Origin of the sequence: Streptomyces sp. NPDC091376, assembly GCF_044757085.1 — a bacterium.
Lineage (GTDB): Bacteria > Actinomycetota > Actinomycetes > Streptomycetales > Streptomycetaceae > Streptomyces > Streptomyces pratisoli.
The window spans coordinates 230,687-285,849 of sequence record NZ_JBIVUF010000005.1; the positions used below are offsets into that span (position 1 = coordinate 230,687).

Sequence of the window (55,163 nt, forward strand, 5' to 3'; positions counted from 1 at the left end):
CCGCCAGCGACTGCTGGTCGGCGACGACGACATCGGGGCGGAACGCGCCCACCGCGTCCCGAACACCCTCGGCCATCGCGTCGGCCAGCGGCACCAGGAACCGCTCCCACAGGAAGCGCAGCGCCTCCGGCCCCCGGATGTCCGGTGGCCGGGTCGGCCAGTCCCCTTCGGACCAGGTCGCGGGGGAGGGGTGGACCCGCGCGCCGGGCCCGGCGAGACGGTGCACGATGCCGGGCACCCCCGCCCAGGCCACCTGGTGCCCCCGGGCGGTCAGCGCGGCGGCGACTCCGACGAGGGGATTGATGTGCCCGACGAGCGGAGGCACGACGAACAGGAAGCGACTCAAGGGACCTTCACCTCCACGGTGCGGCCGGCAGCGGGTCGTCGTGAGCGGGGGCGGCGAGGTTGATCCAGTCCAGTACGAGATCGCGCACCCGGCCGGGTGCCTGGACCAGTACCGAGTGCTCGTGCCCGGGCAGCAGCACCGTCCGGCACCGGGGGAGCCGCTCCCGCAGCCACGGGGCCTGCTCGGCCAGGTCGGAGTCGCCCCCGTACACGGCGAGTACGGGGCAGTGCAGCGTACGGATCGCGTCCTCGGTCACCACGTCGCAGGCGGTGACCTCGCGGGCGATCGCGGTGTCCCGCACCAGCCGGCCCGCGGCCTGGGCGAGCCGGGCCGTGTGGTGGCCCCGGTGCGTGGCGATCCAGTCGAGCGCCTCCGTCTCGTTCGTGGTCATCTCCTGCCGGACCCGGCCCAGCAGTCCGGTGATCTTGCGCGCCCACGACGCCGTGGCCGGTTCGGACTCGACGACGGAGATGCTCGCCACCCTGCCGGGGCGGAGCATGGCGTAACCGAACGCGACCGTGCCGCCGAAGGAGTTGCCGACCAGATGGACGGGGCCGGGGATCTCCAGCCGGTCCAGGAGGGCGCCGAGGTCGTCCACGAACCTGTTGAGGCTGTACCCCGTCGCCGGCCGCTCGCTGCGGCCGTGGCCCCTCTGGTCGTACATCACGACGTCGAGACCGGAAGCGGCCAGGGCGGGGGCGATGGTGAAGTAGTAGCTGGCCAGACTGTCGGTGAGCAGACCGTGCAGCAGGACGACGGTGGCGGCGGCCGGGGACGCGTCGTCCGTGGCGAGCTGCCTGCCGAGTCGATGCCGGTGCCCCGGCCGACCGTCGCCGCCCTGCGGAGAGGTGTCGCGCGGCCCGAGGCGCTGGACGTGCAGCCGGATGTCGCCGACGTCGATGATCGCCATCCGTCAGGCCGCTTCCGCGCTCTTCAGGCACTGCGCGACATGTTCGACGAGACGGCCGACGGTCAGTTCGATGATGTCGTCGAGTTCCATGGAGGCCACGAACTCGGCGAAGTTGACCGCGTGTCCGTAGCGGTCCTCCAGATGGCCGGCCAGGGTGACCAGGTCGATGCTCTCGAACTCCAGGTCCCTGGCGAACCGGGTCCGCATCCCCACCTCGGTGCCGTCGAGCCCGTAGTCCTCCAGCACCAGCCCGATCATGGCGGTGATGTCGGCGAGGATCTCGTCCCGCCCCGCCTCCGACGGACCCGCCGGCTGTGTCGTGGTCACTTCCCGTCCTCCTCCTCGTCGTTGTCCTGCACCGGGCCCCCGGTCCATGCCACGACGAAGGAGCGCGCCGGCAGCCCCGGGGGAGTGGCCACCTGCTCGCACCGGATCCGGTACGTGCGTGCCGACGGGCAGCCGGCGACGGTGGTGCGCGCCTCGACCGTCAGCCGGTCCCGCGCCGCCTCCACCACCGCGAAGTCCTTCGGACGACCGCCGAACCCGGTCCCCTCGGCCTTGGCCGCCGCCTCCTTCGCCGCCCAGAAGCGTGTGAACCACACGGCGAGGGAGTCCCCGTCGGCGGCGCTGCAGGCGGTGAGCAGCGCGCGCTCCTCGCCGCCGAGGGCCGTGGTGACCGTGGCCTCGGCGGGTTCGGCGATCTCCTCGATGTCGATGCCCGGTCCGGCCTGCGGGCCGGCCGCACCCCCGTCCGTACCCACGGCCGCCTCGCGGGGCCGGACGATCGCGACGGCCGACTCGGCCCGGTGGGCGATGGACACGGCCAGGGGCGGAAGGTCCAGGCCGTGCAGTCCGGTCACCAGGGGACGGCCCAGTTCGTCGTTGTCCACCCTCAGCTCGGCCGGGAAGACGGGCCCCGCGCCCTGCCGCCACAGCCAGTGCCGCACCGCGTCCTTGGCGGCGATCCGGCCCAGCAGCCACTGCCGGCGGCCGCGCGGCGGATGGCGTTCGTAGGCGGTGCGCTCCTCGCCGCCCAGCATGTTGCGCATGACGAGCTCCCGTGACGCCAGATCCGGCCAGCGCTCGTGGAGCAGCGACCAGCCTCCCGTACGGGCGACGGACAGTGTGTTGCGCTCGGGGAACCGCTCGACCGGACGCGTCTGCGGATCGTTGTCGAACCGCCGGTCCTGCCAGCCGGTCAACCGTGCCCACACGGTGCCCCCGCACGTCAGCAGCACGTCGGCTTCGAGCAGCGCGCCGGTGAGCGACGTGATGCGGACCAGGCATTCCAGCCGGGTGCCGGGCCGGGGCGGAGGACCGTAGAACCGCAGGTGCCGCATCCGGACGGGGAACACGACGGTCCGCTCGGTGGCGGTCGCCATGATCCAGTAGCCGAGCACCTGGCCCACGTTGTCCAGCAGGGCACCCGGGGCGGACGGGGTGGTGAGGACGGCTCGTACGTGTCTCGCGCCGATGCCCGTCAGCGTGGTGACGCCCTGGTACGCGGGTCCGTGGAACATCCAGCGCTCGTCGTACAGCTGGGCGGCGGTGTGTGCGGGGACGTGCTCGTCGGGGAACGTCTCCGGGTCCGGGCCCGCCGGCGGTGAGGCGTGCTCTTCGGCGAGTTCGACCACCGCGCGGGCGTACGGGCCGAAGGACACGGAGACCCGGCCCGGTCCCGCGGGGGCGACGGCGACCGCGACGTCCACCGGCTCGGAGGCGGTCAGCCACCGGTCGAAACGGGCATCGTGCACGGCGACGGCGCGCATGCCGGGGGTGCTGCGTTCGGCCGCCTCCATCAGGTGGTGGACGATCGTCGTGGCCGGGACGACGGGCCAGCGGTCCGCCACCGACGGCCAGCCCGGCCGCTGCCGGAAGAAGCAGTGGTCGAGCAGGTACGGCATGGTGTCGGTGGCGACGCGGAGCGAGCCGGCCGCCCGCCCGGATGACGGCCCGGTCGCCCGCCCGGGCGGCGCGTCCGGTGAATCGCCGTTCACCGGTGAAGTCCCGTTCGCCGGGGGTGGATTACCGGTCGCCGGTGACGTCCCGGAAGCCTGTGCGGGAGCGGTGACCGGTGCGTTGGCGCCCGCAGAGGTGCCGGAGGGCACCGGGGCGGTGGCGGATGGCGGCGACGACGCGGGGCGGTCACGCTGCGGCGGAGCCGTGGGGGTCGTTCCGGGGGCGCCACCTCCATGGGCGGTGCGTCCGGAGGCGCTGCCGGGTGTGCCCGGGAGGGACGCCGCCGCGATCAGTTCGGCCGCGGTCGTCGCGGTCTCCTGCATCAGCGCGGTGAGTTCGGCCAGTACGGGGAAACGGTTCGCCCCGGGCGGAGCAGCGGGGGCCACTGCGGGCACGGGCGCCGAGGGAGTGGTGACCCCCTGGGGCAGTGAGGCCCGCAACCCGGCGAGTACGTCCGGGTCCAGGGAGATCAGCGCGCCGCTGAGGTCGAGTCGTACCGGCGGGCCCTTCGGCGAAGCCCGCTCCTCACTCCTGCCCTGGTCCGGGCGGGCGGTGCGCGGCCGCAGTTCCGCCGGCGCACCCGGTCGCGCGGCCCCGCCCGTCACACCAGGACGGTCGATCATGTCCGGCTCGACCGGGGCCCCTTCGGTCCACAGGGCCACCGCCACCCGGCGCAGCTGCGCCAGGCCGGATCGATGGGGTGAGTTGGCGGCGACCACCAGATGCTCCCGGCCGCTCAGGGTGTCGCCGATCAGGGACCCGAGTTGCCCCGTCCCGACCTGGACGAACGCCCGGAACCCGGCCTCGTACAGCGCCTCGGTCAACTGGCGGAAACGGACCGGTTCCAGCAGGTGCCGGACGAACAGCTCCCGGATCCCGGCCTCGTCGCGGGGGAACGGCGCGGCCGTCGTTCCCGACCACACCGGCACCGTCGGCCGGTGCAGCTCGAAGCGCTCGGCCGCCGCCCGGAAAGGCCCCAGGCAGGGTGCCAGCATCGGCGTGTGGAAGCCGGAGCGGAACGGCAGCACACGGCAGAGCACTCCCCGTGCCCGTAACGAGCGTGCGAACGACTCGACCGCGTCCGGCGGCCCGCACACCATCGACTGCCCGGGCGCGTTGTCGTGCGACAGGGTCACCGGCAGACCGGCCTCGCGAAGCGCGGCACCCACCCGCTCCGCCGAAGCGCCGACGGCGGCGAAGGCGAGGTCCGGCACCGTCACCGCGTCCGGGTCCAGCGAGGCCATGAAGTCGTCGACGGCCTGCTCCGCGTACAGGCCGGCCGCCGCCATCGCCGTCCACTCCCCGATGCTGTGACCGGCCACCGCCTCCGGCACGACACCGAGACGGCGCAGCGCCGCGTCCAGCAGCCGGCCCACCGCGACGACACCGAGGCCGTGGCGGCCGATGTCACCGACCTCGGCTCGGGCGTGGCCGACCTCGGCCCCGGCGTGGCGGACGTCGGCTCCGGGCCGGCCGACCTCGGCCCCGGTGGCACCGAGCGCCGAGCCCGGCGGGACCAGGCCGAAGTGCTCGGCGACCTCGGCCACGCGTGGCTCGAAGTCGCTCTCCAGGCCCGGGAAGACGAAGGCGATCCGGCCGGGCCGCTCGCCGCCGAGCAGCGGCTCGGGGGCGAACCACACGTCGTTGCGCCCGTGCCAGGCGCGTCCCCTGGCGGCGATCCGGCGGGCGAGCCGGAGCCGGTCCGCGGTGGGGCCGACGACGCCGAGCCGGGTGCGTCCCGCGGTCCGCGCGGCGTCCGCGTCGAGCCCGGCGTCCAACAGGGCCGGATCGTCGGCTCCGAGCAGGGCGGCCATGTCCTGCGGACCGTCGGTGGCGAGCAGCAGCACCCGCTCGCGTTCGGCCACCGACAGCACGGCGCTCCGGCGTGCCGGACCGTACGGCGGTGCCGGCGGCCCGGCCGCGAACGGCACGCCGTCCGGGGCCTGTTCGAGGACCACATGGGCGTTGATCCCGCCGAAGCCGAAGGCGTTCACCGCCGCGCGGCGCGGCGGTCCGCCGGCCACCGTCTCCCAGGTCTCCGCCTGCGCCACGGTGCGAAACCGGGTCTCGGCGAGAGCGGGATGCGGATCGTCGCAGTGCAGCGTCGGCAGCAGGGTCGCGTGATGCAAGGCGAGCGCGGCCTTGACCAGTCCCGCCACCCCCGCGGCCGGCATGGCGTGACCGATCATCGACTTCACCGAGCCGATCACCGCCGACGCTCCGCCCGGGCCGTCGGGTGGTCCGAACACCTCGGCGAGGGTGCGGAGTTCTGCGGCGTCCCCCGCGGGCGTCGCGGTGCCGTGCGCCTCCAGCAGGCCGATGGATCCCGGGGCGGCGGGATCCAGTCCGGCCGCCCGCCACGCCTGCCGCACGGCACGTATCTGGCCGCCGGGATCGGGGCTGACCAGGCCGGCGGTGCGGCCGTCGCTGCTCACCGCCGTCCCCCGGATCACCGCGTAGATCCGGTCGCCGTCCCGCTCGGCGTCGGCCAGTCGCTTCAGCACGACCACGCCGGTGCCCTCACCGATGAGGATGCCGTCCGCGCCGCGGTGGAAGGGCCGGCTGCGCTGGCTCGGCGACAGTGCGCGGAGCTGGGAGAAGACGCTCCACAGAGTGATGTCGTGGCAGTGGTGCACGCCACCGGCGAGCATCAGGTCGCAGCGGCCCGACGCCAGTTCGCCCACCGCCTGGTCCACGGCGACGAGCGAGGAGGCGCAGGCGGCGTCCACGGTGTACGCGGGGCCGCGCAGATCGAGCCGGTTGGCCAGGCGGGAGGCGGCGAGGTTGGGGACGAGCCCGATCGCGTTCTCCGGCCGGTCGGGCCCGAGCCGCTCGGTGAACGCCTCGCGCACCCGGGCGAGTTGGCCGGCGTCCAGGCCCGGCAGGAGCTCACCGAGCGTGCGGACGAGCTGGCTCGCGGTGCGCACCCGCTGGTCCAGCCGGACCAGGCCGGGGGTCAGATATCCGCCCCGGCCCAGAACCACGCCGATGCGCTCCCGCTCCGGCAGACCTCCCTCGCCGCCGGCGTCGGCGATGGCGGACGCCGCCACCCGCAGGGCGATCAACTGGTCGGGCTCCATTCCCTGCACCGAACTGGGCATGATGCCGAACCGCGTCACATCGACTTCCGTCAGCGTGTCGACGAAACCGCCCCGGCGGCAGTAGACCTGGTCCGCGGAGTGCGGGCCCGTCGCGGCACCCGGCCGGAAGAACTCAGCGTCCCAGCGGCCCTCCGGCACCTCCCCGATCGCATCGACTCCGGCTTCGAGATTGCGCCGGTACGCCGCCAGGTCGCCGGCGCCGGGCAGCAGCACCGCCATGCCGGTGATGGCGACCGGCACGGTGCGGTATCCGCCTTCCCGCGTACCGCTCACGCCGTGTGCCGCGCGGCCGCCCGTCCCGCCCAGGGCCATGTCACCACTCCGAGGCGGTGTGGACGACGGCACCGGCCGACTCCCCGCCCCACGCCAGTTCCTTCAGCAGCGCCGGCGGACCCTCCTCCGGATCGATCAGGACGATGCCGCGCCGCGCGTACTCGCGGGCGAGTTCCGGACCGACCATCCCGGTGTGGACGGGGTCGGGCGCCCAGGGACCCCAGTGGACGGTCAGCGTCCGCCGCCCGGTGCGGGCCGCGAAGTGCTCGCCGAGGGTCTCCAGCGCGTCGTTCGCCGCTGCGTAGTCCGCCTGGCCCCGGTTGCCGAACACCGCGGAGACGCTGCCGAACAGCACGACGAACGAGGGCCCGTCAGGGAGTTCGTCCAGGGCGGAGAGCAGCGACGCCGCGCCGTGGACCTTCGTGCCGTAGACCCGCTCGAACGATTCGGCGGACTTCTCCTCGATGAGCCGGTCCTCCACCACCCCGGCCGCGTGGATCACCCCGTCAAGGCGCCCGTGGTCGGCGTGGATCTCCTTCACCGCCTGGAGTACGGCCGCGCCGTCGCGGCAGTCGACGCTGCGGTAGCGGGCCGGGCTGCCGGCCGCCTCCAGGGCGGCGAGCGTGGCGGCGATCTCCCGCTGGGCGAGGATCACTTCGGCGGCCCGGTCGATCTCGGTGGGCGAGCCGTGTCCGCCGAGACCGGCGAGGACGCGGCGCAGGGCCGCTCGGTCACCGGCCGACGCGGTCCGGGGATCCTCCGGCCCCGACGGGAGCGGAGTCCTTCCCAGCAGTTCGATCCTGCACCGGGAGGCCAGGGCGAGGGCGATCGCGAACGTGGCCGTGATGCCACGGGCTCCGCCGGTCAGCAGGACCACCGACTCGGCGTCGAGTCCGAGGGCCGCCGCTTCGGCCGCTCCGTGACCGGCGGGCCCCGCCCCGGTGGTGGCCGCGAGGCCGAGGGGCACCTCGGCCGGCTCCGGAGCGGACCGGCCGGCGGCGCCGCGCAGGACGACCGGTGTGCCGCCCGGCGCGGCCAGTTCCTCCACCAGTACGTCGGCGACACCGGCACCCGTACGCAGCTCCGGTGCTCCGGCCGGGTCGATGTCGACCACGGACGCCGGCGTGTCCGGGTACTCGCGGGCGACGGTACGGAACAGGCCGCGCAGTCCGGCGGTGCGCTCCGCGGCCCGGCCGTGCTCGGCGCACCGTACGGCGATCAGCCGGCCGGGGCGGCACCGGAGTGCCGCGCGGACGGCGGGGAAGGCGGCGGGCAGCACCGGCGGGCCGGATGCCGACAGGGGGTCGAGGAGGAGGACGCCGTCCAGCGGCCCGTCCTCCGCCGCCACCTGGTGCCCGGGATCGAGGAGGACGGTGCCGGCACCGTGGCGGTCCAGGGCCTCCGCGAGAGCAGCGGCCACTCCCGCGTACGTACCGTCGCCGTCCCCGAGGATCGCGAACCGCCGCCCGGCGAGCGGCGATCCGGCAGGCAGGGGAGCCGGGGTGTCGGGCAGCGCCACGGGCCGCAGCACGAACCTCTTCGGCGCGGCGACGGCCGTGCCCGGCCCGGCGGTCCCGTTCGGTTCGTCCGGCTCGCCGGGAGGGTCGGCCGGCCGTCGGTCCACGCCGTTCTGGGCCCGGAGCTGCCCGGTGGCCTCCGCGTGCACCGGGCCACGGGCGGCCTCGGGAGGGAGGGCGGTGGACACCGACACGAGAGGACCTGCGGCACCGGGACCTGCCACGTCCGCTGCCTCGACCGCCGTCCCGCTCGCTGCCTCCTCCGCTGCCTCCTCCACTGCCTCGTCCGCTGTCTCGGGAGCCGCGAGGGCGGCCAGTCGGGCGGCGAGCGCCTCGGCGGTTCTCGCCCTGACCAGTTCCTCCATCGTGGTGTCGTCCGGCGCGGCCGCACCGGACGACACCGCACCGGCCGCGACCAGGCGCCCCGCCAGCTCACCGACGATCTCGGTCCGTTTGATCGAGTCGATGCTCAGATCCGCTTCCAGATCGAGACCCGGCTCGACCATGTCCGCCGGATAGCCGGTGCGTTCGCTGACGAGCTCGACGACCATGCGCAGGATGTCCTGCTCGGAGAGCGCCGTCGTGGCGCGCCCGCCCGCCTCGCCGGCGTCCGGTGCCGCGCCCGAGACCGCGGCGGGCGCAGGTGCGGCCGAGGGCTGTGCCCAGGGCTGCTCGCCCGCGGGCACCGGAGCAGCGGTGCCGGTCCAGGTGCCCGTGCCGTCGGTCCCGGGCGCTTCGGTGCCGTGAGGCAGCCCGTTCGCCACCGGACCGGGCACTGCGTGGGTGACGCGACCGTCGCCGCCCGGGTGCCCCCCGAAGTAGGTCAGCAGCACATCGCGCTGTGCCGCCACCATCTCCCGGCTGGTCCGCAGGAATTCGGCGATCAGCTCGTCCTGGCGTGCCGCGGCCGCGCCTGCCGCGCCGTCGGGGTGGTTCGTCGTCACAGTCGTCTCCACGACACGTCGGGCCGGTGCCAGGGCACCGGGCAGCAGTTCACCGGAAGCTGTGCGGACCAGATGCCCGTCGACCGTCCAGCCGGGCGGCCTGCCTCCGGCCGCGCCCTTCGGGACCACCGCGCCCGGTTCCCCGAACAGCCCGCCGGTGCGCACCGGCACGCCGGCCACCGCGAGGCGGGCGAGGGCGTCCAGCAGCCCGGACAGGCCGTGGCCCGGGCGGGGCTCGCAGGCGACGGTACGGTGCGGTCGGTCGCCGAGGATGTCGCCGACCAGCCCGGTCAGCACCCGTCCGGGCCCGGCCTCGACGAAGATCCTGGCCCCGGCCTCGTACATCGCCTCGATCTGCTCGGCGAACCGGACCGGAGCGCCGATCTGCGCGGCCAGTTCCGCGCGGATCGCGTCGGGAGAACCGTCGTACGGAAGCGCCGTCCGGTTCGACCACACCGGGAACTCAGGTGCCCGTACGGCGCGTTGGGCGAGCGCTCCGGCGAAGCGTTCGCCCGCGCCGGCGACCAGCGGGCTGTGGAAGGCGCATGCCACCGGGAGGCGTTTGGCGCCGAGTCCGGCCTCCCTCAGAAGTCCCACGGCCCGCTCGACGGCGGCGGTGCGCCCGGAGATCACTGTCTGCCGTGGCGTGTTGCGATTGGCCACGACCAGCCCGTCGCCGCGCCGCGCCGCTTCTGCCGCTTCGTCCGCCGGGCCCGCTTCGTCCGAGGGGCCCGCTTCGTCCGCCGGGCCCGTCAGGCCGGCCTGCAGAATCCGTTCGACGTCCGCCGCGGACGCCGACACCGCCGCCATGGCGCCGGGATCGTCACCGGTGGATGCGAGGATCGCGGTGGCACGCTCGGCGCTCAGTTCCAGCAAGGCATCCGGTTCGACGGCGCCGGCGGCACACAGGGCGACCAGCTCTCCGTAGCTGTGTCCCGCCGCCATGTCCGGCACGACTCCGGCCCGGTTCAGCAGCGCGTGGGCCGCGAGACCGGTCATTCCCAGGGCCGGCTGGGCCGCCCTGGTGTCGGTGAGGGCGGCCCGCAGCCGTTCCCGCGTGCCGTCGGTGAAGGCGGCCGGCGGATGCAGCGCGGCGGCGGTGCCGCCTCCGAGCGAGAGGAGATGGTGCAGGTCGGGGAAGGCGGTGAAGACGTCCGCGAACATTCCCGGCCGCTGGCTCCCCTGCCCGGGGAAGAGGAAGGCCACCTTGCCCGGCGGTGACTGGTCGGCCTGCGTCCCACCGGCTTCCGTGCCACCGGCTTCCTGGCTTCCGGGACCGCCGCCGGGGGCGTCGTCGGATTCGGCCAGGTGGATGCCCGCGGCGGGGTCGTGCTCGCCGGCGAGGACCCGCCGCAGCTGGGCGCGGAGGCGGCCCTGGTCCGTGGAGACGACGGCCACCCGCACCGGTCCGCGACCGCTGTCGCAGAGCCGGGACGCGGCCGCCGCGAGTTCCCGCAGCCTGGAGCGGCCCGGTCGGGCACGGGAACCGTCACCTTCCGTCCCCTCATTTCCGTACCCGTGGTGCTCCCCAGGCTCCTCGTGCTCCTCGTCCGAGGCGAGGGCGAGCAGTTCCGCGACGGCGCGGTGCGCGGCCGGAACGTCCGCCCCGCGGAAGAGGAACAGCTCCGCCGGCCAGACATCACGGCCGCGCAGGGGCGGCATCGCGTCATCGTGGGCGCTCAGCACCACATGGAAGTTGGTGCCGCCGAAGCCGAAGGCGCTCACGCCCGCGAGGCGTTCCTCGGGCCTGGCGGTCCACGGAAGCGCCTCACGGTGGAAGACGAACGGGCTGCGGCCCTCCTGCCACGCGGTGCTCGGCTGCTCGAGGTGCAGGGTCGGCGGTCTGACCCCGGTGTGCAGGGCCATCACGGTCTTGATCAGGCCGGCCAGTCCGGCGGCGCACTTGGTGTGCCCGATCTGCGACTTGACCGATCCCAGGACGCAGCCGCCGGGGCTCGCTCCCGCGGCCTCGAACACCTCGGTGAGGACGCTCAGTTCCGTCCGGTCGCCCACGACGGTGCCGGTCCCGTGCGCCTCGACCAGACCGACGTCCGCGGGCGACGTCCCCGCGTTGTGGTGCGCCCGCAGCAGTGCCCGGCGCTGCCCCTCCGGGCGGGGCGCCGTAAGCCCGAGGGAGCGGCCGTCGCTGGAGCTGCCGATGCCCTTGATCACACCGTAGATCCGGTCGCCGTCCCGCTCGGCGTCGGCCAGCCGCTTGAGCACCACACAGGCCACGCCCTCGCCGAGCGTGATGCCGTCGGCCGAGCTGTCGAACGCCCGGCAGCGGCCGGTGGGGGAGAGCGCGTGGACCGACGAGAACAGCAGGTAGTCGTTGATGCCGTTGTGCAGATCGGCGCCGCCGCACAGCATCACGTCGCTGGTGCCCGCGGCCAGTTCCTTGCAGGCGACGTCCACGGCCGCGAGCGAGGAGGCACAGGCGGCGTCGACGGTGAAGTTAGGGCCGCCGAGATCCAGGCGGTTCGCGATCCGCCCGGAGATCACATTGGCGAGCATGCCGGGGAACGAGTCCTCGGTCAGCGCCGGCAGCTGCTGTTCGAGACCCTCCGGGAGCGATCCGTAGTACGAGGGCAGGACCGCGCGCAACGTGGTCGCGTTGGACAGGTCGCTGCCCGGCTCGGCACCGAACACCACGCCCGTGCGCGAACGGTCGAAGTCCTGGCCGCCCTCGCCGAGTCCGGCGTCCTCCAGCGCCTTTCGGGCGGCTTCCAGGGCGAGCAGCTGCACCGGTTCGATGCTGCCGAGCGAAGCGGGGGGAATCCCGTAGCGCAGGGGGTCGAACGGGATCCGCGGCAGGAACCCGCCCCATCGGGAGACGACCCCGCCGCCCGACTCCACGCAGTGGACCTCCGGGTCCCAGCGGTCGCGCGGCACCTCACCGACCGAGTCGACCCCGTCGATGACGTTCCCCCAGAACGAGGCGAGGTCGGGTGCGCCCGGGAACATGCATGCCATCCCCACCACCGCCACGTCCAGCGGCAGGGGCGGCGCCGGCGCGGCCGACGGCCTCCCCGGCCGCCGGTCGGCGCCGGTACGCGGACGCAGGGCGGCCGCCCGTTCGCCGAGGAACCGTACGGCGCCCTCGCCCACCGCGGCGTGCAGGGCCGCGACGGTGGTGGTGGCCGAGCGCAGCACGGCGACCTCGCCGGCCATGAACATGCCTTCCGCCAGCTGGCGTTCCTCGTCCACGGCGGCCAGGGAACCGCTCCCGTCGCGTTCGACGCCCTTGGCAGCGATCCGCAGCCGGCCGACGTTGAGCCGTTCCAGCCGTTCCCAGATCTCCCGGTCGTCCAGGCCCTCGCCACGCAGCCCGGCGCCCAGGGCGCCGAAGGAGTCGCTGAAGGGACTCGGTACGCAGCGTGTGGCATGACCCGGCGCCGTCTCCAGCAGGGTCGTACGCTCCGCAGCCAGCACCCGGCGCTGGAACAGCGGACGGACCGCGCCCTCGGCCACCGCCTCCTGGGTGAAGAGGTAGGCCGTTCCCATGAGTACGCCGACGGCGCAGCCGCGCGCGGTCAGCGGGGCGGCGAGCGTGGCGGCCATCGCCGCGGAGCGCTCGTCGTGGATCCCGCCCGCGAGGAACACCTCCACGCGCTCGGCGGTGGTGCGGGCCACGGCCTCGTCCGACGACGCGCGGACACCGTCGAGGAAGTCCTCCAGCACGGCGAGCTGGGCCTCCCACAAGGGAAAGCTGTTGCGGGGACCGACGTGCCCGCCGCATTCGGCACCCTCGAACACGAACCGCCGTACGCCCGCGTCGAGGAACTGCCGCAGCAGTCCGGGCGAGGGCACATGAAGGAACGCCCTGATCCCGGCCTCCTCCAGCGTCTGCGCCTGAGAGGGCCGGCCGCCGGCGACGACGGCGTGTGTGGGGCGGCATTCCAGCACGGCCTCCAGCTGGGCCGCGCGGGTCTCCTCCGGAGCGAAGCCGAGGATCCCGACCCCCCACGGTCTGCCGTCCAGTACCTCGCGGGCCTCCCGCAGCATGGCCCGCGACTGCTCACCGCCGGCGAGTGCCAGGGCGACGAAGGGAAGGGCCCCGTCGTCGGCGACGGCGGCGGCGAACGCCGCGCGGTCGCTGACCCGGGTCATCGGTCCCTGGGCGACGGGCAGCCGGGTGCCGAGGGCCCGGCTCATCGGTGAGCCGGGTCCCAGTGCCCGTGCCGCGGTGTCCTCGTCCGCCGCGGCACGAACGGCGTCCGCGACGGCGCGGACGGCACGGCCGGTGTCGCCCCACCTCTCGGCGAACCGGGCGGCGAGGAACCCGTCCTGCCCGACGGGAAGTCCCGCCTCGTGGAGCCCTCCGCCCGACGTCCCGTTCCGGCTCGACGTCCCGTTCGGGCTCGACGTCCCGTTCGGGCCTGCCGTGGCGTTCCGGCTCGACGCGGCGTTCCGACGTGCCGTACCCGTCGGCCCGTTGGTGAGGCCGCGCCGACGCAGGGTCCGGTTGCCGTCCGCCACGACGGTCTCGGAGCCGTCGAGGGTGCGCAGCAACGCCGCGACCGGCTCGGGCACCCGGGACTCGGCGAGCAGGGCGAGCTGGGTGTCCAGCACCACCCCGGTCGCGCCGCCGACCACGGCGGCGGCGGCCGTGCCGGGCGCGATGCCTCCGCAGGCCCAGACCGGTACGTCCGACAACTCCTCGTCGTCGAGCAGCTGTTGGAGGAGGACGAAGGTGCTCAGCTCGCCGACGGGCCCACCGCACTCGCTGCCGCGCGCGATCAGCCCGTCGGCCCCGGCACCGACCGCCGTACGGGCGGAGTCCCGTCCGGTGACCTCGACGAGGACGCGATGCCCGGGCGGGACGTCACCCGCCTCCCACGCCGAATCGGGGGCGAGCACCACGGTGTGCGGCCCGGCCGGGCCGCACACGCGGGCGAGCTCCCCGGGACGTAATCGGCAGCGCGGCCCGATTCGTACGCCGTAGTGCCCGGGCGCCCAGCGACCCAGTGCCGCGAGGGCTTCCCTCGCGCTCCGGTCGCCGGCTCCCAGATCGAGCACGCCGAGCCCGCCGGCCCGGCAGACCGCGGCGGCGAGGCGTGCGTCCGGCTCACCGAAGGGGGTGGTTCCGATGACCAGGTCCACGATGTGCTCTGCCGACGTCATAATTCTCCGAATAAGCGTTGGCGTTGCCCGGAGGTTAAATTTCGGTCAATCAGAAGCGCAGGATGTGCGGCGTTCCGTAATGCGCGCAGGAAGAATTACGAGCCATGCTCGGAACGGCTCGAAGATAGCGTCAAGTTACTCAAGGGTCAACCATCGATCTGTGAACAATGGCCTTGTCGTGCCGGGCGGAGACGGCGGCAAAAGAATGCGGGTACGCCAAAATCGGGCGGCGAGCAGCATGGCTCGCAACCCGCGGGCGCCACGGAAATTGCATAAGGAAAGGAGTACGGAAGGCGCGTGGGAAGAGGTGGGGGATTCCGGCGGCGCGGCCCGCCATCGTTGCCTGTGGGGCATGGGCTGTCAATATGGTCCGCGAGATCATCTGATGGTTCATCAGTCAACTTTGCCCGGTTGCGGTACCGCGGTGTGCGGTGGCGATATACCGGAGCATGCGCTTTCTGCGTGTCCTGCCTTGTCGAATGCTGGCGGCGGGGGCTGCGGAGGAATTCAGTCCGCTTGCTGCCGCCCACCCGGGGAAGGACACTCTCGTCGCGATGGGCGCGGCCCGGTCTCGGCGAATTCGGTCCACCGCAGTGGTGACCGCGTACGGGAGTGGGGTCGTCGGCACGTCGACGGAAGCCGGTGTGCGTGGGCCGGGACCGGCGGCACTCAGGTCCTGGCCCACGCACGCGGCCGGTCGGCGCTCACCCCTTGACGGCGCCGGCGGTGAGCCCCTGGACGATGTGCCTGCTGGCGATGGCGAAGAGCACCATGGTGGGCAGGATCGTCAGCACGGCCGCCGCGGACATCGAACCCCAGTCGATGTTGAAGCTGGAGATGAAGCCGTTCAGCGCCGTGGGGACGGTCTTGTTGGCGTCGCTGTTCATCAGCGTGACGGAGAGGAACAGCTCGTTCCAGCAGTTCACGAAGTTGAAGATGAAGGCGGCGATGATCCCTGGCTTCATCACCGGCAGCAGCACCCGGAACAGCGCACCGAACCGTGAACAGCCGTCGATCATGGCGGCCTCTTCGAGGGTGTCGGGGATGTTCTCGAAGAAGCCCCGGAGCATCACCGTGCAGAACGGGATGCAGACCGCGACGTAGACGAGGATCAGCCCGAAGCGGTTGTCGACCAGCTGGAGATCGGTCATCAGCAGGTACAGCGGTCCCAGCGCGATGAAGGCGGGGATCATCTGGGTGACCAGGGCGGCCATGAGCAGGGCGGTCTTGCTGCGGAACTCGAACCGGGCCAGCACGTAGGCCGACAGCATCGAGATGACGGTGGCGACCGTGCCGGCGACCGTGGCCACGATCAGGCTGTTGGTGAGATAGAGCCCGAACTGGGACTTGTCGAACAGCCCGGCGTAGTTCTCCAGGGAGAAGTCCTCCGGCCAGTACGCGAGCGGGATGGAGAAGATGGCGCCGGCGGGCTTGAACGAGGTGATGGCGATCCAGTACAGCGGGAAGACGGTGAAGATCAGCCAGAGCGTGAGGAAGCCGATCCTGACGGCCTTTCCGGCCGGGGACTCCTTGGTGTTCACGACTTCGCTCCCTTCTCGCGGGTGGCCGTCAGGTAGAAGACCGAGAACAGCAGGAGCCCGGCCACCACCAGCAGGCCGAGGGCCGACGCCTTTCCGTAGTCGCCCTGCTGGGTGATGTTGATCATCCAGGTCGTCACGATGTGCGTCTCGTTGTTCGGACCGCCGCCCGTCGTCCCGAAGATGATGTCCGGGAAGTTGAAGATCCAGATGATGCGCAGCAGCACCGTCAGGGCTAGCGTGGCCCGGATGTACGGGATCGTGATCTGGAACAGGGTGCGCGCCTTGCCCGCGCCGTCCAGTGCCGCCGCCTCGTAGATCTCGTCGGGGATCGACTGCAGGGCGGCGAGGATCATGATGGCGAAGAAGGTCACGCCGTACCAGATGTTGGCGACGATGATGGCGACCATGGCCGTCTTCGGATCGGCGAGCCATGCCACCGGCTCGTCGATCAGATGCGCCTTCATCAGCAGGTCGTTGACGACCCCGAACTCGCTGTTGAACATCCAGCGGAACAGGATGCCGATCAGAAAGCCGGATATGGCCCACGGGAAGAAGATCAGCGCCTGGTAGAGCCCGCGGAAGCGGAAACGGCGCCGCAGCCACAGGGCCAGCGCGAACCCGATGACGAGCTGGGGCACGATCGAGGCGACCACCCACAGGGCGGTGTTGCTGAGCACGGTGCCCCAGAGCGGGTCGCCGAAGATCTCCCGGAAGTTGCCGAGCCCGACGAACGACTTGTCGGTGAGGTCCGTCAGGTTCCAGTGGCGGAAGGCCATTTGGCTGCCCGCGACCACCGGGTAGTACGTGAACACTGCCACGAAGATCGCGGCCGGCGCCATGAAGGCGGCGATCAGCAGACCTCGGCGGGTCGTGAACTCGCGCTTGCGACGCCCGCCGCCTGCCGTCCCGACGGGACGGGCGCCCTCCTTGCGGGAGGGGCGCCGTGTCCGTTCGTCTGCTGGGGAAGCCGTGCCCGCCCGCATGTCAGCTCTTCTCGTTCTTCCACTTGGCGGTCCAGTACGCGTCCCAGTCGGTGAGCAACTGCTCCTCCGTCATCTTGCCGAGCAGCACCTTCTGGACGTCCGCGTCGGCCTTCTGCGTCCACTCGGTGAACCAGGGCACACCACGGGGCTGGGTGACGGTGAGATACGTGTCCGGGTTCTGGTTCATCGTCACGTAGCTGGCCCACGGCCCGGTCTTGTAGAAGCTGTCCTCGCCGGCCTGTTTCAGGATCGGGACGAGACTGTTCTTCTTGGCGAACGTGGTCGACGCCTCGCCCTCCGACAGGAACTCGACGAGCTTGACGGCCTGGGCCTTGTGCTTACTGCCCTTGGCCACGCCCCAGCCGGCGGTTGCCAGCGGCTGCACGGCCTTTCCGCCCGGACCGGCCGGCAGAGGCGCGGTGGTCCACTGATCCTCCTTGATCGCCTTCGACTCCCGCACGGTCGCGATCACTTCCGGGTCCTGGAGCAGGAAGGCGGTGGAGCCGTTGGAGAATCCCTCGACCATCTCGGGGTAGCCCCAGGCGATGGAGGACGGCGGCGAGCCCTTCTCGAACAGGTCGAAGTACGTCTTCAGGGCTTCGCGCGCCTCGGGCGCGGAGAAGATCGTGCGGCCGTCGGACAGCTTGTAGCCGTTGGCCGGGTCGATCCTGTCGGCGACGTACGCCTCGATGATCGCGGTGACGTTGCTGTTGGCGTTGGGTCCGCCCCGGAAGGCGTACCCGTAGCGGCGCTTGCCCTTGTCCTGGATGGCACTCGCCTGCTCGAGCAGGTCCTTCCAGGTGCCCGGCGGCTTGTCGTACCCGGCCTGGCCGGTGAGGTCGGTCCGGTAGAACAGACTCAGCCCGTAGAAGCCGTAGGGCATGAAGTACGTCCGGCCCTCGGGGTCCTTGGCGGCCTTGGTGGCGTTGTCGGTCAGCCCCTGCCAGCCCTGCCAGCCCTTGAGGTCGGTGCTCATGTCGTGGAGCCAGCCGTTGTTGGACCAGGGGCCCACGGTGATGTCCCGGACCTCGAGCGTGTCGACACCGCTGCCGGACTGCAGCATCTGCTGGATCTTCTGGTCCGCCTGAGCGGTCGGCGGCGAGACCAGATTGACCTTGATCTTCGGGTTCCGCTTCTCGAAGTCCGCGATGAGCTGCTTCAGCACCTCCGTGCGGGCGGGGTTGGTCAGGCTCTCGACCATCTGCAGCGTGACGGTCCCGTCACTGGAGCCGCCCATGGCGGAGCAACCGGTCACGGTCATGGTGAGGGCGAGGCCGAGCGCGGCGACTGCGTTCCTGCGTTTCATCGCTGTCCTCCGTGGGACTGGTTGCGGGACCATGCGCCGAGCACGGGGACGCAGCGCTCGGCGAAGTACTCGAAATCGGCTGCCGTGTTGTACACATGCGTCGACAGGCGCAGATAGCCGACGCCGCCGAAGCTGGTGAACGCCGTCGCGACCCCCAGCTCCCGGGCCACCCGGTCACGCAGCGCGTCGGCCTGCGCGTGGGTGGCGGCCAGCTGGCCGGGGACCCTCACCAGCCGCAGCGCGTTGACCGGCATGCCCACGTCCACGCGGCAGTCCTCGCCGGTCAGTTCGGAGAAGGCCGTCGCGACGATCCGTTCCGCGTAGTCGGCCAGCTCGCGCATGTAGGCGCGGGCGGTCGTCCATCCCCAGGTGTCCTCGACGAAACCGAGGGCGGTGGGCGTGGCGAGATAGCTCGTGACGTCCACCGTCCCCTGGGTGTCGAAGCGGCCGGGGAAGGGCTCGGGAGCGCCCCACGAGTCGATCAGCGGGTAGAGGCTCTCACGCAGCTCCGTCCGTGCCACCAGCGCTGCCGTGCCCCGCGGGGCGCAGCCGAACTTGTGGAGGTTGCCGACCCAGACGTCGCAGTCGACTCCGGAGACGGGGTCCTCGGTCAGTCCGGGCACATGCGCGCCGTCGACGAGGATCGGGATGCCGCGCCTGCGGGCTTCTGCGGAGATCCGCTCCACGGGCATCCACCGTGCGGTCGCCGAGGTGATGTGGTCGAGGACGACGAGGCCGGTCGCTCCGCTCAGCTCCGCCACCACGGACTCGTAGGCGGCGTCCGCGTCGGCGTCGAGGGGCACATGGACCGTGCGGACCGTGCCGCCCCAGCGGCGGGCCAGACGCTCGGCGCCCATGGTCACCGCGCCGTAACCGTGGTCGGTGACCAGGACCTCGCCGCCCGGCCGCGCCGGCACGTTCGAGTAGGCCACGCTCGCGCCGGCACTGGCGTTGGGTACGAGAGCGAGATCGTCGGCCGCGACCCGGAGGAAGCCGGCGATCGCGCCACGTGCGGCCGCGACCTTTCCCGGCAGCGCGGGGAACCACTCCACGGGTGAGGCGTCCATCTGCCGGCGCAGCCGGTTCTGCTCCTCCTGGGCCGGCAGCGGGACCGCCCCGAACGACCCGTGGTTCAGGTGCTTGACCGCGGGATCGAGCGACCAGGCAGCGGCGGCGGGACGGCCGTCGGCGAGCACGAGGGGACGTGGGGCAGTGGTGAGGTCCGTCGTGCTCACGAGACTCCAAGCGGGGCTAGACATCAGACAGACATCAGAAGAGGTGTGATGACTGGGCGAGATACTGCACGCCACGGCCCATGGATGCAAGGGTTCAAGCCATAGTTATCTGATGACTCTGGTTCTCGCCGGGATCGTGTATGACGACTGGCCTAGACTGCCCTTGCCCGGCGATGCCGCCCGGGCCAACACGGGAGGAAGCGATGTCCGCAGTCGACAAGGCGTTCCACGGCTTGCGCCGCATGATCTCCAGCGGTCGTCTCGGTGCCGGTCAGCGGTTTCCGCCGGAGGGCGATCTGTGCGAGGAGCTCGGGGTCTCGCGGAGTTCGCTGCGTGAGGCGGTGCGCATGCTCGCCGCGCTGGGCGCGGTCGAGGCGCGGCACGGCTCCGGCACCTTCGTCTCACAGCTGAGGCCGGAGGATCTTCTCGGCAGGCTGTCCTTGACGGTCGAACTGCTGCCGCTCGACGGCCTGCTGGAGCTCTTCGAGATCCGGCGGGTCCTGGAGTCGCACGTGATGGCACAGGCCGCAGCCCGGATCACGCCCCAGGAACTGAAGACCCTCCACGGCTTGCTCGATACGATCGAGGCGAGCGTGGACCCCGCGGAGTTCGCCGACTACGACCACCGCTTCCATGCGGAGATCGCCCGCATCGGCGGCAGTCCGTCCATGCAGGCGCTGCTGACGGTCTTCCGGTCGCGCTCCCGCCACTATCGCGTCTTCGCGCTGCCCGAGGGACCGGATTTCAAGCGGGCGGGCGACGAGGACCACCGGGCGATCATCACCGCCCTGGCGAACCGCGACCCGGCAGCGGCGGCGAGTGCGGCCGCCGCGCACATCGCCCGCAGCGAACGGTGGCTCAGCGCCACCCGCCCGCCCGTGACCGAGGACGCCGTGGACGAGCCGGCGAACGAGCCCGGCTGACGGCGGCCCGCCGACAGCGGTCCGGCGGTGCCGTCAGGCGACCAGTGTGACGTCGTCGTCGTCCGAGTGCGCCACGGACGTGGTGGCGCCGGTCGAGGGCGGGGACAAGGGAGTCGTGGCTCCCGCGGACGGGAGGAGCGCGTCGGCCGCCTCGAGCGCGTCCTCGATGGTGGTCGTCGCTGTCATCACACACAAGGTGTAGGTCACGTCGTCGAGGGCGCGACGGCTCTTCTCGTTCTTGGGTGCGGCAATGCGCAGGTCCGCGTAACGCGCCAGGAGACTCCGCAGCGCCTTGGGGTCCGGCATCAACACAGCGTCCACTCCTTCTTCTGATGTGTTCACCATGTGCCCCGCATTCACCGAGCCATGCGGCATACATCAAATGCCCCTCACGGGGTGGAGTGCGACTGCCGCGCCGGTGGCCGCCGCCCGCACTCGATCGGGGCCCGCCCTGTCGCCGTACATCCGCGCGAACAACGACAACACGTTTGACGCGGCGTTAGAGTGCCGGAGCCTCCCCCCTTCATCCCCGACCGACGGCCCACAGGGAAACAGTGCGTTCCGTGAACTCCACCCAGTCCTCCGGCTCCGCAGGCGAACGCCGTCTGCAGCAGCTGCTCGGCACCACCGACCAGGCCGGCACCTTCTACGACCGCCAGGTGCAGCCCCGCCTCACCCCGCAGATGGCCGACTTCATCGGACGGCAGACGATGGCGTTCCTGTCCACGGCGGACGCCGCCGGAGCCTGCGACGTCACCTTCCGCGCCGGCCCCCCGGGCTTCGTCACCGTGCTGGACGACCGCACCCTCACCTACCCCGAGTACCGCGGCAACGGCGTGCTCGCCAGCGCGGGCAACATCACCGAGAATCCGCACATCGGCCTGCTCTTCGTCGACTTCACCGATGACCACATCGGCCTGCACGTCAACGGCACGGCACGGTTGCACCGGGACGAGGACCAGCGGCGCGCCCACCCCGACCTGCCCGTGGACACCGCTCCGGGGAGACGGCCCGAACTGTGGGTGCACATCACGGTGGAGGAGGCGTACGTCCACTGCTCCAAGCACATCCCGCACCTGGAGCCCGCACCACGTCCGCGCCCGCGGGCCGAACGCCCCAAGGACGCAGACTACTTCACCCTCCGCTCCTCGCTCCTGCCCGCGCAGTGCGAGGCAGGGGCGACTCCGACGCCCACCGGACCGCTGCCGGGCCGGACCTGACCCGACCTCAACGGCTGGGTCGCGGGTGTCGGCGTGCCGGTCACAGGTCACAGGTCACACGTCACGAGTCACCGTCACCGGGCCCGTGTCCGGGCGAGCTCGGCGTTGAACTGCGCACCGGTGAGCAGCGCGAGGTTCGACACCCAGAGCCAGACCAGGAACACGATGAAGCCGGCGAGTGGTCCGTACAGCCGGTCGTAGGTGCCGACGTGCGCGGTGTAGGACGCGAAGGCGAAGGAGGCGGTGAGCCACAGAACCACGGCCAGGCCGCCTCCCAGCGCCCGCTGCCGGGCTCCTTGCCCCGGGGCGGGCCCGGAGCGGAACAGCACCAGCACCATCGTGGCCGCGAGGCAGAGCAGCAGCGGCCACTTCAGCACGTTCCAGGTCGCGGCCGCCACACCGCCGAGGCCCAGGGCCTCTCCGACGGCGGCGGCCAACTCCCCGCTGAGCGTGAGCACCAGGGCGCTCAGGACCAGGGCGACGATCAGCGCGCAGGCCGTGGCGACGACGCGGGGCATCGTCCGCCAGGCGGAGCGCCGGTCCTTCACCCCGTTCATCGCGTGCAGGGCACGGCGGAACACGGCCAGATAGCTGGACGCGGACCACAGCGAGCCCAGGGAGCCGATCACGGCGACCAGCCACGCCTCCGAGTGCCGCCCGGCCATCTCGCGCATCACCCCTTCCAGCAGAGGGCGCGCCTGCGGCGGCAGGAGCGCGGCCACCCGCTCGATCAGGTCGCCGGTCTGCGAGGCGTCGGCGATCCCGCTGAGGGACACGGTGACCAGCAGGGTGGGGATGAGAGCGAGGACCGCGTAGTACGTCAGCGCCGCAGCCCAGTCGGTGACGTCCTCGTTCCAGACGGACACGGGCGTACGGCGCAGGGATATGAGCAGTTCGTGCCGCGAGGGCATCGCCCCGGGGAGTGCGCCGGCTCGCCGCGGCGGTCCGGTGCATGTGCGGTCACCTTGCATGTCGTCTCCTGAGAGGGTCGGGCGCCTCCCGGTCGGCGCGACGGTACGGACGACCGGCAGGGCGCTTCGTCGTCCGGTACGACGGACGCCGCAGGGCGCGCACCGCCGCAGGCGGGTCCGACGGGGCCGTCGGGAGAGGGCCGGTGAAAAGATATGGTTGTTGTGGCGGAGAGGGCCTCTGCCACTGGACCTGCGGCGGTACGCCGACGCCGCGAGATGAGGGCGACCGATTCGGAGTAGCGGCAGGTATGGATGCGAACCACTCTCCTTCCCGGCGTCGACGGCATGAGACCTCTCCCGTGGGCCCGGAACTCATCGAGCTCCTCGAGGTCCTGTGGGAGCGGGGCAGAGAGGTGTCCTACCCGCCCGTGTCTGCGTCACAGCTCCGGGTGCTCTACAGCCTCGACCGCGAGGAGGGCATCAACCTCCGGACACTGGGCGAGCTGCTGGGCTCGGCGCCTCCGTCGGTGAGCCGGCTCTGCGACCGGCTGGAGGCGCTCGGCTTCGTCCGCAGGCTGCCGAGCCAGGTCAGCAGACGCGAGCTGGAGTTGCATCTGACCGGTCACGGCAGGGCCTATCTGCAGGAGCTGCGAGAGCGCCGGGACACGTCCTTGCTGGAAGTGATAGCCGCGATGAAACCGTCGGCGCGATCTGCCCTGCTCGCCGGTCTGGCGGGCTTCAGGAACGCACTCGACGAGACGGGGCACGCTCCGGGTGTGCGTCCCGCCGGCGACGCACGTACCGCCTGAGCCCGCGTGCCGCGGGGGAGTACCGCAGAAGCCGGGTCTTCACGGTACGAACACCGCACTGCCTCCCGACGGGCACACCGATCGGCGGTCCGGGCGGGTAGGCAAGGGAGAGTTATGGTTGCCATACAGTACGTGCCTCGTGCCCGCCCGGTGACGCCCACCGACCGGCGTGACCCGGTGACGGCGTTCAGGGGGCGGGCGGCAGGGGCGCGGCACCCGGTCCTCGGCATCGACGAGTACGTCCGGCACCGGCGAGCACGTCTGATTTGGAGTGTCACGGCATGAGCGCGAGTCCGGCTCCACCTTCGCGGCGGTCCGCCGATGCGGCACGAGCGGCGTGCGATGTCATTGAGATGCTCGAGATTCTGTGGGAAAGGGGCCGGGACGCCGCGTCCGCGGTGTCGGCCTCGCAACTGCGCGTGCTCTACAGCCTGGAACGCGAGGACGGCATCAACCTGCGCACCCTTGGCGACGTGCTGGGTTCCGCCCCCTCGTCGGCCAGCAGGCTGTGCGACCGGCTCGAGGCGATGGGGTTCGTGGAGCGCACGCCAAGTCCCGTGAGCCGGCGCGAGCTGACGCTGCGCCTCACCGCCCATGGGAGGGCCTACCTCTCGGAGCTGCGCAGCCGGCGCGAGGAGATCCTTCTCGCCGCCATCGAAGCCATGGGCCCGGCGTCGCGCGCCGCTCTGCTGGAGGGCCTGAACGGGTTCCGGAACGCCGTCGCGGCCGAGGGCTCCACTCGCGGCCGGAGCGCGCAGGACGGTTCGGCGCGCCAGGCCTGAGTCGCGCGAGGCGACCGGGCGCGCGCCGGGCCCGGCGGCCCGTCCGTCACCCGGTGGCCGGGTCACCGTCGGCCCCGCCTCGCTCGTCGCGCCCGTACCAGTCGAGGCAGACCACCAGCGCGTCGTCGTCGAGCGGAGTGTCCCCGTGGTGGCCGGCGAGCTCGCGGAGCACCGCGCCCGGCACCTGGGTCGGCGGGAGCAGGCTTGTGGCGAGGAGGGTGCGGGCCAGCGTCCGGCTGCCGTACCGCTCGCCCGCGGGGGACGAGGAGTCGTAGACGCCGTCGCTGCCGAAGAGCAGGCGGTCGCCCGGGCGGACGGCGAAGCGCTGCGGTTCGTACACCGTGTCCTCGAACATGCCCAGGGGCAGCTGTGCCTCGAAGCCGATGGGCTCGACGACGCGGTCACGCAGTCGCCACAGGCGGGGCGAACCGGCGTCCACCACCTCCACTTCGCCCGAGTCGAGGTCGAAGCGCAGCAGCAGCACCGACACGTACGCACGCCCCTGGTAGTGGGCGTACACGGCCTGGTCGGCCAGCGTGGCCTGGCCGGCGAGGTCGAGGCCGGCGCGGCGGGCGTTGCGCAGCGCGTTGACCGCGAGAGCGGTCAGAAGCGCCGCCTCGATGCCGTTGCCCATGCCGTTGGTGACGGTCAGGGTGAGGTGGTCGGCCGAGACGGACCAGTCGTAGTTGTCGCCGAAGATGGCGTAGGCGGGCTCCAGATGGGCGCCGAGGGCGAACTCGCTGCGCGCGCAGGCCCGGCCGGGCAGCAGCAGCCACTGCATCTCGGCCGCGAGCGTCAGCCGTGCGGCGCGCCGGGCGAGCACGTACAGGTCGGTGTCGCGCTCCGCGACGAGGATCTCGTGGCCGAGTGCCTCGCACACGCGCTGCAGGTCCGGCAGCAGCGCCTCGGCGTCGGTGTCCTCGCTCATGCGCACGGTGAGCACGCCCAGCCTGTCTCCGCGGACGGTGACGGGGAGGTGCACGTCCACCCGTGCGGGCCCCTTGGTCACATGCGGTTCCTGCGAGCCGAACGCACGCCCCTGGGCGCTGCCGTCGATCGGGACGGGTTCCGTCGTGGCCGGCCCGGTCTCCACGGCCTGCAGCGAGCGCATTCCGTAGTCGGCCAGGCGGAGTTGCACGTCGTCCGCGCGATACCACTCGGCGAGAGCGCCGGTCACCACGTCCAGCAAGCTGTGCGGTGCGGCGCTGCGCAAGGCCTGCTCGAGGGCATCGAACTTGTCCACGTACATCCTGATTCTCTTCGCGCCGGGAACACGGCCCGGCGTGTCGTCGCTGTGCAGGCGCCCGCGGACACCGCCCCTGGGGAAGGCGCTGAGCACGACCATGTCATTCTACGAACCACGTGCAACATTTGTCACGCGGCAATGGTGTCCGCACGGCAACAACTCGGCCGATGGACGTGTGCGGCCGTTCACCCGGGGCAGGCGTCGTCCGGTCAGCGCCGGTCCGCGCGTCCTCGCCGCTCGTCGGCACCCGAGGGCGCGCACCGGGCCGAACGCCCCACCCGAAAGCGGAGGCTCATGTCCCCCATGGAAGAGAACCTGAACGTCGAGGTCGAGATCCACGACCCTGCCACAGCGGTCGTGACGATCGGCGGCGAACTGGACGCCGACACGGCGACACTTCTTCATCACCACCTTGCGAACCAGTTCCTCCACGGGCGCAGGAATCTCGTACTGGACCTCTCCGCACTGGAGTTCATGGACTCCTCCGGGCTGAACGTCCTGATCAAGGCCACCCGGGAGACCCGGTCGACCGGCGGCGACCTGCACCTCGCCGCGCCGACGCCTGCCGTCGCCAAGCTCTTCGACCTCACGGGGCTGAGCCTGACGACCTCCGTCCACCGCGACGTCGGCACGGCGCTCGCCGCCGTCGAGCCGGCCGGCTGAGACGCGGCGCCGAAAGCGCGCCGGGCACGCCCCCTCGAGGGCGTGCCCGGCGGACCCGGCGCGGGGGAGAGGGTCAGTGCCCGGAGCCGTAATAGCCGCCGAGCTGGTCCCGGTAGGCGGGATCACCGAGGTGCTTCTCCTTGTCGAATTCCGGAGCCGCCTTGATCTCGTCCTTCGTCCGGGAAACGAGAATTCGCTCCTCCTGGTGATCGACCATGGTGATGGTGCCGGCCGGGAGCATCACCTCCTTGCCGAAGATCCATACGCCGGTGTCGACGACGATGTACTGGGATCCGACTTCGTTCGAGTGCTTGTCCACCTTGCCGATGCGGCCATCCGTCGCCTCGACGCTGTAGCCGGTGAGATCGTCGTCCCGATTGTGGCCGCTGGTCGGTACGTAGGCCCACAGATGTTCGCTCACGACAGTCCTCCAGACGGTGAAATCCAATTGGTCCGGCGGAAATTGGCCAATGGGGTCGATCCCGTTGACTCCGCCACGGTCCGCATGCCCCCGCCCTCCCGGCTCACACCCGACGCATTCCGGATTCCCCGTTCGGAGCAGCATGCCGTCGGCAACGCGACCGGTCCCGGAAAGTCGGGGGTTTGCATCCCGCCTCCGCGGTTATGCGCTACAACACGCCTGAAGGCACCGGAACTCGAGTCGCGGACGAATGTGCGGCATGGCGGACGCGTTCCGCCGCGGAGACTCCCCCCACGGGAAACAGGGCCCGGCACCCCGCTCACGGGGCGCCGGGCCCCCTTCGTGCCCGGCCGTGCCGGCCGATGTGTTCGCCGGCCGCCACGTCGTACGGCGTCGACGGCCGGGTCCCGGGCGCCCTCTCCGTCCTGGTCATCGCCTCGGCCCCGCACTACGCCCTGCGGCTGACGGGCACGCCGGCGCCGACGGGCGCCGACCGCTCCGCCACGCCGGCGCAGGCGTCGTGCGGGGCCGAGGGGCGCGTCTGCAGCAGGGCGTCGGACAGGTCGAGCAGGGAGCGACCGTCACGCACCCCCACGACCTGGAGCCAGGACAAGGCCTCGGAGACGGCGCAGTCCTCGCGCGCCGCGACATAGCAGGCCGCCTGATGGATGCGATCCCAGCGCGCCGCCCGGGTGTCCGTCGTCCAGACCGGGCACTCGCAGTCCTCGCAGGCGTGCACGGCACGCCAGCGGAGCAGCGCGTCGAGGGCGAGATCGGCGGCGTGCTGCCCGTGGGTGATGTGGCGCTCCGTCACTTCGGTGCGCTCGGTGTAGTAGAGGCAGATCACGCCCACCGGTGTCCGCTGGACGCGCAGCGGAAGCGCCAGCACCTGCCGCACGTCGGCGAGTCCCTCGTCGAGGCGTGAGCCCGAGCCGTGCGCCGAATGGTGCAGGTCGGGTACGAAGACCGGGCGCATACGCAGTGCGGCGCTGACCGAGGGCCCGCCGGCCAGGGTGAACTGCGTGGCCTCACCGCGCAGTGCGGGCTCGTCCGTGGCGTGGAGCAGCCGCCAGTGCTCCATGCGGGGCAGGAACGAGAGAGCCGCCCGCTGCGCTCCGAGCGACCGGGTGAACGCGGCGCACAGCCGCTGGGGCAGGGCCCGACGTCCCACGGCCGCGGCGACCGACACGTCATGCATGACCGATGATGATTCCTCCAGCATGTTCAGCTTCCCTTCCGCCGTGGCCACATGGGCGGCCTCACCCGGGCGGGTCCGGGACGGATGTACCGGGCACCCGGGAATGCAGATTCGTCTACCACCGACCGGCGAGCTCATGTACGTCCGCTTCTCCCGGCACCCGCTCCGCACCCGCTCCGCACCCGCTCCGCACCCGCTCCGCACCCGCTCCGCACTCGCGCGAACCGCGGCTCGGACGGCCGCTTCCACCTGGCCCCGGACTTCGTCCGGCCGTTCGCCGTTGGGCCGTGCGGGTCATGTCCGTCCGGCGGGGGCGATTACCGCCCGGGGTTACGGGTAGCCGCCTGGTCACGTTCAGTGGCTGGCCCGGACGGCGCAGGCCGACAGGACAGCCACGGCAAGGAGCGCCATGAACAGCCAACTGGAAACGTTGCTCGACTCGGTCACGGAACGGGGCCGCTACGCCCGGCGGCGGGAAGCCGCGAGGGCCGTGGACAGTGTCCTGGACGTACTGGGAGCACACCTCGTGGGCGATGACCGCAGGGACCTCGCGCGTCTGCTGCCGCCCGAGTGCGTTCCCCTGCTGACCGTCGGCGAGCCGGCCAGCGAACCCCTGACGCCGCGTGGCTTCGTCGAAGCCGTCGCGGCCCGTGACCACGGTGACTTCGACGAGGCTCGGCGCGCCGTCACGGCCGTGCTCGGCATCGTGGCCGAGGTGGCGGACGACGCCCTGCTGCGCCGCATCCTCACCCAGCTGCCACCGGGGCACGCGGGGCTGTTCGGCCGTACGGAGCCGGTATGACAGGGACGATGGAGGCTGACGTGACCTCAGCTCGCGAGCGAAGAAGAGATTTCGAGGAGAAGAGCGCGGGGGAGCGAATGCACCTCACGATCCGGGGTAAGCGGACCGCGCACGGGGATGGATCCGGACGACAGGGGTGGATGGCATGGCAACCGTGACCGCAGCGACAACCGCGGCACAGGAAGCGACATCGGAGACAGGCGCGGTCGAGCTCGCACCGATCGCGGATCCGTCGAAGGTATCCCCCCAGGACGCGCGCGATCTCTCCCGTCAGTTCTTCGCCCGCCTGGCGGAGCTGGAGGAGGGCACGGACGAGTACCAGTACGTGCGCAACACCCTCATCGAGATGAACCTCTCGCTCGTCAAGTACGCGGCCGGCCGTTTCCGGAGCCGGGGCGCGGACGAGATGGAGGACATCGTCCAGGTCGGCACGATCGGGCTCATCAAGGCCATCGACCGCTTCGACCTGTGCCGCGAGGTGGAGTTCACCACCTTCGCCGTTCCCTGCATCGTCGGTGAGATCAAGCGCTTCTTCCGTGACACCAGCTGGGCCGTGCACGTCCCCCGCCGCCTCCAGGAGGCCCGGGTGGAGCTGGCCAGGGCGACGGACGAGCTGCGGAGCCGGCTCGGGCGCACCCCGACGGTGCGGGAACTGTCCGAGCTGATGTCGCTCTCCGAGGCTGAGGTCATCGAGGCCCGCAAGGCATCCAACGCCTACAACTCCGCCTCGCTGGACGCCGCCCTCACCGGTGACAGCACCCAGGACGGCGAGGCGGCGCTCGCCGACTTCATCGGCGAGGAGGAACCGGCACTCGAACTCATCCAGGACTTCCACTCCCTCGCACCGCTGATCGCGGAGCTGGAGGACCGGGACCGCCAGATCCTGCATCTGCGGTTCGTGGAGGAACTGACGCAGGCGCAGATCGGCGAGCATCTGGGCGTCTCGCAGATGCACGTCTCGCGGCTGCTGTCCCGCATCATCGGCAGGCTGCGCGAAGGACTGCTCGACACCGGCACCGCCTGAACGGGGCCGACGTACGCACCACGGTGGTCCCCCCGCCCGCGAGGGCAGGGGGCCGCCGCTTTGTGTGTTGCTGTGTGAAGAGTCGTGCTGTGTAAAGAGTCAGGTAAAGAGTCAGAAGGAAAGGGTGGGGCCCCGACGGATTGTCGGGGCCCCACTCTTTTCTCGGGAATCTCCGGCACATTCCGGCACATTCACCGGGATGAGCGTCGGCTCTTTTCTCGCGTTTCCCGTGCCGACTTCCTCACCAGCGGTACCAGCGGCTACGGCGGCCACCGGTCGCTGCCGGCCGGATCACGAATCCGAGCAGCCATACGACCAGCACGATGACCGCGATCCACCAGAGTGCCTTGAGGGCGAAGCCCGCACCGAAAAGAAGCAGTGCGAGCAACAGAACGAGCAGCAAAGGAACCATGTCTATCATCCTCCCGGAATCCGCATACCCGGGAATGCGTGCCATACGCGGAGTTGCTCGGCGGATACCACTGGGCATTTCCTCGGCGTGCCTGCGAAAAGCGGATACCGCCGCCGTGCGGTGATCCGCGTGTGTGTGCCGTCCGCGGAGGGCCGGGGCGGGCTCCAGGACGCGGGGCCTCGGCCGGAACCCTTCGGGCAACGGGTCGGTGACTACCGCAGACGTGTCCGGGCGGGCATACTCCCGGCCATGGACGCGCACAGCGAAGACCAGTCCCCTCTCAACGGCGAAGGTCCGGTGGGCAGCCAGTACGCGGCCGGGGACGCGTGGGTGATCACCGCACGGGGCGATCTGGACCTGAGCATCCTCCCGCCGCTGGCCGATGCGCTCACCGCGGCGTCGGCCAGTCACCCGACCGTGGTCCTGGACGTGTCAGGAGTCACCTTCGGGGACTCCGCGTTCCTCAATCTTCTGCTGCGGGTCCACCGGATCACCCAACTGCGCATCGCGATGCCACAGCCGCAGCTGCGGCGGCTCTTCGAGATCACCGGCGCGGACCAGGTCCTCGATGTCCGGCTCAGCCTGGACATCGAGACCGGGTCCTGACAGCGAGCCGAACACGAACGGCCCCCCTGCGCGGTGTCCGCGCAGGGGGGCCGTTCCGGCTGTCAGGCGCAGGAGACGCGTACGGTGATGCGCTTCCCGACCGGTTCCCGCTCGACCGCGAAGGCGTCGCACAGGGCCAGCACGATCTCCAGCCCGTGCTGGCCCACCCGGCCCGGGTCGGCGGCCCTGGCCACGGGCAGGGTCGTGCTGCTGTCCCAGACGGTGATCTCCACGCCGGAGGGGATCCGTTCCAGATCCAGCGCGCACGGACCGTGGGCGTACTTGAAGGCGTTGGTCACCAGCTCCGAGACGATCAGCTGGACGGAACCCACCACCTGCGACGTGGGGGCGTAGTCGTTCTTCTCCACGAGGAAGTCCGTGGCGAAGCGACGGGCATCCCCGATGCCCTCCGGCCCGCCGTCGTACACGGCGCCCGCCCACGCGGCTCCCGCTCGTAGCGCGCCCGCGCCCTGGTCGTTCTCGATCGTCTTCGGCATCATCCGCTGGTCGTCCCGTTCAGCCCGCCGTCCTTGGGTCGGCGCATCACCTACCCCGGATTCCGCCGGGTACTACATGCGGCCGCGCGGCGCCGCGCCCGGACGACGGCCTGCGGCTCGATACGGGGTCCCGGCCGTTCGCGTCACGCGCGGGGCAGGCGCACCACGGTGACGAAGAAGTCGTCGATCTTCCGGATCGCGGCGATGAACTGCTCCAGGTCCACCGGCTTGGTCACGTACGCGCTGGCGTGCAGCTGGTAACTGCGCAGGATGTCCTCCTCGGCGCCGGAGGTGGTGAGCACGACGACGGGGATGTGGGTGAGATCCGCGTCGGCCTTGATGCGCTCGAGGACCTGCCGTCCGTCGTACTTGGGCAGATTGAGGTCGAGGAGGATGAGATCCGGGCGAGGCGCGCCCGCGTGCTCGCCCTGCCGGTAGAGGAAGTCGAGCGCCTCCTCCCCGTCGCGCACCACGTGGAGGGTGTTGCCGATCTTGTTGTCCTCGAACGCCTCCCGGGTCATCAGCTCGTCGCCCGGATCGTCCTCGACGAGGAGGACCTCGATGGGCTTGGTGGCGGCGTTCATGCGGGGTCTCCTGTGGTCGGACGCGCGTGGTCGGTCGTGTCCCGCCGGGGGCCGGGGACGGCCTCCGGCACGGGCTCGGTCTCGGGCTCGGTCTCGGGGCCCGTCGGGGATGCGGGCAGGACGAAGTGGATGCGGGTGCCGTCGGTGTGGGCGGTGTCGATCCAGATACGCCCTCCGTGATGTTCGACGATCTTCTTGCACAGCGCCAGGCCTATGCCCGTGCCGGAGTAGACGTCACGCCCGTGCAGCCGCTGGAAGATCACGAAGACCTTCTCGGTGAACTCCTCCGGGATCCCGATGCCGTTGTCGGTGACGCAGTAGTGCCAGGCGGGCTCCTCGCCGCTCGTGTCCGGCTCGGCGGTGATCCGGACGACCGGCGGGCGCTCGGGGGCCCGGAACTTCACGGCGTTGCCGAGCAGGTTCTGCCACAGCATGGTCAGCAGCATGGCGTCGCCGGTGATCGTGTGCAGGCGTTCCGGGCGCTCGATCGTGGCTCCGGCGTCCTCGACCGCCTCGCTGAGGTTGTCCAGCGCCTCGTCCAGGGTGGCGCCGAAGTCCACCGGGTCCCTGTCGTCGTTGACGCGTCCCACACGGGAGTAGGTGAGCAGGTCGTTGATCAGGACCTGCATGCGCTTGGCGCCGTCGACGGCGAAGTCGATGTACTGCTTGGCCCGGTCGTCCAGCTGGTCGCCGTACCGCTTCTCGAGCAGCTGGCAGAAGGACGCGACCTTGCGCAGCGGTTCCTGCAGATCGTGCGAGGCGACGTAGGCGAACTGTTCCAGCTCGGCGTTGGAGCGGCGCAGTTCCACGGCCTGTTCGTCCAGGTCGGCGGTGCGCTGCGCGAGCAGTTCCTCGCGCTGCCGCGAGGCCGTCAGTGCGTCCAGGACGCGCACCCGCATCGCCTCGACGGCCTTGGCGAGCTGCTGTGCCTCCGCCGGTCCCGCGGGCTCGATGCGGTGGTCGAAGTCACCGTCCGCAACCCGCTGGGCGGCTCCGCGCAGGGCGTTCAGCGGGCGTCCGACGGCGGCGTGCAGCAGGAATCCCAGCGCAGCGGCGATCGCCACGAAGGCGGCCAGCATGCCGGTGAAGAGCCAGTTGTGGGCGGAGCGGGTGCGGTGCACCTCGTCCCTGGCCGCGGTGCGTTCCGCGAGCAGGTCCCGGTTCAGCTGTCCGAACTGGGCGCGCAGTTGGTCGAAGGCGAGCTTGCTCTGCTGGAGTTCCGCGGCCACGGGCAGGGTGCCCTGCCGGGTCCGTTCCACGAGGGGCTCGGCGTGTGCCGTGCGCCAGGTCCCGGCCGTGTTCTCCACACGGGTGAGGTCGGACAGCAGCTGTGGCTCGCCGGCCAGCGCCGGCCGCAGGGCCCGGGCCGCGGACGCGGCCTCCTTCTGTCCCAGGGTGTAGGGCTCCAGCCAGCGCGGGTCCCGGCTGAGGACGAAGCCCCGCACACCGGTCTCCTGGTCGAGGAGTGCCTTCTGCAGGCGGTACGCGTCCACCCGCGCCGGCTGGATCCGGTCGACGAGGTCGTCGGACTCGGCGGCCACGCGTCCCAGCAACTGGGCTCCGACCACGGCGAAGCCGCCCACCACGAGCAGGATGGCGGCCAGCACGAGCCCGAACCAGGTGGGCACGGTCAGCCGGGCGAGAGGGATGCCCGGGAGGCGTCCGGTGTTCCGGGCGCTCGGGTCTTCCTGGCTGTTCACGTCTGTGTGTTCCATTCGAGGTGGAGGAGGGCGACGTCGTCACTGTGGCCACCGTGCTGGGCGGACAGGGCACGCGTCTCGGCGATCAGTGCGGTGACGAACTCCTCGGCACGTTGTCCGGCATGTCTGCCGGCGAGGGCGAGCAGGCCGTCCTCGCCCAGTCGTCGCCCGTCGGCGCTGATCCGCCCTTCGAAGAGCCCGTCGGTGAACAGGGCCAGCGCCCCGGCGGCCGGGAGGTCCAGATGGTCCTCGCGCCAGAGACCCATCCCGTCCGGCAGGAGGCCGAGCGCCGGCCCGGCGGCCGTCTCCACGAGCCGTACACCGGCGGGCCCACGCAGCAGCAGCGGGGGATGACCGGCGCGGACGACCCTGGCCTTCGTCAGGCCCGGGGGGAGTTCCACGGTCGTGACGGTGGCGAAGATCTCCGAGCCCGTGCGCTCGGCCACCAGGACCTTCTGCATGAGCTCGCACACGCCCGTGCCGCTCACCCCGGCCAGGGTGAAGGACCGCCAGGCCACGCGCAGGCAGACACCCAGCGCGGCTTCGTCGGGACCGTGCCCGGAGACGTCTCCGATGACGGCGTGGACCGTTCCGTCCGCGGTTTCCACGACGTCGTAGAAGTCGCCGCTGAGCAGTCCCAGGGATCTGCTCGGTTCATAGCGGGACACCACGTCCACCGTGTCGCCGTGGAGCAGGGGCGAGGGCAGCAGACCGCGCTCGAGCCGTGCGTTCTCCTGGGCGCGCATCCGGCTCGCTTCCAGGGCGACCGCGGCGTGCTCGATCTGGCGGCGCTGAACCGCGTATCTGATCGAGCGTTCCAGTACGGTCGGCTCGAAGACGCCCTTGATCAGATAGTCCTGGGCGCCGGCCGCGACGGCGGACAGACCGACGCCCTCCTCGGCGAGACCGGTCAGGACGACGACCGCGGCACCGGGCGCGACGGCCAGTACCTGGCCGACGACATCCAGGCCCTGGGCGTCCGGCAGATGGAGGTCGAGCAGGACGCACTGCGCGGGCGCGCCGTGGGCGCCGCTGAGCGCCGTCCGGGCCTCGGCCATCGAGCGGGCGCGACTCGGACGTGCGGTCAGGCCGCTGTCCCGCAGCGTCTCCTCCACCAGGAGGGCGTCGCCGTCGTCGTCCTCGACCAGCAGGATCGTCACATGGTCGGCATCGGTCCGGAGATCGGACGGCGACACCCGGGCCAGAGGCACGAGTGGAGCGGACGTTCTCGGGCCCGGAACCTCCGGATCGTGCCCACCGACAGGGCTCCTCACAGCCGACCTCCCCTGCCCCCGGCCGTGCGCGTGCCACGGGCGCAAGCAGAATACTTGCCGCCCGCCAATAATTGCAGTCGCGCTGCTCCTGGCCGTGGGCACCCTCTCGATCAGGCCAAACAATGCGGGGATCAGGTCGGTTGCGCATACGACGGGGGCGGTGGCCGTAACGGCCACCGCCCCTGTGCTCTCGTCGGGATGTGCCAAGGTCTCGCTGGGTTCGCGGCCGGTGCGGTCATCGCCGGAAGGCGTCCCGGATCTTGTGGACGGCTTCCCGCAGGTCGCCCCTCGCCCGCATGGAACGGCCGTCGGCCGTCATCCGCTCGTTGCCCACGAGCCGCCCGACGGCTTCCTTCACCGCGCCCTTCGCCTGCTCCGCGCGGGCTGACTTCTTCGCGTCGCTCACTGTGCCGGCCTCCTCGACCTCGTCGTACGAGCCGCTGGTGCGGAGACAACCGGGTACCCGGGACCACCGGGGGCAAACCGGCCGCGGGCACGGTGACGGGCCACGCCCCTCCCGCCCGCCGGGAACCTCTCACCCGCCGGGGGAACATCCGTTTACTCAGCGCACGCGCGGTAACACGCCGTAACAGAAGCGATGCGAAGAGAGAATGCGAAGAGAGAACCGGCAAGGAGGAAGTCATGGCCCTCAGCGTGCTTGCCATCCTCGGGGTGGCCGCAGCCATGGTTCTTGCGCTCGTCCTGGCCCGCCCGGCGAGGCGCAGGAACACCGGCGGCTTCCGGCGCCGCCTCGCCCGCCCGAGGCTGAAGCCCCTGAGCAACATCGAGCGGGAGCAGCTCATCTCCCAATGGACCGTGATCAAGGCCCAGTTCGTCGATGCTCCTGCCGTGGCGACGACCAGGGCGGACGAGTTGCTCGGCCGACTGGCAACCGCTCGCGGGCTCCCGTCCGATTCGTACGAGCACCGGCTCCGCGCCCTGAGCGCACTCTTTCCCGCCGAAGCGAGTGGAGCGCGGCGACTGCACGCGGCCTCCGAGCGGGCCGCGACGGGCGACGCGGACGTGGAAACCATGCGTCGGGCGATGATCGCGGGCCGCGGGGCCTTCGAAGCGCTGGTCACGGCCGGGCCGCACAACCACGGCCCCGAAGCCGCCACACACCGGACGATCGCCCTGGCCCGACGGGTTCCCCCGCAGCGTTCCGGGCCCCTCCTGCCCTGAACACGCGGGGCTGACGGCGCGTACACACCTACGCCCGCACAGCGGTGACCCGGGCCGGGCACGCCGCGCCTCGGGGCGACGGCGTACGACCCCGGGCAGAGCGCCCGCACCCCGGTCGCAGCGGACGACGGGTGAGGAGCGCGCGCTGCTGGGTAGTCGGAGTTCACGGAGAACGAGAAGGCGCGGGGGTGAACATGCTGTCAGGTGATGTGGCAGGGGAGCGGCACCCGCCTCAGCGGCCGATAGTGCCCTTGAGCGCGGCAGCCGCCCGCGACCATGTGAAACGGCTGCTGGAGGAGCACTTCCGGCGCCGGTTCCAGAGTTCCGCCCCGGTGTCGGCCCTGACCGACGCCCTGCTCGTCACCTCGGAGCTGGTGGCCAACGCGATCCGGCACGGAGGCGGCGTCCGCGGCTTCACCGCACAGGTGACGGACCGCGGACTGATCGTCGAGGTGAGGGACCGCAGCACCGACACACCCACGGTGCGCCGGCGGTCCGGCACTCAGGTGTTCCCCGTAGGCGGTTACGGCTGGCCGCTCGTCCAGCGCCTCGCCACGGAGATCGACATCGCTCCGATGAGGGACGGGAAGAGTATCCGCGTCCTGCTCCCACTCGCCCCGTCCGGCCTTTCGTGAACACGGCGTGAGGAACACGCACGCCCGGATCCGCCTCCTTCAAGGGACCGGCACGGCCACCGCGTTGAGACCGCCGCGGCCGAACTCGCCGAAGTATTGCCTGTGATGGATCCCGCACACGGCTCGTAGGGGTGCTCGCCGGCCATCGCTCGACCGTCGCAGGCCGTCGGTGGCGGACGAGTGGTGCGATCGGGCGACCTCCGGCTCGTCCCCGGCGCCGGTTCGCGGTCCGACGACACGGTCGTGGCCCGCCAGGGAACGGGCAAAGGAAACCAGACCCACGAGGCGGGTGACCTGGCCCGCGGCCGCGCGAAACGGCATGAATCGCGGGGCGAGGGCTTTTGCGAGACCCTGGGACGCAGGAGCGCGCCCGGCAGCGGCGACGAGGGACGGGCCGCGGGAGGAGGGCGCCCCGAAGCCGCGACGCATGTCCGGCGTGACACCCGCGCAGCGAGGAAGGCGGGCTGTGATGAGCGACTCAGACACGGGCGCCGCCGGGAGCCGGGGCGAGACGGCCCAGCTCTCGGCGATCAGGTTGAGCGTCAACGATCAGGTGCGGCGGCTCGAGGTGGATCCACGGACCTCGCTGCTCGACGCGCTGCGCGAGCATCTGCGCCTGAGCGGGACCAAGAAGGGGTGCGACCACGGGCAGTGCGGCGCCTGCACGGTGCTGATCAACGGCCGGCGCGTCAACTCCTGCCTCACGCTGGCCGTCATGCACGAGGACGACGAGATCGTCACGATCGAAGGCCTGGGCGACCTCGACGACCTGCACCCCTTGCAACGCGCCTTCGTCGACAGCGACGGCTTCCAGTGCGGCTACTGCACGCCCGGCCAGATCTGCTCCGCCGTCGGCATGCTCGCCGAGGTGGAGGCGGGCTGGCCCAGCCACGCCACCGCTGACGTGACCGCGCCGCAGATCGCGTTGACCGACGAGGAGATCCGCGAGCGGATGAGCGGCAACATCTGCCGGTGCGCCGCGTATCCGAACATCGTCGCGGCCATCCGCAGCACCGCGGAGGGAGACCGGGGATGAGGTCCTTCACGTACGAGCGAGCGACGGACGCGGAGGCAGCCGTCGCCGCCGTGTCCCGAACGGGCGCGAAGTTCATCAGCGGCGGCACCAATTTGCTCGACCTGATGAAGCTCGACATCGAGAAGCCCAGCCATCTGGTCGACATCAGCCGGCTTCCGCTGCGGGACATCGAAGAACTCCCGGACGGCGGACTGCGCATCGGCGCCCAGGCGGCGAACTCCGACGTGGCCGCCGACGCGCGGGTGCGCACCCGCTACCCCGTGCTGTCGGAGGCTCTGGTGGCCGGCGCCTCGGGCCAGCTGCGCAACAAGGCTTCCACCGGTGGAAACCTGCTGCAGCGCACTCGCTGCCCCTACTTCTACGACACCGCGGCGGGCTGCAACAAACGGGATCCCGGATCCGGATGCTCGGCGATCGGCGGATTCAACAGGATGCACGCGATCCTCGGTGCCAGCGAGTCCTGCATCGCCACCCACCCCTCGGACATGGCCGTCGCGATGACCGCGCTGGCGGCGGAGATCGAGCTGCTCGACGCCGATCAGTCCGCACGCCGCGTCGCCATCACGGACTTCTACCGGCTGCCGGGCGACACGCCGCACATCGAGACCGTGCTGCGGCCCGGCGAGATGATCACGGGCGTCGTCCTGCCCCCGCCCCCGCCGGGTCGCCAGAAGTACCGCAAGGTGCGCGACCGGGCGTCGTACGAGTTCGCGCTGGTCTCCGTGGCGGCCGTCGTCTCGACCGACCAGGGAACGATCGATGAGGCGCGGGTCGCGTTCGGCGGTGTCGCACACAAGCCGTGGCGGTCCGTCGAGGCGGAGGCCGCGCTGACCGGCCGTCCGGCCACGATGGCGACCTATCGCGCCGCCGCCGAGGCGGCGATGAGCGACGCGGTCGGGCAGGGGCTCAACGACTTCAAGATCGAGCTGGCCAAGCGCACGCTGTGCCGCACGCTGGCGCAAGTGGCCCGGGCGAGTTGAGGAGGCGGCATGATCGGGCAGGCTCTGAACCGCGTCGACGGCCCGTCGAAGGCCGTCGGCCGGGCCACCTACGCCTACGAACACTGGGAGGCCGGCCAGCCGCTCTACGGGTTCATCGTGGGCGCGACGATCGGCAAGGGCAGCATCGCCCGGATCGACACCGAGAACGCCGAACAGGCCCCCGGCGTGCGCATGGTGATGACCCATCTCAACGCACCGGAGCAGGGCGCTCGCGACGAGACGATTCCGTTCGAGTACTGGCGCGCCCAGCCGGAACTGACCGGCCCCGACATCCACCATTACGGCCAGCCGGTGGCCCTCGTCGTCGCCGAGACCTTCGAGCAGGCCCGGGCGGCGGCCGATCTCGTCGACGTCGAGTACACCGGCGGTCGGGGACGTTTCGACTTCGCCGAGCAGGAAGACGAGGTGTACATCCCGAAGGTGGTCAACGCCGGTCTCCCCACCGACACCGCGGTCGGCGATTTCGATGCCGGGTTCGACAGCGCGGAGGTCAGGGTCGACCAGTACTACACGACGCCCTACGAGTTCTCGCAGCCGATGGAACCGAACGCGTGTCTGGTGGAACCGCGTGACGAGGACCTGTTCGTCTACGTCAGCTGCCAGATCGTCGACGCGGCGCAGGCCTCGGTCGCCGCTACCCTGGGCATCGACCTGGAGCGGGTTCACATCGTCGCCCCCTTCGTCGGCGGGGGATTCGGCTCCAAGCTGGGCATCCATTCCGAGACGATCCTGGCGGCGCTCGCAGCTACCGTGCTGCGCGTGCCCGTCAAGGTCGCGATGACCCGGCAGCAGATCTTCCAGCTCGTCGGCATGCGTCCCACATCCAGCCAGCGGGTCCGGCTGGGCGCGGGTCAGGACGGACGGCTGGCGGCGATCGCCCACGACGTCACCATGCACACCAACCCCGACGTGGAGTACGCCGAGCAGACCGCCGCCACGACCCGCAGTCTCTACGCCGCGCCCCACCGGCTCACCAGCCACCGGCTGGCGCCGCTCGACCTGCCGCGCGGGACGGACGTCCGCGCACCGGGCGAGGCACCGGGCATGCTGGCGGTCGAGTCGGCGATGGACGAGCTGGCCCATGCGCTCGCGATGGACCCGGTCGAGCTGCGGATCCGCAACGAGCCCACCGTCGATCCCGAGCGGGCCGTTCCGTACAGCGACCGGCATCTGGTCGATTGCCTGCGTGAAGGCGCGCGCCGGTTCGGCTGGGAGCACCGCCCCGCCACCCCGGCGAGTGCCCGCGACGGGCGGTGGCTGGTCGGCTACGGCATGTCGGCCGCCATCCGCGGACACTTCCAGGGGCCGACCACGGCGCGGGTGCGCCTGGAGGCGGACGGCACCGCCGTCGTCCAGACGGACATGACCGACATCGGCACCGGTACGTACACCGTCCTGACCCAGGTCGCCGCCGACGGCCTCGGGCTCCCGCCCGAACGCGTGCGGATCGACCTCGGACGCTCCGACCTTCCCACCAGCTGGGGGTCCGGAGGCTCGTGGGGCGCCACCAACTCCTGCACCGCGACGCATCGGGCGTGCGCTGCCCTGCGAGCCAAGCTGCTGGACTCGGCCTGCGCCGACGCTCGTTCCCCGCTGCACGGTCTGGACCCGGCCGACGCCGTGTTCTCCGACGGCGACGTGAGCATCGCAGGCGCGACCGAGGAGCTGAGCGAGATCGTCGCGCGCGGCCACCCGGAAGGCGTGGAGGCGGAGGGGCAGGTCCGCTACATGGGCGACGACCCGAACTACACCGACTACTCGATCAACACCTACGGGGCCCATTTCGCCGAGGTGGGGGTCGACGCGGACACCGCCGAAGTCCGTCTGAGGCGGATGCTCGGCGTGTTCTCGGTGGGCCGCGTGTTCAACTCGAAGACGACCCGCTCGCAGCTGATCGGCGGCATGATCTGGGGGGTCGGCGCGGCCCTGGAGGAAGAGGCGGTCGTCGACTCGCGCTCCGGCGCCTTCGTCAACCGTGACTTCGCGGGGTATCTCGTGCCGGTGCACGCCGACATCCCCGACGTCGATGCCGTCGTCCTCGACAGCTACGACGACAAGGCCAACCCCCTGGGCGCGAAGGGCGTCGGTGAGGTGGGCATCTGCGGGGCCGGTGCGTCGGTCGCGAACGCGGTGTTCAACGCCACCGGCGTGCGCGTGCGCGACTTCCCCATCACCATCGAGAAGCTGCTGCCAGGACTGCCACCGATGGATGCCTGAGACCGGGGCGTGCCTGGGACCGGGGCGTGTCTGGGGACCGGGGCGTGCCTGGGGACCGGGGCGTGCCTGGGACTGGTGCCTGGGACCGGGGCGTGCCTGGGACTGGTGCCTGGGACCGGGACGTGTCGACGTGCCCGGGACGGCGGTGGGCCCCGCCGCGTCAGGCGTTCGGTGCCTGCTCAGGCACCGGTGGGTTCGGCGGCGAGTGCGTCGAGCAGGGCGGCGCGATGCAGACCGGCTATCGGGCCGAGCAGATCCGGATGACGCAGCAAGGGCGCGGCGTCGTGATCACGCCGGCTGGGCACGGTCAGTCTCCGCGCGTCCCCCGCGGCTCCGGTGCCGTGTTCCGTCGCGGACAGGGCGGACGCGGCCCGGGCAGCCAGGCGGGGGTCGGCGAGCAGGTTCGCGGCCCAGCTGACGACGGTTTCGTCCACCCAGGTGCGCCAGGAGCGGTCCGCCTCCTCCGCCCGGTGCTGGTCCGCGCCGGTGAGTGCGTCCAGCCGGCCCGAGCCTCCCGGGCCGAGCATGTTGAGCAGTTCGACGTCGAGCGTCGTGGGACAGCGCAGCACGGCGGCGACGGTGGCCGCCTGTCGTGCCTGGGCCTCGGCCAGGGCGTAGTTCATGGCACCGGCTGCTGCCGGGAAGGCGGTCAGCAGCCAGCGCGTGGCGGCGGCTATGACGTGCGAGAGATCACTGGGCATGTGAACCGTCCTTCACGCGCGCCCGGTGTCCGTCTGGGTGCGATGCGGCCGCGCTGTCGCGCATGGCTCGTCAGCGTAGGCTGCCGCCCCCGGTCCCTCACTAGGAGCTGTGTCACAGGGACCGGGTCGGGAGCGGCCACGGCCGACCGATGTCCGCGGGCCGAGGGGGTCAGGACCTGCCGCGGCCGCTGACGAAGTCACGTACGCGGTCCACCAGCCCCGCTCCCGGCGCGAGCAACTTGTTGGCCGGCGGCGTATCGGGCGCGGAGGGATGCGGTCGGGTGGGAGCCATGGCCTTGGCCCGTCGGATCTTGTCGCCGAGATCCTCCAGCGCTTCGGGCGTGCACGCCTGGCGCAACCGCGGGAACAGCTGCCCTTCCTCGTCGCGGATGTGGGCGTTCACGTGGTCCATCATCTGCTGGAGGGTGGGGTGGAACTCCACATCGTCCACCCGCATCTGCTCCAGGTGCTTCATGAGCTTCTCGGCCACGGCGTGTTCCGCGATCTCCTTGTCCGCGATCTCCGCGCCACCCTCCACATGCTCACGGACGGCCGGGTACAGGTACTGCTCCTCGGCCACCGAATGCCGCACGAGTTCGATCGTGACCTCGTCCACCAGGGGGCGCAGCTCGCTGCTCCCGGTGGTCAGCGCCTCGATCCGGGAGAACAGCTGCTCCACCTCACGGTGGTCCGCCATCAGCTCCTCGATCACATTCCCGCCGTGCCCCATGCCCTTGTCCTCCCACATCGCCCAGTAGCCGGAGGTGACCGGCGACGCCACATGCGTTCCCCGTCGCCCACCTGCTGTCCGTGGCACACGGGGCAGGCCACCCAGCTGGCGGCAGCCGGGTCATTCCTCGGCGGCGGCGATCAGGGCCGCTGTTCGCAGGTGAGGCCCACGCACTCGGTGACGACGTCACGCAGGCTGCCGGTCCGTTCCAGGATCGTGCGCTGGACCGCTGCTCCGTTGCCGTCCCTCAGCAGGCGGGCCAGTGCTTCCTGGGCGGGTTCCGTGTCCCCGTGGTCGTCCAGGGCGTCGCGCACATGGTCGAAGAGCGCACGCACCACTGTCTCCGCGGGCGCGGGGCGCATCGTCAGAGGGTGGAGCAGCCGCCCTTCGAGTCCGTAGCGGGCGGCCTGCCAGGCGGCGAGTCTCAGCAGGGGCTGACCGGGCTCCGCCAAGGGCTCTTCCGCCTGCCATCGGCGGGCCGCCGTCTCGACCAGGCCGCGGACGAGGACGGCGAGGAGCACCGTCGATCCCGCGTCCAGGCACACATCCGCGACTCTGACCTCGACCGTGGGGTACCGGTGGGAGAGCCGGGCATCGAAGTAGATCATCCCTTCGTCCCTGAGGACTCCGGTGCCGACCATGTCCCGCACCTGCCGGTGGTATCGGTCTGCCGATCCGAAGATCTCCGTGGGGCCGGCGGACGGCCATCGGCCCCAGACCTCGGTCCGGTAACTGCTGTAGTCGCTGTCCCGGCCCTGCCAGAAGGGGGAGTTGGCGCTGAGGGCGATCAGGACGGACAGCCAGGGGCGGATCCGGTCCAGGACGGCGACGCCCTCTTCGTCGGAGTCCACGGAGACGTGAACATGGCATCCGCAGGTGAGCTGCTCCTGCAGCGCGAGCCCGAAGCGCTCCGCCATCCAGTGGTACCGCGCGCCCACGGCCACGGATGCACTGACCGGGAGCGGGGACGTGGCGAGGGCCGCGACGGCCACCCCGATGTCCTTGGCATGGTGTGCCGCATCGGCTCGGCACCGCCGGATCTCGGCCGCGAGTTCCTCCGTCCGGGTGCAGGGCCGGGTGGCGAACTCCAGCTGCTGGCGCTGCAGCTCCGACTCGAACACCTGCTCCTCGTCCGGCGCCTCCCTGGAAGCCACGGCCAGCACAGCCGCCGACACGGCTCGGGGCTCACCCGTTTCCGCATCCACCAGGAGGAGTTCCTCCTCCACTCCCACGCTCCGCACGGCTCGCGCCCCCTTTGCCGGTGCGCCCGGTCAGGAGGACCCGGAGCCGAGTGCGTCCAGGGCCTCTCCCAATGAGGTGACGGTACGGACCGAGGTGTGCGGGCCCCCGAGGTAGCCGCCCAGTGTGACGACCCAGGTGCTGCCGCGCCGGCCGCAGCTGAGAACGCCGAGCGGGGAGGGGCCCGCGGACGAGGGTCGGCCGTCACCTTCATGCATCCTCAACGTCTAGCAGGCTCATCGGTCCGCTTCCAGGGGGCCTGGGCCACGCGGTCCGTCCCGCGGGTGTCGTGAGGGGTACGACGACCCGCGGAAACCCTGTCGGAGAGCCGGTTGCTCCGCCACCGGACCGAATAAGCCGTTGGGGTCACCCCGGTGGGATCCGCCGTTTCGATCGGCCGCTCGCACGGGCGTTGTCCTACCTCCGTGCGAGACTCGAAGAGTGATTATCGAACGTGTGTATGTTGCCTCGTCCGATGAAGGGGAATGGCCCTGGACCGTGCCCTGCGTGCGCGGGCTCGTGGCGGACGGCCTGCGCCTGAGCGCGCCGGTGACCTTTCTGGTGGGGGAGAACGGCTCGGGCAAGTCGACCCTGGTCGAGGCCCTCGCCGAAGGCTTCGGCCTGGACTCCTGGGGCGGCTCGCACGACTGGCGCTATGCCAGTCACCGCCCCAAATCGGTGCTCGGTGAGCGCATCCGCTTCGACGCGGCGCCGCGCGGGCGGCGCATGCTCGGCAACTGGTCCGCCCGCAAGGGCTTCTTCCTGCGCGCGGAGACGGCACTGGACGCGCTGGACCGGGAGGGGTTCGCCCCGGATTCCGTCAGCCACGGCGAGGGCTTCCTCGCGGCGTTCCGGGGGAAGTTCCTCCAGCCCGGCCTGTACGTGATGGACGAGCCGGAAGCGGCGCTGTCGTTCGCATCCTGTCTGGAGCTGCTCGGCCATATCGACCAGTTGGTGAAGAGCGGCGGCCAGGTCATCTGCGCCACGCACTCTCCGCTGCTGACGGCGCTGCCCGGTGCGGACATCATCGAGGTCGGCGACCACGGTATGCGCCGGGTGGCCTGGGGCGAGCTCGCCCTGGTCGACCACTGGCGCCGCTACCTCGCCGAACCGCAGTCCTACCTGCGGCACGTCCTGGGGTGACAGCAGCCGGCGGCCGTGGCCCGTCCTGACCCGCCCTGCCTCGGCCTGACCCGTCCCGTGTCGGGGAGGACGTCAACCCGCCCGGACAGAGCCAGGTGTACGGAGCGCGAGGAAAGCCACGTCGTCGTCGTTGTCGTCCGGGCGCGCCTGCGTCAGCAGGGAGTCGCTGAAGGAGTCCAGCGGACGACGGGCCAGGGAGGCGGCGTGCCTGCGGAGCTGGTTCATGCCCTCGTCGAGGGGGTGGCGGCGTGATTCGACGAGACCGTCGGTGTACAGCACGAGGGTGGACCGGGGCGGCAGGGTGAGGACCGCGTCGGTACGGGGAGTCGTGCAGCCCGTGCCGAGCAGCAGTCCGTGCCCCTCCGTCAGGAAACGCGTCCTGCCGTCGTGGGTGACCAGCAGCGGCGGCGGGTGGCCCGCGTTGGTCCAGTGCAGCTGCCAGAGCCCGTCGTCGCACATGGTGAGCCGGGCCAGGACCATCGTGGCCATGGGCACTTGGAGGATGCGCATGACGGCCTGGTCGAGGAGCGTGACCGCGGCGCAGGGCGAGTCGGGCTGCGTCCAGGCGAAAGCACGCAGCATGTTGCGGATCTGAGCCATGCCGCCTGCGGCGTCGAGGTCATGACCGACGACGTCACCGATCGCCAGCGCGGTCGTCCCGTCGATCAGGGAGAAGGCGTCGTACCAGTCGCCACCCACCTGGGAGGCGTGCGGAGCGGGCACGTACCGAGCCGTCATCTCCAGCCCCGGCACGGCGGGCATCTGGGGCAGCAGGTGCCGTTGCATGGTCTCGGCGACCTTGCGCTGCCGCTGGTACAGGCGCGCGTTGTCCAACGCCAGGCCCGCCCGCCGGGTGATGTCCTCCAGGAGCGGCAGATCAGCGGCGGTGAAGGCCTCGGGACGGTCCGAGCGCCCCAGCGTCAGTGCGCCCAGCACTTCCCGCAGGCCGCGGATCGGGGCGATGACGGCCGAATGCATGCCGGTCTCCGTGAAGAGCCGCTGCTGCTCGACCGCGATGCCGGAATCCGGTGGCCCGTGATAAGTGGACGCGCTGGCAACGGTCGAGGCGGCGCCGCGCAAGGCCCGTGACAAGGGCATCGGCGATTCCTGAGGCACCGGAGGCATCGGACCCTGCAGATCCACGCGCTCGACGAGGACGCCGTCCTGCTGCTGAACGACGAGGGCACGCCGTACCTCGTCGACCTCGGTGATCAGGTCGACGATCGCCCAGTCCGCGATCCGGGGCACGGTCAGTGCGGCCAGGCGGAGCAAGGCCTCGTCCACGTCCAGGGTCGAGGTGAGCCGTGTGGTGGTCTCGGCGAGCAGGGCGAGACGGTCGAGTTCGGTCAGCCTGGTGGTCCCGGCCTCGACCTCGCGGGATTCCGGAGGCCCCTGCGGCTGGTACAGCAGCACGAGGGCGCCCAAGGATTCGGTGCCGAGGGAGTAGGGCGTGATGAGCCAGGACAGGCCGAGCAACGTGCCGTCCGCGCGGGCGAACCAGTCCAGGTCACTGTGTCCCGTGCTGTACGTGAGGAGAGCCTCCCTCAGTCCGCAGCGGCTGCGGGGCAAGGGGTGCCCGTGACTGTCACGGTGCAGCAGATCATGGGCATCCTGCCCCACGAGCTCTTCGGCGGACCTTCGGAACAGGCTCCGGAACCGCTCGTTGACCGCGACGATGACCCCCTCGTCGTCCACCAGGAGGGCGGCCGCCATGACCGCTTCCAACTCCTCGCCCAGCAGTTCCCCCGGCGCGGTCCCGCACACGCGCAGGGGGTCCGCTCCATGACCGGGCGCGGTGACGTCCATGCCCCTCCTCGTGATGACCCCGACCTGAAGGCTGTACCTCAAGAACACCATGCGGGCACGAATCCGCCCCGTCTACGACCGATACATCGTCCCATCTTGATCCGGAGGTGCCGGCCCCGCGGCGCCGAGCTGCCCGGCCCGGCGGGACGCCGGCGCCACGGCAGGCGGCGTCACGACCGCCGGCGCCACGACCGCCGGCACCCGCGGGTCCGCTCCGCGCCTAGTGGGAACGCCTGCGGCGTATGACCATCATCAGCAGCGCGAACGTGGCGGCGGCCGTGCCGGCGACCAGCGGCAGCCGATTCCTTCGGGCCGTTTCAGCCGCTTGCCGGGCCGAAGCCTGCACCACCCCGGGCGTGGTGTCGCGGAGCTTCTCGCCCGCCGTCGCCGCGGTGGCGGCGATCTGTTCCTTTGCGACGCCCGCCTTCTCCCCGAGCTGGTCCTTCATTCCGGTCGCCGCCTGCATGGCGCGGGTCTTCACGTCCGTCTTCGTCATCAGAGCCTCCACGGTCCTTCCGAGTTCCTCGCGGGTGTGCCGGGCCTGTGCGCGCAGTTCTTCCGGGGTCGGCTTGTCCGGATCCGCGTCCGGCGGCCCCGGAACTGTCGCCGCGCGACGGCCCTTTGAGGGGGTGGTGCTCATCGGTGTCTCCTTTCCTCGATCTCTCGTACATCCGTTCTGGCGCCGCGCGCGGCATCCCCGCAGAACGGGCGGTGCCGCCTCCAGGACGTTCTTCCTGCCCGCGTGCGCGGCACTCGCGGTCAGTCCCCGCGGGGCAGCAGGGGACCCAGCGGCCCGAGGTCGATGTTCAGGTCCTCGGGTCTGAGGCCGAACGTGTCCCGGAGCTGTCCCATCCGGTCTTCGAGCAGCGTCAGCGTGATGCCGATGCGTTCCTCCTGCTCGGGGGTGAGCTCCCCGGTCTCCACCCGGCGCAGCGCCTGACGTTCCATGAGCTGCCGCAAGAGCTCGACGACGGTGAGCACCAACTGGGCGAGATCCCGTTCGACGCTGTCGGCGTCGAGGTCCATGCGTCGTGCGGTCACGTCGTCACCTGCCCCGGCGCCGGGGACGGCTCGGCGGTCTCGGCGGTCTCGGCGAAGCCGAAGCACTCGGAGGAGGACGCGGAGGACGCCGAGGAGTCGGAGGACTCGGAGGCCCCGAAGGATGCGAACGGGGAGGCCACCGCCGGTCCCACCGAGCAGATCAGCGCGTTGAGGTCGACGCGCACGAGGTCGACGTCCGCGATACGCAGGGTCACATCCCCCTTGATCACCACACCACCGGCCAGCAGCCGGTCGAGGAGGTCAACCAGGGCGAGCCGGCGCTCCGCGAGAGCGGGGGAGAGAGGCTGCGCCCTTGTCTCCGGTCCTGTGCCGTGGTGCCTTGTCCCCGGCCTGTTTCCCGTCGGGGCCGTCATGTCGCCTCGCTCCGCCCGGCCGCAGGGGCGGCCGTCGTGACCGCGAAGGAGTACGGCGCCCATGGTCCCGTCAGCTCCACGCGCACCCCGGGACCGGGAGGCGTCAGCCGCTGCACGTCCGCGACGAACGCCTCGCAGAACTCGCGCGGTACGAGATAGGCGGCGTTGAGCACGTTGCCGCGGGTCACGCCCGGGAGACGGGGGTCCTGGGGCCGATGCAGACAGTCGGCCTCCGCACGCCGGCACAGCTCCGCGTGGATCCGGCGCGACACGGCGTCGGCCCGGGCCCAGGAACTGTCCGCGGTGTCGCGCTGCCGCAGCCGCTGCCGGAGGTAGTCCCGACCCGTCGTCGGCCGATCGCCGCGGGGCACCTCCGCACGCGTGTCAGGCGTCTCGGCCGTGTCCTCGGCGTAGACCTTGACCCCCCATTCGACCCGCCCGTCGAGCCGCTCCAGGGCCCGGCCGAACTGCTCGCGGCCCGAGTCGAGGAGCCGCTTGACGCCACTGTCGTCCTCGCACACGGTCACCAGGCGGAGCGGCAGAGGTGTGGTGCGTGTGGTCAGGGACCCGACCACGGCCTCGTGTCCGCGCGCGGTGGCGGCGAGCCAGTCGAGGTCCTCCAGCCGGTCGCGCAGCGGCGCCTCCGCGAAGTCCGCCGCGGGTACGTCGCTCACCACGGCGACCAGGCCGTCATGGGCGAGCAGCCGGGGAGGCGCGCCCGCCACGCCCCGCACCGCTTCGGGCAGGACCCCGTCGAAGGGACGGGTCACGGCGTACACGTAGCGCAGTTCAGTCATGCTGAATCCGCCTCCAGGGCAGCGACGCGCTGCCGCAACCGCTCGTTCTCCTCGGCGAGTTCACGCCGACGCGCCCCGGACGAGAGGGAGGGGTCGTCCTCCCACCAGTCGATGCCCATCTCCTTCGCGCGTTCGACGGAGGCGACGACGAGGCGGAGCTTGATGGTGAGGAGTTCGATGTCGAGAAGATTGATCCGGATGTCCCCGGCGATGACGATGCCCTTGTCGAGGACGCGTTCCAGGATGTCGGCGAGGTTGGCTCCCGAGTCCGGGGGACCGTAGGGACCGGGGAGCCGGCTCGGCGTCGTCATCGACGGCTCCGGGCCCCGGCCGTGGCGGGGACGGGCTCTTCGTCGTCGTACGCGCCCTCGTGCTCCGCCTCGTACGCGTCCTCGCCGTCGGCCTCGTCGAAGGCCTCGTCCTCCCCTTCCTCCTCCGGCTCGTCCTCGGCGGCGCCGTCGTCTTCGGCGTACGCGCCTTCGGGCTCCCCGGACTCGTCCTCGTAGCCGTCCTCGGCCACCTCTTCGTCCTCGTCGTCGTAGGCGTACGGCTCCTCGTCGCCGGTGTCCTCGTTCTCGTCCGCTGCCGGCTCGTCCTCGGTGCCGCCGGTCTCGTCCGCCGGCTCGTCGTCGGCGAGACCCTCCTCGTGGGTGGTCACGACCTCGCCGTCGCGGATCTCGCCGCGCCAGCCGTCCTCGGCCTCACCGCGCATCGAGATGTGGCGCGCGAAGTTCTTCAGGTCGAGGCGGGCCCGCCGTCCCTGGGCACGCCAGATGTTGCCGGTCTTCTCGAACAGCCCCTTGGGGTAGTACTCGATGACCAGCAGCACCCGCGTGAGGCTCTCGCCGAGCTCGTGGAAGGTGACGACACCCTTGGTGGTGCCCTTGGCGCCCTCCGAGCTCCAGGCGATGCGCGTGTCGGGGATCTGCTCGGTGGTGTGCGCCTTCCAGCTGCGACTGGACCAGAAGACCTTGAGGTTCCAGTCGGAGGTCGTGTCGTCCGCGGCCCCCGCGCTCCTGACGCCCTTGGCGAACGTGGAGAAGTCCTGGTAGCGGGTCCACTGGTCGTAGGCCTCGCGCACCGGAACACCGACGTCGACGGACTCCATGATGACGGTGGGCTTCCGCCCGCCTCCGCCCTTCTTGCCCCGCTTGCCGGAACCTCCGATGCCCTTCACGGCCTCCTTGACGTTGTCCTTGAGCCGCGAGGCGCCCATCTCCACCGCCGCACGCACGGGGCCCTTGCCCTCGGCGAGCTTGCGGCCGCCGTCGAGGGCGAGCCGGGCGAAACCAGGGCTGCGGCCCTCGGCGATGTCGGTGAGCTTGACCGTGCTCTCGCCGAGCTTGCGGCCGAGGCCGGCGAGTACGCGTTCGGTCTGCGCGAGCGCATAGCCCTGCAGTTCGGTCTTGAGCCGGTCGACCGCCTCGTGGTCGAGGGTGCCGAGCACGCCGTTCGCCTTCTTCGTGTCAGGCATCGGAGCGGCCTCCCCTCGTGCTGCTCGTGCGCGCTGTCGTCTTGCGTGCCGCCGTCTTGCGCGCCGCGGTCCTCTTTCCGTTGGCGCTGCTTCCCGAGGACGTACGCTGCGGCGCCGCCTTCTTCGCGGCCGCCCGTCCGGTGGACTTTCCGGAAGCCTTCTTCGGGGCGGAGCTCTTGACTGCCGGCTTCTTCGTGTTCCGGTCCCCGGACGCCTGCTCCGGTACGGAACTCCGTGTCTTCTCCTGCACGTCGTCGACCGCGCCGGTCACTCCCGCCACGCGGTCCTGGACGCCGAGGGTGCGTTCGTGCAGCCGGTCGGCGAGCCCGCCGATCTGCCGGTTGACGATCGCGCCGGTCGCGGCCTTGCCCACCCCGCGCAGGTCTTCGCGCAGCTGGTCGCCGATCTCCTTGAACTGCGGGTTGTTCTGCAGTTGCCCGGTGACCGCGTCGAGCAGGGCGCGGGGGTTCAGCTGCAGGCGTTTGCCCGCGACCATCGTGCCGACGGCGAAGGCCAGTTTCGCCTTCTTCGTCCGTCCCAGCAGATAGCCCGCTCCCACCGCGAGTCCGATTGTCAGCCTGTTGTTCATGGTGTCGGTGTACCTCTTTCAAGTCGGTCGAGGAGCTCGTCCTCGAGGCGGTCGAACTCGGCCTCGTCGATCTCGCCGGCCTCCAGCCGCCGCTGCAGCAGGGCGAGTTCACGCGCGATGGTCGACGGGTCGTAGTACTGCCTCTCCGCTTCGGCGGCGACCTGCCGGAGCACCCAGAAGGTCCCGCGTACTGGAGCCGCAGGCAGCAGGAGCAGCTCACCCAGCAGACCCATGGGACGTCACTCCACGAAGCTGTAGGGGGGAAGGGGGCCGTTGATCTGCAACGACAGCTGCGGGTTGGCCTTGGCGAGCGCGTTCACGGACGCGATGAACGACTCCGCGTCCTCCCGCGGCACCAGGCACGAGATGCTGGCGAGCCAGCCGCCGGACTCGGGTCCGACACTGACCGCCTCCGCGACCCGCACGAGTTCCTGGTGCAGCTGGTCGGCGTCGATCAGCTCCTGCTGCTGCACCACGGCCACGATGCGCTCGCCCAGTTGGAGCTTCTGCTCGTGCGTGCCGCCGCCTGCAGCCCGGTTGGCCTCGCTCAACGCGCGGAGCTCGGGCTGGTCGGACAGGACGCGGTGGAGCAGCGCATCCTCGTCGTGGGTGGCCTTCACGTTGTACTCGACCTTCCCGTCGAGTGCGGCGAGGCGCTCCTGGAAGTGCTCCGCGCGTTCGGCGAGCACGGCCTTCACCGCCGCGTCGTCGGGCGAGATTCCCCCGAAGCGCATCGGCAGCACCGCACCCGTCGCGGACGCCTCCGAGAGCACACGCTGGTGGGCGAGGAGGTCGCGCCGCTTGGGCCGCAGCGCGTCGGGCGCGTCGCTGACGATGGCGAGGAGTTCGCCTTCGGCCAACGTCCGTACAGGCAGCGGGGGTTCTCCCACGCCGACCAGTTCCGCCGTGGGCCCGGGGTGGGTGCGGTGGACGATGCCGTAGACGTACGTGCTCATTCCTGCTCCTCCTTCCTGCGTGACGTGCTGGTGCGTCGCGTGCGCGGCTTGGGCTCCGGCCTGCCCTCGTCGCGGGCCTTCTCGAACGCGTCGGAGATGGTCTCGGCGGCGCCGGAGAGTGCGCCCTTGGACTTGCCGCGCGCGCCGGACTCGGTGATCTCCCCGACGATCTCGGGCAGCCCGGGGCTGGCGTTCGGGCCCGACTCCAGATCGAGCCGGTTGCACGCCTCGGCGAACCGCAGATAGGTGTCGACGCTCGCGACGACGACCCGTATGTCGATCTTCAGGATCTCGATGCCGACGAGTGAGACGCGTACGAACGCGTCGATCACGAGTCCCCGGTCGAGAACGAGTTCAAGGACGTCGTACAGTCCGCTGGTGCCGCCGCCGCTGCGGCTCTGTTGTGCCGGAACCACGGTCATGGTCCGGAACCTCCCACTTCTGTTCGTGATGGTTCGTTGCAGGACATGCGGACGGCCACCCGGTCCCTCAGGAGGGATCCGCCCTTCCGCGCTCGTACCGCCTGACGCGGTGGTACGAGGCGAGTTCACCGTCGGTGGTGAGGGTGACCTCGTAGGTGGCGAGAAGACTGGTGGTGTCGGGAATCCGGGCGAGTTCCACGGTCTCGACAGCCAATTGCCAGCCTTCGTCGGTCCGCGCGAACGAGGAGACCGATTCCACGTGCATTCCCGTGAGTTCGGTGAGCTGGGACCTGGCCGCCCGCATCACTTCCGATGCGGTCGGCTCCCGGTCCGCCCCGGCCTCACTGTTGTTTCTGGATGAGTTCGTCATTGCCGCCTCGTCTTTCCTCGGGTTACCGGGCTCGGCGGGAGAAAACCTGACCCCCCGTCAATGCGGTGGATCAGTGGCCGATATCCGGAGCGCGCGGGGGCAACGGAGGGGCCTCCGGCGGAATGGCCGCTGTCGGCGAACTCCGCTTTGTGGCAGCCGACTTCAGCACATACGCCACACCGGCCAGCACGACCCCCACGAGCAGCGCCGCGACCCATGCGGGCATCACCGCGTGGAGCAGCAGCACCAGGCAGGCGGCCACCGCGGCACCCGCGTAAAGGCCCACGGCACCCGAGGCCGTGTAGAAAGCCGCCGTTCGCCGTTGTTTTCTCGTCTGTGCGCGCAGCTCGTCCGCAATCGCGTCCCGGACGACCTGAGCGACCTGTTCCGACAGGTTGGTGTCCATGGGCGCTCGCGTACCCCGGGTTCTCTCGGACACGCGTACGACACAGGAAACGACGGCTGTCCGCCGATGTCACCACCCCGGGCCGGCGGGAAAGCGTGCCTGTTCAACGGACCTGTGACGGCCCGGAATGCGAGAGGGGGAAGAATGCCGCCGTCGAGAAAGCGCGTAGCGTGATCGGCGCTAGGGATTTCGGCCATCGCCGGGCGGCGGAACTGATCGTCGACCGATGCGGCGATCGGCGTCTTGCGTGCCCCGGCCCTGCCAGCCACCCGTTGTGACCGCCTCGACGCCGGGCGCCGCACGACCTCGTCGATGCGCGACCAGGACACGGCCGCCGGCTCACGGACCGTGTGCAGCTCGGACGCATAGCCTTGTCGTTGGTGGGTGCATCTGCTTGACTCCGCCCGCTGAGGACCGATTCGCCGGGAGGACGCCATGGAGATCTCGCGCAGACGCCTGTTGTCCGCTCTGTCGGCGGCCGGTCTTCTGAGCGTGGTTCCCTCGCGGTCGGCGACGGCGGACGAGGTCGCCGCCGGCAGCGCACGGCTCCTGGCGAACACCGTGGCCGTCTTCGCCGGGACCGCCGAGACCAACGCCCGGCCCGAGACGGCGCCCAAGCTGGCGGCCGTCGTCAGAGCGGCGCGTACGAATCTGCAGTTGATGGACGCCGCGGGTGAGGACGAGCTGTTCGCGGGGCTCGTGCTCGGTACCAACGAGGCCAACCTCAACACCGCCTTCCGGCGCCTGTACGACATCGCGCTGGCCACGCGCACGCCGCGTGGCGCGGCCCCGGACCTGTACGGGAACACCGCCGTGCAGCGCCGGGTGATCGACGGTCTCCTCCACCTCCACGAGAGCTACTACGGCGACCAGCCGAAGGGCTACTACGGCAACTGGTTCCACTGGGAGATCGGGATCTCCCAGCACGTCAGCAGGCTGCTCGCGCTCCTCTCCGACGAGGTGAACGTCTACCGCCCGGACCTCGTGCGCACCTACGTCGCATCGATGGACGCCTATCTCCGCAACGGCGTCGACGGGGACGTGAACCTCGACTCCCGCTTCCACACGGGCGCCAACCTCGCCGACATCACCACCAACCGGATGGTGCAGGGCGCGCTCCTCGGCGACGACGCGCGCATCCGCAAAGCCCTCACCGATCAGCTGACGGTCTTCGCCACTGTCGACCCGTACCACCTCAACCATGGTGTCACCGACGGCTGCTACGCCGACGGATCCTTCATCCAGCACGCCTCCGTCGCGTACACCGGTTCGTACGGAAAGGGCCTGCTCACCCGTGTCGTCCAGACCCTGAAGATGCTCGACGGCACCGGCTTCGTGCACGGCGGGGACCTGGTTCCCACCGTCCAGGGCTGGGTCAGGAACAGCTTCGCGCCGCTGATCTTCGAAGGCTGGATGATGGAGATCGTCAAGGGGAGGGCGGTGTCACGGACGGAGACGGGCTACAGCGACGTCGCGGCGGTCGTCGAGGCCGTCGTCGACCTCTCCTCCCTCGCGAGCGGCGCCGATGCCGCCGCCCTGAAGAGCTACGTCAAACACATCCGGTCCACCTCGCACACCGCCCTCGACCCGGCCGGCTTCGTCTCCCCGGCTGCCATCGTGCGCTACGCGGACATCGTCGCCGACACCACCGTCGTGCCCGCGGACCTCAACACCCCCTCGCGCAGCGTGGCCTTCAACGCCATGGACAGGACCGTGCACCGCAGGCCGGGATTCGCCTTCGCCCTCGCACGCAGTTCCGGCCGCATCAGCAAGTACGAGTACATGAACGGCGAGAACCTCATGCCGTGGTTCCAGGGCGACGGGGCGCACTACCTGTACCTCTCCGGCCAGGACCAGGCCCAGGCGTACGGAGTCGACTACTACACCACGGTTTCGCCCTACGGCCTGGCCGGCGTCACCGCGCCGGTGGAGCAACGGCGCACGATCCCCGAGCTGTACGGGAAGCCGTACTACGACAACCCCGGCCACCCGCTGAACTTCACCTCGTCGTCCGAATCGCAGAACACCTACGTCTACTTCCCGCGCGGCACCAACGGGCATTCCGGCGGCGCCGTCCTCGGGGCGTACGGCGCGGCCGCGATGGTGCAGTCCGACGACGTCGCCTTCCGCGACAAGGGCGCGGGTCTGCTCCCGGTCGACTTCGCGGCCTACCGCAATGCCACGGTCACGAAGTCGTGGTTCCTCCTCGACGAGGAGATCGTGGTGCTCGCCGCCGGGGTCGGCGACCGTGACGGGCGAACTGTGACCACGACGCTCGACGCCCGCACCGCCGCGCCCGGCGACCAGGTCCACCTCAGCGGGACGGCCCGCGACGGCAGGCCCTGGACCGGCGCGGGCACCGGTGATCTGCAGTGGCTGCGCTACGCCAACGCGACCCGGGGGACGGCCGTCGGCTATGTCTTCCTCGACACCCCCCAGGTGAGGGTCGCCCTGGACACGGTCACCCGCAGCCGCCGCATCGTCCGCACATCGAACCCCGACACCGCCGTGACCCGCAGCGTCTTCAGCGTGACGGTCGATCAACCGCCCGGAGCCGAACCCCTCAGTTTCGCCTACGCGTTGGTGCCGAACGCGAGCGAGGCCCGGCTCCGCTCCTGTCCGGCGGGACAGCTGAAGGTGCTGGCGAACACCCCGCACCTGCAGGCCGTCACCCACACCGGCCTCGCCCTGACGGCCGCCAACACCTTCACGCCCGGCCGCCACGAGGCCGGC

General features: G+C 71.3%; 52 protein-coding genes (2 of these 52 running past the window's edge). 15 read left to right on the forward strand and 37 right to left on the reverse strand.

Features of this window, described 5'->3' with window-relative positions; genetic code table 11:
• The 9 genes from ACIQMR_RS13265 to ACIQMR_RS13305 form a co-directional block, all read right to left on the reverse strand.
• Positions 1 to 346, reverse strand: partial view of a glycosyltransferase gene (locus tag ACIQMR_RS13265; RefSeq protein ID WP_401385514.1) — the beginning only. Its footprint begins 1,082 nt before the window's first position; the window shows 346 of its 1,428 coding nt (coding positions 1-346); its start codon is at positions 344 to 346; its stop codon lies off the left edge, out of view.
• Positions 347 to 353: 7 nt separating this feature from the next.
• The gene (locus tag ACIQMR_RS13270) at positions 354 to 1,256 is read right to left on the reverse strand and encodes an alpha/beta fold hydrolase (protein ID WP_401385515.1); all 903 of its coding nucleotides are present in this window, start codon (positions 1,254 to 1,256) and stop codon (positions 354 to 356) included.
• 3 nt (positions 1,257 to 1,259) lie between these two features.
• On the reverse strand, positions 1,260 to 1,583 hold the full coding sequence (locus ACIQMR_RS13275; protein WP_401385516.1) for an acyl carrier protein: 324 nt from the start codon (positions 1,581 to 1,583) through the stop codon (positions 1,260 to 1,262).
• On the reverse strand, positions 1,580 to 6,628 hold the full coding sequence (locus ACIQMR_RS13280) for a beta-ketoacyl synthase N-terminal-like domain-containing protein (protein ID WP_401385517.1): 5,049 nt from the start codon (positions 6,626 to 6,628) through the stop codon (positions 1,580 to 1,582). The genes ACIQMR_RS13275 and ACIQMR_RS13280 overlap by 4 nt, the downstream gene beginning before the upstream one ends.
• A 1-nt stretch (position 6,629) precedes the next feature.
• Positions 6,630 to 14,174 (reverse strand): SDR family NAD(P)-dependent oxidoreductase, encoded by a 7,545-nt coding sequence (locus ACIQMR_RS13285; RefSeq protein WP_401385518.1) that lies wholly within the window; start codon positions 14,172 to 14,174, stop codon positions 6,630 to 6,632.
• Positions 14,175 to 14,878: 704 nt separating this feature from the next.
• Positions 14,879 to 15,715 carry a carbohydrate ABC transporter permease gene (locus ACIQMR_RS13290; RefSeq protein ID WP_401385519.1) on the reverse strand — a complete coding sequence of 279 codons (837 nt, stop codon included), beginning with the start codon at positions 15,713 to 15,715 and terminating at the stop codon, positions 14,879 to 14,881.
• Positions 15,712 to 16,698 (reverse strand): carbohydrate ABC transporter permease, encoded by a 987-nt coding sequence (locus tag ACIQMR_RS13295; protein WP_401385520.1) that lies wholly within the window; start codon positions 16,696 to 16,698, stop codon positions 15,712 to 15,714. The genes ACIQMR_RS13290 and ACIQMR_RS13295 overlap by 4 nt, the downstream gene beginning before the upstream one ends.
• Before the next feature lies 1 nt (position 16,699).
• Positions 16,700 to 18,004 carry an ABC transporter substrate-binding protein gene (locus ACIQMR_RS13300; RefSeq protein ID WP_401385521.1) on the reverse strand — a complete coding sequence of 435 codons (1,305 nt, stop codon included), beginning with the start codon at positions 18,002 to 18,004 and terminating at the stop codon, positions 16,700 to 16,702.
• A complete protein-coding gene (locus ACIQMR_RS13305; protein WP_401385522.1) occupies positions 18,001 to 19,239 on the reverse strand; it encodes an aminotransferase class V-fold PLP-dependent enzyme in 1,239 nt (412 codons plus the stop codon). Before ACIQMR_RS13305 ends, ACIQMR_RS13300 begins: the two co-directional genes overlap by 4 nt.
• 203 nt (positions 19,240 to 19,442) lie before the next feature.
• Between ACIQMR_RS13305 and ACIQMR_RS13310 the strand changes: the two genes are divergently transcribed.
• On the forward strand, positions 19,443 to 20,162 hold the full coding sequence (locus tag ACIQMR_RS13310; RefSeq protein ID WP_401385523.1) for a FadR/GntR family transcriptional regulator: 720 nt from the start codon (positions 19,443 to 19,445) through the stop codon (positions 20,160 to 20,162).
• Positions 20,163 to 20,195: 33 nt separating this feature from the next.
• Here the strand turns inward: ACIQMR_RS13310 and ACIQMR_RS13315 are convergent, their stop codons facing one another.
• Positions 20,196 to 20,468: a DUF5133 domain-containing protein gene (locus ACIQMR_RS13315; RefSeq protein WP_401385524.1), complete on the reverse strand. Its 273-nt coding sequence runs from the start codon at positions 20,466 to 20,468 to the stop codon at positions 20,196 to 20,198.
• Between the two features lie 257 nt (positions 20,469 to 20,725).
• On the opposite strand from ACIQMR_RS13315, the gene ACIQMR_RS13320 reads away from it, so the two are divergent.
• Positions 20,726 to 21,382: a pyridoxamine 5'-phosphate oxidase family protein gene (locus ACIQMR_RS13320; protein WP_401385525.1), complete on the forward strand. Its 657-nt coding sequence runs from the start codon at positions 20,726 to 20,728 to the stop codon at positions 21,380 to 21,382.
• Between the two features lie 74 nt (positions 21,383 to 21,456).
• Here the strand turns inward: ACIQMR_RS13320 and ACIQMR_RS13325 are convergent, their stop codons facing one another.
• A complete protein-coding gene (locus ACIQMR_RS13325) occupies positions 21,457 to 22,353 on the reverse strand; it encodes a YihY/virulence factor BrkB family protein (protein ID WP_401385526.1) in 897 nt (298 codons plus the stop codon).
• Between the two features lie 248 nt (positions 22,354 to 22,601).
• On the opposite strand from ACIQMR_RS13325, the gene ACIQMR_RS13330 reads away from it, so the two are divergent.
• Together ACIQMR_RS13330 and ACIQMR_RS13335 are read left to right on the forward strand one after the other, a co-directional pair.
• Positions 22,602 to 23,102, forward strand: a complete 501-nt coding sequence (locus tag ACIQMR_RS13330; RefSeq protein ID WP_401385527.1) for a MarR family transcriptional regulator — start codon at positions 22,602 to 22,604, stop codon at positions 23,100 to 23,102.
• A 281-nt stretch (positions 23,103 to 23,383) separates the two neighbouring features.
• Positions 23,384 to 23,884 carry a MarR family winged helix-turn-helix transcriptional regulator gene (locus ACIQMR_RS13335; RefSeq protein WP_401385528.1) on the forward strand — a complete coding sequence of 167 codons (501 nt, stop codon included), beginning with the start codon at positions 23,384 to 23,386 and terminating at the stop codon, positions 23,882 to 23,884.
• A 46-nt stretch (positions 23,885 to 23,930) separates the two neighbouring features.
• Here ACIQMR_RS13335 and ACIQMR_RS13340 read toward each other — a convergent pair whose 3' ends face one another.
• A complete protein-coding gene (locus ACIQMR_RS13340; protein ID WP_401385770.1) occupies positions 23,931 to 25,133 on the reverse strand; it encodes a PP2C family protein-serine/threonine phosphatase in 1,203 nt (400 codons plus the stop codon).
• A 291-nt stretch (positions 25,134 to 25,424) separates the two neighbouring features.
• Between ACIQMR_RS13340 and ACIQMR_RS13345 the strand changes: the two genes are divergently transcribed.
• The gene (locus ACIQMR_RS13345) at positions 25,425 to 25,793 is read left to right on the forward strand and encodes an STAS domain-containing protein (protein WP_401385529.1); all 369 of its coding nucleotides are present in this window, start codon (positions 25,425 to 25,427) and stop codon (positions 25,791 to 25,793) included.
• A gap of 73 nt (positions 25,794 to 25,866) precedes the next feature.
• On the opposite strand, the gene ACIQMR_RS13350 is transcribed toward ACIQMR_RS13345, so the two are convergent.
• Positions 25,867 to 26,214: a PRC-barrel domain containing protein gene (locus ACIQMR_RS13350; protein ID WP_266388582.1), complete on the reverse strand. Its 348-nt coding sequence runs from the start codon at positions 26,212 to 26,214 to the stop codon at positions 25,867 to 25,869.
• A 448-nt stretch (positions 26,215 to 26,662) separates the two neighbouring features.
• Positions 26,663 to 27,412, reverse strand: coding sequence for a GAF domain-containing protein (locus ACIQMR_RS13355; RefSeq protein ID WP_401385530.1), 750 nt, complete (start codon positions 27,410 to 27,412; stop codon positions 26,663 to 26,665).
• A gap of 409 nt (positions 27,413 to 27,821) precedes the next feature.
• Between ACIQMR_RS13355 and ACIQMR_RS13360 the strand changes: the two genes are divergently transcribed.
• Together ACIQMR_RS13360 and ACIQMR_RS13365 are read left to right on the forward strand one after the other, a co-directional pair.
• On the forward strand, positions 27,822 to 28,214 hold the full coding sequence (locus tag ACIQMR_RS13360; RefSeq protein ID WP_401385531.1) for a DUF2267 domain-containing protein: 393 nt from the start codon (positions 27,822 to 27,824) through the stop codon (positions 28,212 to 28,214).
• 145 nt (positions 28,215 to 28,359) lie between these two features.
• A complete protein-coding gene (locus tag ACIQMR_RS13365; protein ID WP_401385532.1) occupies positions 28,360 to 29,238 on the forward strand; it encodes an RNA polymerase sigma factor SigF in 879 nt (292 codons plus the stop codon).
• 241 nt (positions 29,239 to 29,479) lie between these two features.
• On the opposite strand, the gene ACIQMR_RS13370 is transcribed toward ACIQMR_RS13365, so the two are convergent.
• Positions 29,480 to 29,650 carry a hydrophobic protein gene (locus ACIQMR_RS13370; protein WP_266384859.1) on the reverse strand — a complete coding sequence of 57 codons (171 nt, stop codon included), beginning with the start codon at positions 29,648 to 29,650 and terminating at the stop codon, positions 29,480 to 29,482.
• 249 nt (positions 29,651 to 29,899) lie between these two features.
• Here ACIQMR_RS13370 and ACIQMR_RS13375 point away from each other — a divergent pair, with 249 nt between their 5' ends.
• Positions 29,900 to 30,256 (forward strand): STAS domain-containing protein, encoded by a 357-nt coding sequence (locus ACIQMR_RS13375; protein WP_401385533.1) that lies wholly within the window; start codon positions 29,900 to 29,902, stop codon positions 30,254 to 30,256.
• A gap of 62 nt (positions 30,257 to 30,318) precedes the next feature.
• Here ACIQMR_RS13375 and ACIQMR_RS13380 read toward each other — a convergent pair whose 3' ends face one another.
• The 5 genes from ACIQMR_RS13380 to ACIQMR_RS13400 form a co-directional block, all read right to left on the reverse strand.
• Positions 30,319 to 30,753 (reverse strand): ATP-binding protein, encoded by a 435-nt coding sequence (locus tag ACIQMR_RS13380; protein WP_401385773.1) that lies wholly within the window; start codon positions 30,751 to 30,753, stop codon positions 30,319 to 30,321.
• Positions 30,754 to 30,896: 143 nt separating this feature from the next.
• On the reverse strand, positions 30,897 to 31,337 hold the full coding sequence (locus tag ACIQMR_RS13385) for a response regulator (RefSeq protein WP_401385534.1): 441 nt from the start codon (positions 31,335 to 31,337) through the stop codon (positions 30,897 to 30,899).
• Positions 31,334 to 33,037 carry a CHASE3 domain-containing protein gene (locus ACIQMR_RS13390; protein WP_401385535.1) on the reverse strand — a complete coding sequence of 568 codons (1,704 nt, stop codon included), beginning with the start codon at positions 33,035 to 33,037 and terminating at the stop codon, positions 31,334 to 31,336. The genes ACIQMR_RS13385 and ACIQMR_RS13390 overlap by 4 nt, the downstream gene beginning before the upstream one ends.
• Positions 33,034 to 34,248, reverse strand: a complete 1,215-nt coding sequence (locus tag ACIQMR_RS13395; RefSeq protein WP_401385536.1) for a PP2C family protein-serine/threonine phosphatase — start codon at positions 34,246 to 34,248, stop codon at positions 33,034 to 33,036. The genes ACIQMR_RS13390 and ACIQMR_RS13395 overlap by 4 nt, the downstream gene beginning before the upstream one ends.
• Before the next feature lie 298 nt (positions 34,249 to 34,546).
• A complete protein-coding gene (locus ACIQMR_RS13400) occupies positions 34,547 to 34,717 on the reverse strand; it encodes a CsbD family protein (protein ID WP_401385537.1) in 171 nt (56 codons plus the stop codon).
• A 236-nt stretch (positions 34,718 to 34,953) separates the two neighbouring features.
• Here ACIQMR_RS13400 and ACIQMR_RS13405 point away from each other — a divergent pair, with 236 nt between their 5' ends.
• The 5 genes from ACIQMR_RS13405 to ACIQMR_RS13425 all read left to right on the forward strand — a co-directional run bounded on the left by ACIQMR_RS13405 (position 34,954) and on the right by ACIQMR_RS13425 (position 40,382).
• On the forward strand, positions 34,954 to 35,493 hold the full coding sequence (locus ACIQMR_RS13405; protein WP_401385538.1) for a hypothetical protein: 540 nt from the start codon (positions 34,954 to 34,956) through the stop codon (positions 35,491 to 35,493).
• Between the two features lie 245 nt (positions 35,494 to 35,738).
• Positions 35,739 to 36,128, forward strand: coding sequence for an ATP-binding protein (locus tag ACIQMR_RS13410; RefSeq protein WP_401385776.1), 390 nt, complete (start codon positions 35,739 to 35,741; stop codon positions 36,126 to 36,128).
• A 469-nt stretch (positions 36,129 to 36,597) separates the two neighbouring features.
• A complete protein-coding gene (locus ACIQMR_RS13415; RefSeq protein ID WP_401385539.1) occupies positions 36,598 to 37,164 on the forward strand; it encodes a 2Fe-2S iron-sulfur cluster-binding protein in 567 nt (188 codons plus the stop codon).
• Positions 37,161 to 38,144 carry an FAD binding domain-containing protein gene (locus tag ACIQMR_RS13420; protein WP_401385540.1) on the forward strand — a complete coding sequence of 328 codons (984 nt, stop codon included), beginning with the start codon at positions 37,161 to 37,163 and terminating at the stop codon, positions 38,142 to 38,144. Before ACIQMR_RS13415 ends, ACIQMR_RS13420 begins: the two co-directional genes overlap by 4 nt.
• A 9-nt stretch (positions 38,145 to 38,153) precedes the next feature.
• The gene (locus tag ACIQMR_RS13425; RefSeq protein ID WP_401385541.1) at positions 38,154 to 40,382 is read left to right on the forward strand and encodes a molybdopterin cofactor-binding domain-containing protein; all 2,229 of its coding nucleotides are present in this window, start codon (positions 38,154 to 38,156) and stop codon (positions 40,380 to 40,382) included.
• 179 nt (positions 40,383 to 40,561) lie between these two features.
• On the opposite strand, the gene ACIQMR_RS13430 is transcribed toward ACIQMR_RS13425, so the two are convergent.
• From ACIQMR_RS13430 to ACIQMR_RS13445, 4 genes are all read right to left on the reverse strand, one after another.
• Positions 40,562 to 41,083 carry a hypothetical protein gene (locus ACIQMR_RS13430; RefSeq protein ID WP_401385542.1) on the reverse strand — a complete coding sequence of 174 codons (522 nt, stop codon included), beginning with the start codon at positions 41,081 to 41,083 and terminating at the stop codon, positions 40,562 to 40,564.
• Positions 41,084 to 41,252: 169 nt separating this feature from the next.
• A complete protein-coding gene (locus ACIQMR_RS13435) occupies positions 41,253 to 41,813 on the reverse strand; it encodes a hemerythrin domain-containing protein (RefSeq protein ID WP_401385779.1) in 561 nt (186 codons plus the stop codon).
• A 140-nt stretch (positions 41,814 to 41,953) separates the two neighbouring features.
• On the reverse strand, positions 41,954 to 43,054 hold the full coding sequence (locus ACIQMR_RS13440; protein ID WP_401385543.1) for a glutamate--cysteine ligase: 1,101 nt from the start codon (positions 43,052 to 43,054) through the stop codon (positions 41,954 to 41,956).
• 30 nt (positions 43,055 to 43,084) lie between these two features.
• Positions 43,085 to 43,270 (reverse strand): hypothetical protein, encoded by a 186-nt coding sequence (locus tag ACIQMR_RS13445; protein ID WP_401385544.1) that lies wholly within the window; start codon positions 43,268 to 43,270, stop codon positions 43,085 to 43,087.
• Positions 43,271 to 43,493: 223 nt separating this feature from the next.
• On the opposite strand from ACIQMR_RS13445, the gene ACIQMR_RS13450 reads away from it, so the two are divergent.
• On the forward strand, positions 43,494 to 44,195 hold the full coding sequence (locus tag ACIQMR_RS13450) for an ABC transporter (protein ID WP_358667035.1): 702 nt from the start codon (positions 43,494 to 43,496) through the stop codon (positions 44,193 to 44,195).
• Positions 44,196 to 44,267: 72 nt separating this feature from the next.
• On the opposite strand, the gene ACIQMR_RS13455 is transcribed toward ACIQMR_RS13450, so the two are convergent.
• The 13 genes from ACIQMR_RS13455 to ACIQMR_RS13515 form a co-directional block, all read right to left on the reverse strand.
• A complete protein-coding gene (locus ACIQMR_RS13455) occupies positions 44,268 to 46,001 on the reverse strand; it encodes a SpoIIE family protein phosphatase (protein WP_401385545.1) in 1,734 nt (577 codons plus the stop codon).
• 220 nt (positions 46,002 to 46,221) lie between these two features.
• Positions 46,222 to 46,641, reverse strand: coding sequence for a DUF3618 domain-containing protein (locus tag ACIQMR_RS13460; protein WP_401385546.1), 420 nt, complete (start codon positions 46,639 to 46,641; stop codon positions 46,222 to 46,224).
• 119 nt (positions 46,642 to 46,760) lie between these two features.
• Positions 46,761 to 47,027 carry a gas vesicle protein K gene (locus tag ACIQMR_RS13465; protein ID WP_401385782.1) on the reverse strand — a complete coding sequence of 89 codons (267 nt, stop codon included), beginning with the start codon at positions 47,025 to 47,027 and terminating at the stop codon, positions 46,761 to 46,763.
• An 11-nt stretch (positions 47,028 to 47,038) separates the two neighbouring features.
• Positions 47,039 to 47,416 carry a gas vesicle protein gene (locus tag ACIQMR_RS13470; protein ID WP_401385547.1) on the reverse strand — a complete coding sequence of 126 codons (378 nt, stop codon included), beginning with the start codon at positions 47,414 to 47,416 and terminating at the stop codon, positions 47,039 to 47,041.
• Positions 47,413 to 48,213 (reverse strand): GvpL/GvpF family gas vesicle protein, encoded by an 801-nt coding sequence (locus tag ACIQMR_RS13475; protein WP_401385548.1) that lies wholly within the window; start codon positions 48,211 to 48,213, stop codon positions 47,413 to 47,415. Before ACIQMR_RS13475 ends, ACIQMR_RS13470 begins: the two co-directional genes overlap by 4 nt.
• Positions 48,210 to 48,524: a gas vesicle protein gene (locus ACIQMR_RS13480; protein ID WP_401385549.1), complete on the reverse strand. Its 315-nt coding sequence runs from the start codon at positions 48,522 to 48,524 to the stop codon at positions 48,210 to 48,212. The genes ACIQMR_RS13475 and ACIQMR_RS13480 overlap by 4 nt, the downstream gene beginning before the upstream one ends.
• On the reverse strand, positions 48,521 to 49,687 hold the full coding sequence (locus ACIQMR_RS13485) for an SRPBCC family protein (RefSeq protein ID WP_401385550.1): 1,167 nt from the start codon (positions 49,685 to 49,687) through the stop codon (positions 48,521 to 48,523). The genes ACIQMR_RS13480 and ACIQMR_RS13485 overlap by 4 nt, the downstream gene beginning before the upstream one ends.
• A complete protein-coding gene (locus ACIQMR_RS13490; RefSeq protein WP_401385551.1) occupies positions 49,680 to 50,276 on the reverse strand; it encodes a DNA primase in 597 nt (198 codons plus the stop codon). Before ACIQMR_RS13490 ends, ACIQMR_RS13485 begins: the two co-directional genes overlap by 8 nt.
• Positions 50,273 to 50,509 carry a gas vesicle protein GvpG gene (locus tag ACIQMR_RS13495; RefSeq protein WP_401385552.1) on the reverse strand — a complete coding sequence of 79 codons (237 nt, stop codon included), beginning with the start codon at positions 50,507 to 50,509 and terminating at the stop codon, positions 50,273 to 50,275. Before ACIQMR_RS13495 ends, ACIQMR_RS13490 begins: the two co-directional genes overlap by 4 nt.
• A 6-nt stretch (positions 50,510 to 50,515) precedes the next feature.
• Positions 50,516 to 51,232 (reverse strand): GvpL/GvpF family gas vesicle protein, encoded by a 717-nt coding sequence (locus tag ACIQMR_RS13500; RefSeq protein ID WP_401385553.1) that lies wholly within the window; start codon positions 51,230 to 51,232, stop codon positions 50,516 to 50,518.
• Entirely contained in the window at positions 51,229 to 51,654 is a 426-nt protein-coding gene (locus ACIQMR_RS13505) for a gas vesicle structural protein GvpA (RefSeq protein WP_401385554.1), read from the reverse strand. Before ACIQMR_RS13505 ends, ACIQMR_RS13500 begins: the two co-directional genes overlap by 4 nt.
• Before the next feature lie 67 nt (positions 51,655 to 51,721).
• Complete coding sequence (locus ACIQMR_RS13510) at positions 51,722 to 52,024, reverse strand: gas vesicle protein (protein ID WP_401385555.1); 303 nt, start codon at positions 52,022 to 52,024, stop codon at positions 51,722 to 51,724.
• A gap of 70 nt (positions 52,025 to 52,094) precedes the next feature.
• The gene (locus ACIQMR_RS13515; RefSeq protein WP_401385556.1) at positions 52,095 to 52,430 is read right to left on the reverse strand and encodes a phage holin family protein; all 336 of its coding nucleotides are present in this window, start codon (positions 52,428 to 52,430) and stop codon (positions 52,095 to 52,097) included.
• Between the two features lie 435 nt (positions 52,431 to 52,865).
• On the opposite strand from ACIQMR_RS13515, the gene ACIQMR_RS13520 reads away from it, so the two are divergent.
• Positions 52,866 to 55,163: the 5' portion of a polysaccharide lyase family 8 super-sandwich domain-containing protein gene (locus ACIQMR_RS13520; protein ID WP_401385557.1), read on the forward strand. Its footprint extends 246 nt past the window's final position; 2,298 of the gene's 2,544 nt are visible here — the first part of the coding sequence; the start codon lies at positions 52,866 to 52,868; its stop codon lies beyond the right edge, outside the window.

What these genes read in the sequence shown, in the direction of transcription:
- ACIQMR_RS13270 (WP_401385515.1), bottom strand. Translation starts at nt 1,256, where the DNA reads ATGGCGATCATCGACGTCGGCGACATCCGGCTGCACGTCCAGCGCCTC.
- ACIQMR_RS13280 (WP_401385517.1), bottom strand. Translation starts at nt 6,628, where the DNA reads ATGGCCCTGGGCGGGACGGGCGGCCGCGCGGCACACGGCGTGAGCGGT.
- ACIQMR_RS13285 (WP_401385518.1), bottom strand. Translation starts at nt 14,174, where the DNA reads ATGACGTCGGCAGAGCACATCGTGGACCTGGTCATCGGAACCACCCCC.
- ACIQMR_RS13295 (WP_401385520.1), bottom strand. Translation starts at nt 16,698, where the DNA reads ATGCGGGCGGGCACGGCTTCCCCAGCAGACGAACGGACACGGCGCCCC.
- ACIQMR_RS13300 (WP_401385521.1), bottom strand. Translation starts at nt 18,004, where the DNA reads ATGAAACGCAGGAACGCAGTCGCCGCGCTCGGCCTCGCCCTCACCATG.
- ACIQMR_RS13310 (WP_401385523.1), top strand. Translation starts at nt 19,443, where the DNA reads ATGTCCGCAGTCGACAAGGCGTTCCACGGCTTGCGCCGCATGATCTCC.
- ACIQMR_RS13315 (WP_401385524.1), bottom strand. Translation starts at nt 20,468, where the DNA reads ATGCCGGACCCCAAGGCGCTGCGGAGTCTCCTGGCGCGTTACGCGGAC.
- ACIQMR_RS13325 (WP_401385526.1), bottom strand. Translation starts at nt 22,353, where the DNA reads ATGCAAGGTGACCGCACATGCACCGGACCGCCGCGGCGAGCCGGCGCA.
- ACIQMR_RS13330 (WP_401385527.1), top strand. Translation starts at nt 22,602, where the DNA reads ATGGATGCGAACCACTCTCCTTCCCGGCGTCGACGGCATGAGACCTCT.
- ACIQMR_RS13335 (WP_401385528.1), top strand. Translation starts at nt 23,384, where the DNA reads ATGAGCGCGAGTCCGGCTCCACCTTCGCGGCGGTCCGCCGATGCGGCA.
- ACIQMR_RS13340 (WP_401385770.1), bottom strand. Translation starts at nt 25,133, where the DNA reads ATGTACGTGGACAAGTTCGATGCCCTCGAGCAGGCCTTGCGCAGCGCC.
- ACIQMR_RS13345 (WP_401385529.1), top strand. Translation starts at nt 25,425, where the DNA reads ATGTCCCCCATGGAAGAGAACCTGAACGTCGAGGTCGAGATCCACGAC.
- ACIQMR_RS13355 (WP_401385530.1), bottom strand. Translation starts at nt 27,412, where the DNA reads ATGCATGACGTGTCGGTCGCCGCGGCCGTGGGACGTCGGGCCCTGCCC.
- ACIQMR_RS13360 (WP_401385531.1), top strand. Translation starts at nt 27,822, where the DNA reads ATGAACAGCCAACTGGAAACGTTGCTCGACTCGGTCACGGAACGGGGC.
- ACIQMR_RS13365 (WP_401385532.1), top strand. Translation starts at nt 28,360, where the DNA reads ATGGCAACCGTGACCGCAGCGACAACCGCGGCACAGGAAGCGACATCG.
- ACIQMR_RS13370 (WP_266384859.1), bottom strand. Translation starts at nt 29,650, where the DNA reads ATGGTTCCTTTGCTGCTCGTTCTGTTGCTCGCACTGCTTCTTTTCGGT.
- ACIQMR_RS13375 (WP_401385533.1), top strand. Translation starts at nt 29,900, where the DNA reads ATGGACGCGCACAGCGAAGACCAGTCCCCTCTCAACGGCGAAGGTCCG.
- ACIQMR_RS13380 (WP_401385773.1), bottom strand. Translation starts at nt 30,753, where the DNA reads ATGCCGAAGACGATCGAGAACGACCAGGGCGCGGGCGCGCTACGAGCG.
- ACIQMR_RS13385 (WP_401385534.1), bottom strand. Translation starts at nt 31,337, where the DNA reads ATGAACGCCGCCACCAAGCCCATCGAGGTCCTCCTCGTCGAGGACGAT.
- ACIQMR_RS13405 (WP_401385538.1), top strand. Translation starts at nt 34,954, where the DNA reads ATGGCCCTCAGCGTGCTTGCCATCCTCGGGGTGGCCGCAGCCATGGTT.
- ACIQMR_RS13415 (WP_401385539.1), top strand. Translation starts at nt 36,598, where the DNA reads ATGAGCGACTCAGACACGGGCGCCGCCGGGAGCCGGGGCGAGACGGCC.
- ACIQMR_RS13420 (WP_401385540.1), top strand. Translation starts at nt 37,161, where the DNA reads ATGAGGTCCTTCACGTACGAGCGAGCGACGGACGCGGAGGCAGCCGTC.
- ACIQMR_RS13425 (WP_401385541.1), top strand. Translation starts at nt 38,154, where the DNA reads ATGATCGGGCAGGCTCTGAACCGCGTCGACGGCCCGTCGAAGGCCGTC.
- ACIQMR_RS13430 (WP_401385542.1), bottom strand. Translation starts at nt 41,083, where the DNA reads ATGCCCAGTGATCTCTCGCACGTCATAGCCGCCGCCACGCGCTGGCTG.
- ACIQMR_RS13435 (WP_401385779.1), bottom strand. Translation starts at nt 41,813, where the DNA reads ATGGGGCACGGCGGGAATGTGATCGAGGAGCTGATGGCGGACCACCGT.
- ACIQMR_RS13445 (WP_401385544.1), bottom strand. Translation starts at nt 43,270, where the DNA reads ATGCATGAAGGTGACGGCCGACCCTCGTCCGCGGGCCCCTCCCCGCTC.
- ACIQMR_RS13455 (WP_401385545.1), bottom strand. Translation starts at nt 46,001, where the DNA reads ATGGACGTCACCGCGCCCGGTCATGGAGCGGACCCCCTGCGCGTGTGC.
- ACIQMR_RS13460 (WP_401385546.1), bottom strand. Translation starts at nt 46,641, where the DNA reads ATGAGCACCACCCCCTCAAAGGGCCGTCGCGCGGCGACAGTTCCGGGG.
- ACIQMR_RS13465 (WP_401385782.1), bottom strand. Translation starts at nt 47,027, where the DNA reads ATGGACCTCGACGCCGACAGCGTCGAACGGGATCTCGCCCAGTTGGTG.
- ACIQMR_RS13470 (WP_401385547.1), bottom strand. Translation starts at nt 47,416, where the DNA reads ATGACGGCCCCGACGGGAAACAGGCCGGGGACAAGGCACCACGGCACA.
- ACIQMR_RS13475 (WP_401385548.1), bottom strand. Translation starts at nt 48,213, where the DNA reads ATGACTGAACTGCGCTACGTGTACGCCGTGACCCGTCCCTTCGACGGG.
- ACIQMR_RS13480 (WP_401385549.1), bottom strand. Translation starts at nt 48,524, where the DNA reads ATGACGACGCCGAGCCGGCTCCCCGGTCCCTACGGTCCCCCGGACTCG.
- ACIQMR_RS13485 (WP_401385550.1), bottom strand. Translation starts at nt 49,687, where the DNA reads ATGCCTGACACGAAGAAGGCGAACGGCGTGCTCGGCACCCTCGACCAC.
- ACIQMR_RS13490 (WP_401385551.1), bottom strand. Translation starts at nt 50,276, where the DNA reads ATGAACAACAGGCTGACAATCGGACTCGCGGTGGGAGCGGGCTATCTG.
- ACIQMR_RS13495 (WP_401385552.1), bottom strand. Translation starts at nt 50,509, where the DNA reads ATGGGTCTGCTGGGTGAGCTGCTCCTGCTGCCTGCGGCTCCAGTACGC.
- ACIQMR_RS13500 (WP_401385553.1), bottom strand. Translation starts at nt 51,232, where the DNA reads ATGAGCACGTACGTCTACGGCATCGTCCACCGCACCCACCCCGGGCCC.
- ACIQMR_RS13505 (WP_401385554.1), bottom strand. Translation starts at nt 51,654, where the DNA reads ATGACCGTGGTTCCGGCACAACAGAGCCGCAGCGGCGGCGGCACCAGC.
- ACIQMR_RS13510 (WP_401385555.1), bottom strand. Translation starts at nt 52,024, where the DNA reads ATGACGAACTCATCCAGAAACAACAGTGAGGCCGGGGCGGACCGGGAG.
- ACIQMR_RS13515 (WP_401385556.1), bottom strand. Translation starts at nt 52,430, where the DNA reads ATGGACACCAACCTGTCGGAACAGGTCGCTCAGGTCGTCCGGGACGCG.